This is a genomic window from Halorubrum sp., assembly GCF_046498025.1.
Classification (GTDB): domain Archaea; phylum Halobacteriota; class Halobacteria; order Halobacteriales; family Haloferacaceae; genus Halorubrum.
On sequence record NZ_JAWOBM010000076.1, the window covers coordinates 1 to 55603 of the forward strand.

At 69.9% G+C, this 55603-nt stretch carries 56 protein-coding genes and 1 pseudogene (1 of these 57 cut by a window edge); 30 read left to right on the top strand and 27 right to left on the bottom strand.

The window, feature by feature from the left end:
* The 5 genes from R6U01_RS13470 to R6U01_RS13490 form a co-directional block, all read left to right on the top strand.
* Window positions 1–420, top strand: a 420-nt coding sequence (locus R6U01_RS13470) for an AMP-binding enzyme (protein ID WP_410286972.1), incomplete at its 5' end; no start/stop codon positions are given.
* A 122-nt stretch (window positions 421–542) separates the two neighbouring features.
* Window positions 543–992 carry a DUF4212 domain-containing protein gene (locus R6U01_RS13475; RefSeq protein WP_410286973.1) on the top strand — a complete coding sequence of 150 codons (450 nt, stop codon included), beginning with the start codon at window positions 543–545 and terminating at the stop codon, window positions 990–992.
* The gene (locus R6U01_RS13480) at window positions 989–2746 is read left to right on the top strand and encodes a sodium:solute symporter family transporter (protein ID WP_410286974.1); all 1758 of its coding nucleotides are present in this window, start codon (window positions 989–991) and stop codon (window positions 2744–2746) included. The genes R6U01_RS13475 and R6U01_RS13480 overlap by 4 nt, the downstream gene beginning before the upstream one ends.
* A 2-nt stretch (window positions 2747–2748) precedes the next feature.
* Window positions 2749–3210: a universal stress protein gene (locus R6U01_RS13485; RefSeq protein ID WP_410286975.1), complete on the top strand. Its 462-nt coding sequence runs from the start codon at window positions 2749–2751 to the stop codon at window positions 3208–3210.
* Between the two features lie 78 nt (window positions 3211–3288).
* Window positions 3289–3549, top strand: a complete 261-nt coding sequence (locus tag R6U01_RS13490) for a hypothetical protein (RefSeq protein ID WP_410286976.1) — start codon at window positions 3289–3291, stop codon at window positions 3547–3549.
* Between the two features lie 19 nt (window positions 3550–3568).
* Here the strand turns inward: R6U01_RS13490 and R6U01_RS13495 are convergent, their stop codons facing one another.
* Entirely contained in the window at window positions 3569–5071 is a 1503-nt protein-coding gene (locus tag R6U01_RS13495) for an MATE family efflux transporter (protein ID WP_410287043.1), read from the bottom strand.
* 343 nt (window positions 5072–5414) lie between these two features.
* Between R6U01_RS13495 and R6U01_RS13500 the strand changes: the two genes are divergently transcribed.
* Together R6U01_RS13500 and R6U01_RS13505 are read left to right on the top strand one after the other, a co-directional pair.
* Complete coding sequence (locus R6U01_RS13500; protein ID WP_095635894.1) at window positions 5415–5609, top strand: cold-shock protein; 195 nt, start codon at window positions 5415–5417, stop codon at window positions 5607–5609.
* Between the two features lie 112 nt (window positions 5610–5721).
* Window positions 5722–6261, top strand: coding sequence for a hypothetical protein (locus tag R6U01_RS13505; protein ID WP_410286977.1), 540 nt, complete (start codon window positions 5722–5724; stop codon window positions 6259–6261).
* A 48-nt stretch (window positions 6262–6309) separates the two neighbouring features.
* On the opposite strand, the gene R6U01_RS13510 is transcribed toward R6U01_RS13505, so the two are convergent.
* Entirely contained in the window at window positions 6310–7305 is a 996-nt protein-coding gene (locus R6U01_RS13510; RefSeq protein ID WP_410286978.1) for an oxidoreductase, read from the bottom strand.
* Between the two features lie 84 nt (window positions 7306–7389).
* Window positions 7390–8400: a hypothetical protein gene (locus R6U01_RS13515; protein WP_410286979.1), complete on the bottom strand. Its 1011-nt coding sequence runs from the start codon at window positions 8398–8400 to the stop codon at window positions 7390–7392.
* Between the two features lie 245 nt (window positions 8401–8645).
* On the opposite strand from R6U01_RS13515, the gene R6U01_RS13520 reads away from it, so the two are divergent.
* From R6U01_RS13520 to R6U01_RS13530, 3 genes are all read left to right on the top strand, one after another.
* Window positions 8646–11105, top strand: coding sequence for a DNA topoisomerase VI subunit B (locus tag R6U01_RS13520; protein ID WP_410286980.1), 2460 nt, complete (start codon window positions 8646–8648; stop codon window positions 11103–11105).
* Window positions 11106–12191 carry a DNA topoisomerase IV subunit A gene (locus R6U01_RS13525; protein WP_410286981.1) on the top strand — a complete coding sequence of 362 codons (1086 nt, stop codon included), beginning with the start codon at window positions 11106–11108 and terminating at the stop codon, window positions 12189–12191.
* A 62-nt stretch (window positions 12192–12253) separates the two neighbouring features.
* Complete coding sequence (locus R6U01_RS13530) at window positions 12254–13222, top strand: PfkB family carbohydrate kinase (protein ID WP_410286982.1); 969 nt, start codon at window positions 12254–12256, stop codon at window positions 13220–13222.
* A 65-nt stretch (window positions 13223–13287) separates the two neighbouring features.
* On the opposite strand, the gene R6U01_RS13535 is transcribed toward R6U01_RS13530, so the two are convergent.
* Window positions 13288–13524, bottom strand: coding sequence for a CDGSH iron-sulfur domain-containing protein (locus R6U01_RS13535; protein WP_410286983.1), 237 nt, complete (start codon window positions 13522–13524; stop codon window positions 13288–13290).
* A gap of 102 nt (window positions 13525–13626) precedes the next feature.
* On the opposite strand from R6U01_RS13535, the gene msrB reads away from it, so the two are divergent.
* Entirely contained in the window at window positions 13627–14046 is a 420-nt protein-coding gene (msrB, locus tag R6U01_RS13540; RefSeq protein ID WP_410286984.1) for a peptide-methionine (R)-S-oxide reductase MsrB, read from the top strand.
* Window positions 14047–14166: 120 nt separating this feature from the next.
* Here the strand turns inward: msrB and R6U01_RS13545 are convergent, their stop codons facing one another.
* The 5 genes from R6U01_RS13545 to R6U01_RS13565 form a co-directional block, all read right to left on the bottom strand.
* Entirely contained in the window at window positions 14167–14940 is a 774-nt protein-coding gene (locus R6U01_RS13545) for a sensor histidine kinase (RefSeq protein WP_410286985.1), read from the bottom strand.
* Between the two features lie 72 nt (window positions 14941–15012).
* A complete protein-coding gene (locus tag R6U01_RS13550; protein WP_410286986.1) occupies window positions 15013–16215 on the bottom strand; it encodes an acyl-CoA dehydrogenase family protein in 1203 nt (400 codons plus the stop codon).
* A gap of 180 nt (window positions 16216–16395) precedes the next feature.
* A complete protein-coding gene (solA, locus tag R6U01_RS13555; RefSeq protein ID WP_410286987.1) occupies window positions 16396–17523 on the bottom strand; it encodes an N-methyl-L-tryptophan oxidase in 1128 nt (375 codons plus the stop codon).
* A gap of 104 nt (window positions 17524–17627) precedes the next feature.
* Window positions 17628–18770, bottom strand: a complete 1143-nt coding sequence (locus R6U01_RS13560; RefSeq protein WP_410286988.1) for a pyridoxal phosphate-dependent aminotransferase — start codon at window positions 18768–18770, stop codon at window positions 17628–17630.
* Window positions 18767–19252 (bottom strand): Lrp/AsnC family transcriptional regulator, encoded by a 486-nt coding sequence (locus R6U01_RS13565; RefSeq protein ID WP_410286989.1) that lies wholly within the window; start codon window positions 19250–19252, stop codon window positions 18767–18769. The genes R6U01_RS13560 and R6U01_RS13565 overlap by 4 nt, the downstream gene beginning before the upstream one ends.
* A 143-nt stretch (window positions 19253–19395) precedes the next feature.
* Between R6U01_RS13565 and R6U01_RS13570 the strand changes: the two genes are divergently transcribed.
* Window positions 19396–20262: an aldo/keto reductase gene (locus R6U01_RS13570; protein WP_410286990.1), complete on the top strand. Its 867-nt coding sequence runs from the start codon at window positions 19396–19398 to the stop codon at window positions 20260–20262.
* A gap of 34 nt (window positions 20263–20296) precedes the next feature.
* Here the strand turns inward: R6U01_RS13570 and R6U01_RS13575 are convergent, their stop codons facing one another.
* Entirely contained in the window at window positions 20297–21649 is a 1353-nt protein-coding gene (locus R6U01_RS13575) for an adenylosuccinate synthase (protein ID WP_410286991.1), read from the bottom strand.
* Between the two features lie 249 nt (window positions 21650–21898).
* Here R6U01_RS13575 and R6U01_RS13580 point away from each other — a divergent pair, with 249 nt between their 5' ends.
* On the top strand, window positions 21899–22204 hold the full coding sequence (locus R6U01_RS13580) for a hypothetical protein (protein ID WP_004045854.1): 306 nt from the start codon (window positions 21899–21901) through the stop codon (window positions 22202–22204).
* 235 nt (window positions 22205–22439) lie between these two features.
* On the opposite strand, the gene R6U01_RS13585 is transcribed toward R6U01_RS13580, so the two are convergent.
* The 3 genes from R6U01_RS13585 to R6U01_RS13595 form a co-directional block, all read right to left on the bottom strand.
* Window positions 22440–24758, bottom strand: a complete 2319-nt coding sequence (locus R6U01_RS13585) for a hypothetical protein (RefSeq protein WP_410286992.1) — start codon at window positions 24756–24758, stop codon at window positions 22440–22442.
* Between the two features lie 145 nt (window positions 24759–24903).
* Entirely contained in the window at window positions 24904–25377 is a 474-nt protein-coding gene (locus tag R6U01_RS13590; RefSeq protein ID WP_410286993.1) for an NUDIX hydrolase, read from the bottom strand.
* A 115-nt stretch (window positions 25378–25492) separates the two neighbouring features.
* The gene (locus tag R6U01_RS13595) at window positions 25493–26464 is read right to left on the bottom strand and encodes a transcription initiation factor IIB (RefSeq protein ID WP_410286994.1); all 972 of its coding nucleotides are present in this window, start codon (window positions 26462–26464) and stop codon (window positions 25493–25495) included.
* Between the two features lie 311 nt (window positions 26465–26775).
* Here R6U01_RS13595 and R6U01_RS13600 point away from each other — a divergent pair, with 311 nt between their 5' ends.
* Together R6U01_RS13600 and R6U01_RS13605 are read left to right on the top strand one after the other, a co-directional pair.
* On the top strand, window positions 26776–27960 hold the full coding sequence (locus tag R6U01_RS13600) for a M24 family metallopeptidase (protein WP_410286995.1): 1185 nt from the start codon (window positions 26776–26778) through the stop codon (window positions 27958–27960).
* Window positions 27961–28061: 101 nt separating this feature from the next.
* A complete protein-coding gene (locus tag R6U01_RS13605; protein WP_410286996.1) occupies window positions 28062–29246 on the top strand; it encodes an MFS transporter in 1185 nt (394 codons plus the stop codon).
* A gap of 30 nt (window positions 29247–29276) precedes the next feature.
* Here the strand turns inward: R6U01_RS13605 and R6U01_RS13610 are convergent, their stop codons facing one another.
* Complete coding sequence (locus tag R6U01_RS13610) at window positions 29277–29513, bottom strand: hypothetical protein (protein ID WP_410286997.1); 237 nt, start codon at window positions 29511–29513, stop codon at window positions 29277–29279.
* 145 nt (window positions 29514–29658) lie between these two features.
* On the opposite strand from R6U01_RS13610, the gene R6U01_RS13615 reads away from it, so the two are divergent.
* The 3 genes and pseudogenes from R6U01_RS13615 (at window position 29659) to R6U01_RS13625 (ending at window position 30958) form a co-directional block, all read left to right on the top strand.
* Window positions 29659–29955: a hypothetical protein gene (locus R6U01_RS13615; protein WP_410286998.1), complete on the top strand. Its 297-nt coding sequence runs from the start codon at window positions 29659–29661 to the stop codon at window positions 29953–29955.
* A 337-nt stretch (window positions 29956–30292) separates the two neighbouring features.
* A pseudogene (locus R6U01_RS13620) lies at window positions 30293–30502 on the top strand (hypothetical protein); the annotation flags it as partial.
* A 27-nt stretch (window positions 30503–30529) separates the two neighbouring features.
* Entirely contained in the window at window positions 30530–30958 is a 429-nt protein-coding gene (locus tag R6U01_RS13625; RefSeq protein ID WP_410286999.1) for a hypothetical protein, read from the top strand.
* Between the two features lie 79 nt (window positions 30959–31037).
* On the opposite strand, the gene R6U01_RS13630 is transcribed toward R6U01_RS13625, so the two are convergent.
* The 6 genes from R6U01_RS13630 to R6U01_RS13655 all read right to left on the bottom strand — a co-directional run bounded on the left by R6U01_RS13630 (window position 31038) and on the right by R6U01_RS13655 (window position 36481).
* Window positions 31038–31382 (bottom strand): carboxymuconolactone decarboxylase family protein, encoded by a 345-nt coding sequence (locus R6U01_RS13630; RefSeq protein ID WP_410287000.1) that lies wholly within the window; start codon window positions 31380–31382, stop codon window positions 31038–31040.
* Between the two features lie 259 nt (window positions 31383–31641).
* Window positions 31642–32244 carry a CDP-alcohol phosphatidyltransferase family protein gene (locus R6U01_RS13635; RefSeq protein WP_410287001.1) on the bottom strand — a complete coding sequence of 201 codons (603 nt, stop codon included), beginning with the start codon at window positions 32242–32244 and terminating at the stop codon, window positions 31642–31644.
* Window positions 32241–32993, bottom strand: a complete 753-nt coding sequence (locus tag R6U01_RS13640) for an adenylate kinase family protein (protein ID WP_410287002.1) — start codon at window positions 32991–32993, stop codon at window positions 32241–32243. The genes R6U01_RS13635 and R6U01_RS13640 overlap by 4 nt, the downstream gene beginning before the upstream one ends.
* Complete coding sequence (hisC, locus tag R6U01_RS13645; RefSeq protein ID WP_410287003.1) at window positions 32990–34084, bottom strand: histidinol-phosphate transaminase; 1095 nt, start codon at window positions 34082–34084, stop codon at window positions 32990–32992. Before hisC ends, R6U01_RS13640 begins: the two co-directional genes overlap by 4 nt.
* An 88-nt stretch (window positions 34085–34172) precedes the next feature.
* Window positions 34173–35597, bottom strand: coding sequence for a GTPase (locus tag R6U01_RS13650; protein WP_410287004.1), 1425 nt, complete (start codon window positions 35595–35597; stop codon window positions 34173–34175).
* A 140-nt stretch (window positions 35598–35737) separates the two neighbouring features.
* Complete coding sequence (locus tag R6U01_RS13655) at window positions 35738–36481, bottom strand: fumarylacetoacetate hydrolase family protein (protein WP_410287005.1); 744 nt, start codon at window positions 36479–36481, stop codon at window positions 35738–35740.
* Between the two features lie 125 nt (window positions 36482–36606).
* Between R6U01_RS13655 and R6U01_RS13660 the strand changes: the two genes are divergently transcribed.
* Complete coding sequence (locus R6U01_RS13660; RefSeq protein WP_410287006.1) at window positions 36607–37329, top strand: metal-dependent hydrolase; 723 nt, start codon at window positions 36607–36609, stop codon at window positions 37327–37329.
* A gap of 99 nt (window positions 37330–37428) precedes the next feature.
* Window positions 37429–37827 (top strand): OsmC family protein, encoded by a 399-nt coding sequence (locus tag R6U01_RS13665; RefSeq protein WP_410287007.1) that lies wholly within the window; start codon window positions 37429–37431, stop codon window positions 37825–37827.
* A 54-nt stretch (window positions 37828–37881) separates the two neighbouring features.
* On the opposite strand, the gene R6U01_RS13670 is transcribed toward R6U01_RS13665, so the two are convergent.
* Together R6U01_RS13670 and R6U01_RS13675 are read right to left on the bottom strand one after the other, a co-directional pair.
* On the bottom strand, window positions 37882–40440 hold the full coding sequence (locus R6U01_RS13670; RefSeq protein ID WP_410287008.1) for a PAS domain S-box protein: 2559 nt from the start codon (window positions 40438–40440) through the stop codon (window positions 37882–37884).
* 45 nt (window positions 40441–40485) lie between these two features.
* Window positions 40486–40671 (bottom strand): hypothetical protein, encoded by a 186-nt coding sequence (locus R6U01_RS13675; RefSeq protein ID WP_410287009.1) that lies wholly within the window; start codon window positions 40669–40671, stop codon window positions 40486–40488.
* 393 nt (window positions 40672–41064) lie between these two features.
* Here R6U01_RS13675 and R6U01_RS13680 point away from each other — a divergent pair, with 393 nt between their 5' ends.
* The 7 genes from R6U01_RS13680 (at window position 41065) to R6U01_RS13710 (ending at window position 45612) form a co-directional block, all read left to right on the top strand.
* Window positions 41065–41337, top strand: a complete 273-nt coding sequence (locus tag R6U01_RS13680; protein WP_410287010.1) for a hypothetical protein — start codon at window positions 41065–41067, stop codon at window positions 41335–41337.
* A gap of 61 nt (window positions 41338–41398) precedes the next feature.
* On the top strand, window positions 41399–41959 hold the full coding sequence (locus tag R6U01_RS13685; RefSeq protein WP_410287011.1) for a thioredoxin family protein: 561 nt from the start codon (window positions 41399–41401) through the stop codon (window positions 41957–41959).
* A 101-nt stretch (window positions 41960–42060) separates the two neighbouring features.
* On the top strand, window positions 42061–43521 hold the full coding sequence (locus R6U01_RS13690; RefSeq protein WP_410287012.1) for a sodium-dependent transporter: 1461 nt from the start codon (window positions 42061–42063) through the stop codon (window positions 43519–43521).
* Window positions 43521–43838 carry a hypothetical protein gene (locus tag R6U01_RS13695; protein WP_410287013.1) on the top strand — a complete coding sequence of 106 codons (318 nt, stop codon included), beginning with the start codon at window positions 43521–43523 and terminating at the stop codon, window positions 43836–43838. The genes R6U01_RS13690 and R6U01_RS13695 overlap by 1 nt, the downstream gene beginning before the upstream one ends.
* Before the next feature lie 274 nt (window positions 43839–44112).
* The gene (locus R6U01_RS13700; protein ID WP_410287044.1) at window positions 44113–44805 is read left to right on the top strand and encodes a hypothetical protein; all 693 of its coding nucleotides are present in this window, start codon (window positions 44113–44115) and stop codon (window positions 44803–44805) included.
* A 4-nt stretch (window positions 44806–44809) separates the two neighbouring features.
* Window positions 44810–45223, top strand: coding sequence for a hypothetical protein (locus R6U01_RS13705; RefSeq protein WP_410287014.1), 414 nt, complete (start codon window positions 44810–44812; stop codon window positions 45221–45223).
* Between the two features lie 62 nt (window positions 45224–45285).
* Window positions 45286–45612 carry a hypothetical protein gene (locus R6U01_RS13710; RefSeq protein ID WP_410287015.1) on the top strand — a complete coding sequence of 109 codons (327 nt, stop codon included), beginning with the start codon at window positions 45286–45288 and terminating at the stop codon, window positions 45610–45612.
* Between the two features lie 31 nt (window positions 45613–45643).
* Here R6U01_RS13710 and R6U01_RS13715 read toward each other — a convergent pair whose 3' ends face one another.
* The 3 genes from R6U01_RS13715 to R6U01_RS13725 all read right to left on the bottom strand — a co-directional run bounded on the left by R6U01_RS13715 (window position 45644) and on the right by R6U01_RS13725 (window position 48850).
* Window positions 45644–45952 (bottom strand): PRC-barrel domain-containing protein, encoded by a 309-nt coding sequence (locus R6U01_RS13715; RefSeq protein ID WP_410287016.1) that lies wholly within the window; start codon window positions 45950–45952, stop codon window positions 45644–45646.
* A gap of 101 nt (window positions 45953–46053) precedes the next feature.
* Window positions 46054–48288: an LUD domain-containing protein gene (locus R6U01_RS13720; protein ID WP_410287017.1), complete on the bottom strand. Its 2235-nt coding sequence runs from the start codon at window positions 48286–48288 to the stop codon at window positions 46054–46056.
* Window positions 48281–48850 carry an LUD domain-containing protein gene (locus R6U01_RS13725; protein ID WP_410287018.1) on the bottom strand — a complete coding sequence of 190 codons (570 nt, stop codon included), beginning with the start codon at window positions 48848–48850 and terminating at the stop codon, window positions 48281–48283. Before R6U01_RS13725 ends, R6U01_RS13720 begins: the two co-directional genes overlap by 8 nt.
* 222 nt (window positions 48851–49072) lie before the next feature.
* Here R6U01_RS13725 and R6U01_RS13730 point away from each other — a divergent pair, with 222 nt between their 5' ends.
* Window positions 49073–52144: an FAD-binding and (Fe-S)-binding domain-containing protein gene (locus R6U01_RS13730; protein ID WP_410287019.1), complete on the top strand. Its 3072-nt coding sequence runs from the start codon at window positions 49073–49075 to the stop codon at window positions 52142–52144.
* A 4-nt stretch (window positions 52145–52148) separates the two neighbouring features.
* Here R6U01_RS13730 and R6U01_RS13735 read toward each other — a convergent pair whose 3' ends face one another.
* Entirely contained in the window at window positions 52149–53147 is a 999-nt protein-coding gene (locus R6U01_RS13735) for a DUF5787 family protein (RefSeq protein ID WP_410287020.1), read from the bottom strand.
* 238 nt (window positions 53148–53385) lie between these two features.
* The gene (locus R6U01_RS13740) at window positions 53386–53832 is read right to left on the bottom strand and encodes a bis(5'-nucleosyl)-tetraphosphatase (protein WP_410287021.1); all 447 of its coding nucleotides are present in this window, start codon (window positions 53830–53832) and stop codon (window positions 53386–53388) included.
* 205 nt (window positions 53833–54037) lie between these two features.
* Here R6U01_RS13740 and R6U01_RS13745 point away from each other — a divergent pair, with 205 nt between their 5' ends.
* Both R6U01_RS13745 and R6U01_RS13750 read left to right on the top strand, forming a co-directional pair.
* Window positions 54038–54370, top strand: coding sequence for a 30S ribosomal protein S10 (locus R6U01_RS13745; protein ID WP_410287022.1), 333 nt, complete (start codon window positions 54038–54040; stop codon window positions 54368–54370).
* Between the two features lie 156 nt (window positions 54371–54526).
* Window positions 54527–55603, top strand: the 5' end (the start) of a protein-coding gene (locus R6U01_RS13750; RefSeq protein WP_410287023.1) for a DUF1508 domain-containing protein. It continues 1914 nt past the right edge of the window; 1077 of the gene's 2991 nt are visible here — the first part of the coding sequence; the start codon lies at window positions 54527–54529; the stop codon falls past the right edge of the window.

Consider the following 55603-nt stretch of genomic DNA (forward strand, 5'->3'; position numbering starts at 1 on the left):
GGCTACATCACCGTCCTCGGGCGCGTCGACGACGTGCTCAACGTCTCCGGTCACCGGCTGGGGACGATGGAGATCGAGTCCGCCATCGTCGGCGTCGAGGGGGTCGCGGAGGCCGCCGTCGTCGGCGGCGACCACGAGATCAAAGGCGAGGCCGTCTACGCCTACGTCACCACCGAAGACGGATACGAGGGCAACGAAGAGCTTCACGACGCGATCGTCAAGGGCGTCGAGGACGCCATCGGCCCGATCGCTCGCCCGGAGCAGGTCGTGTTCACCCCCGACCTGCCCAAGACCCGCTCGGGGAAGATCATGCGGCGCCTGCTGGAGAACATCGCCGACGGCAAGGAACTCGGCAACACGAGCACGCTCCGGAACCCGGAGATCGTCGAGGAGATCCAGCAGAAGGCGGAAGGCGAGTAGCCGTCTGACGGCTCCGTTTTTACCACACCACCACACCGGCCGACCTCGACGCGCGACGAAACATCACGATCGAATCGGACACACGACACACGACGACATACCACAACGACACACCACGACACATGACAGATAATAGCTCACACGATACAGGCGACGGGGGCCGCGCACCAAGCGACGCGGCGACCGATGGTGGCCGCGCACCAAGCGACGCGGCGACCGATGGGGGCGTCGCGTCGGGCGCGGCCCAGACGCACCGACAGACCGACTATCTCAGCTCGGAGGTGAACATCCTGAGCCCGAGCACGGCGTACATGCGCGAACACCTCCGGATCGTCTGGACGGGGTTCGTGATCTGGGCGGTGGTCGTCTTCGGCCCGGTGACGGCCACCTACCTGGCCCCCGGCGCGATGACGGTAACCATGCCGATCATCGGCTTCCCGCTGCACTACTTCCTCATCGCGATCGGCGCGCCGGGCGGCGCGCTGATCCTGTCCGCCTGGTACGCGAAGCGGCGCGACGAACTCGACAACAAGTACGGCATCGAACACGACGTCTCGGGTGATAACGCATGAGCGCGATCGCCGCGACGCCGCTACAGAGCGAGCTGCTCCCGGAGGGCCTCAACGTCTCGTTCAAGGCGCTCCCGTCGGTGCTCGTCATCGGGATGCTGCTCATCTTCCTCGCTATCGGCTTCGTCTTCCGCGTGGCCGACACCGAGGACATGTGGGTCGCCGGTCGGTCGATCGGCAACCTGGAGAACGGGATGGCGATCGGCGCCAACTGGATGTCCGCCGCGTCGTACCTCGGGATGGCCGCGCTGATCGCGACGGCCGGCGTGTACGGCCTCGCGTTCGTCGTCGGCTGGACGACGGGGTACTTCATCCTCCTCATCTTCCTCGCGGCGCAGCTGCGTCGGTTCGGGAAGTACACGGCGCCGGACTTCGTCGGCGACCGCTTCAACTCCGACACCGCGCGCGCTATCGGTGCGGTCACGACGTTCCTCATCGGCTTCGTGTACGCCATCGGGCAGGCGCGCGGGATGGGACTCGTCGGGCTGTACATCTTCGGCGACCTCGGCTTCCTCGGACTGAGCGGCTACCAGGCGATGGTCGTGATCATGATGACGATCACCGTCGGCTACCTGACGCTCTCGGGGATGCTGGGCGCGACGAAGAACATGGCCGTCCAGTACGTCATTCTCATCGTCGCGTTCGTCGCCGGCCTGTACGCGGTCGGGTTCACGAACGGCTACTCGACGGTCCTGCCGCAGGTCGAGTACGGCGCCCTGATATCCACCCTGAGCACCGAGTTCTCCGAACCGTTCGTCAACGCGAGCTACTACCTGTGGATCGCGACGGCGTTCTCGCTCATCGTCGGTACCTGCGGGCTCCCGCACGTGCTGGTCCGCTTCTACACGGTCGAAAACGAGCGGACGGCCCGCTGGTCCACCGTCTGGGGGCTGTTCTTCATCTGTATCCTCTACTTCAGCGCGCCGGCGTTCGCGGCGTTCGGAACCGACCTCTACGACCAGAACATCGGCGCTGTGTACGGCGACCCCGGGATGACCACGGAGGCGGCCGACGTGATCGTCGTGTTGGCCGCGCAGCTCTCGAACCTCCCGGAGTGGTTCGTCGGGCTGGTCGCCGCGGGCGGTATCGCCGCGGCGATCGCGACCACCGCCGGCCTGTTCATCGCCGGTTCCTCGGCGATCTCCCACGACATCTACACGAACATCATCAACCCCGACGCGACCCAGCGCCAGCAGGTGTTCGTCGGCCGGCTCAGCATCGTGCTGCTCGGCGTGCTGACGACCCTGGCGGCGCTGGACCCCGCGGCGCCGATCGCCGCGCTGGTCTCGTACGCGTTCTCGCTGGCCGGGGCGGTGCTGTTCCCGATGTTCTTCCTCGGCATGTGGTGGGAGAACACCAACCGCCAGGGCGCCCTCGCGGGCATGACGACCGGCCTCACCATCTGGTTCATTCCGATGATTAACGAGGTCGTCCCGACGTACATCGGCGGCCTGGAGGCGCCGCTCAGCACGTCGCTCGCGACGTGGCTGCCCGCGATCGGCTCCGCGCTCGTCTCCGTGCCCATCGTCTTCGTCGTCACCATCGTCGTCTCGATGGCCACGGACGATCCGCCGATGGAGACGAAGCGCATCGTCCGGCAGTGTCACAGCCCCGAGCCGATGCGCCAGCAGCAGACGGCGGAAGACGTCGTCGCGGCCGACGGCGGTGAAGAGGTCGTGACTGACGGTGGCCGCGCGACGAACGATGCGGCGACCGACGGTGGCCGCGCGACGAACGACGCGGCCACGGAGGAGTGATCATGTACGAACGCATTCTGATCCCGACAGACGGCAGCGACGTCGCGGAGTCCGCGGTCGAGCACGCGCTCGACCTCGCCGAAAAGTACGACGCCGAGGTCCACGCGCTGTACGTGGTCGACATCGACTCGGTCAACCTCAGTCTCGGCACCGAGCAGGTCGACCGGCTCAAGCAGGGCCGGTTCGACGAGATGGGCGAGGTGAAGGACCGCGCCCAGGCGGCGACCAGCGCCGTCGTCGACCGCGGCACGTCGCGCGGCGTCGAGGTCGTCGAACACGTCTCCGGCGGCCGGCCGCACAAGGTGATCGCCGACTACGCGGAGGACCACGGAATGGACCTCATCGTGATGGGGAGCCACGGCCGAGCCGGGGTCCGGCGCGCGCTGCTCGGGAGCGTCACCGAACGCACGCTGCGTTCCACACACGTCCCCGTGCTCGTCGTCGACTACCTCGACGAGGACTGAACCGCCGCCGAGCGCCCACCGCGCTCGGGCCCTGCACCGTTCCGGAACACCGACGTATTTCGACGCCGACGTCCACCCATGACCGACGCCGACCACATCGACGAGCCCGACGCGGACGAGAGCCTCGCCGACCGGGTCCGGTCTCACGTCAGGGGGAACCGAACCGGGATGATACAGGACCTGGCGTTCGCGGTGGCGTGGGTGACGCTCGCGTCGCTCCTGTACGACTTCGCGTTCGCGGGCGCCCCGCAGTGGGTGCTGTACATGTTCATGCTCGCCGGGATACCGGCGTACTTCGGCTTCTTCATCTCGCTGGAGATAGCGAAGGAGCAGCGGTGACCTCGGGGCCCTCCCGTCCTCAGTCGTCGAGCGTCTCGACGGACGCGTCCGACCCCTCCCGAACGTCCTCGTCGTCGGCGTCCGCGTCCGCCGGCACCGCCGCCTCGTCCGACTCGTCGATGACGCCCTCCGTCCACGTGCCGCGCAGGAACCACGCCACGCCGACCGCGAAGGAGACGACGGCGGCGGTCGCGTACGCCCACCACAGCCCCACGACGCCCCAGTCGAGGCCGACGTAGCCGACCTCGACCGCGGGAACGTCGACGGGGCCGACCGCGACCCCACCGAGCGTGACCCCGACCGCCCCGAACGCGAGCAGGGCGGCGAGCGGGATCCGGACGACCCACCGCGAGAGCAGCGACAGCGCCAGCGCCGCCTTCGTGTGTCCCGCGCCGCGGAACGCCCCCTGAATCACCATGAGTCCGCCGAAGAAGGCCCACGAGAGCGCGATGACGCGGAGGAAGACGACCCCCTCGGCGATCGTCGCCGGGTCGTCGATGAAGACGCCGATCGCGGGCGCCGGGAACAGCCAGACCGCGCCGCCGGCGACGCCCAGGAGCGCCATGGTCCCGAGGGTGGCGACGCGGGTGACGGCGACGGCGCGCTCGGGCGTCTCGGCGCCGAGGTTCTGCCCGACTCCGGTCGCGGTCGCCTGCCCGACGGCGCCCGCGACCGACCACGAGACGGACATCAGCCTGACGCCGATCCCGTACGCCGCGGTCGCGGCCGGACCGAACCGCGCGACCAGCGCCGCCATGAAGACGGCGGCGAACGACCGCGCCCACCCGTCGAGGGTCGCCGGATACCCCACGTCGATCAGTTTGCGAAGGATCGTCGGGTTCGGCACGAGGTCGCGGACGTACAGCTTCACGCCCCAGTCGCCCCGCAACAGGATCCAGACGCCCGCCGTGGTCGCGAACAGGCGCGCGATCAGCGTCGCGACCGCGGCCCCGCGCGTTCCCATCGCGGGGACCGGCCCCCAGCCGAGGATGAACACGGGGTCGATGACGATGTTGATCCCGGCGGAGATCCCGACCAGCCACATCGCGGTCGTCGTGTCGCCCGCGCCCTGCAGGGACGCGCGAAACGCGAAGAAGAGGAACGTGAGCGGGAGCGTGAGGAGGATCACCTCGATGTACGCGAGCGCCTCGACGAACACCGCGTCGCGCGCCCCGATCCAGTACAGGAGTCGGTGACGCGCCGCGAAGCCGACGAGCGCGAGAGCGACGGAGACGACCACCGCGAGCAACGCCGTCTGCGCCACGACCTCGTCGGCGCGTCGGTCGTTGCCGGCGCCGACGTGCTGGGAGACCAAGGCGATGGTCGCGGCCGTGAGCCCCACCGCGGTCGAGACGAACATCCACGAGAGCGGGAACATGAGCGAGACGGCGGCGACGGCCTCAGTGCTCACCCGCCCGACCCAGAACATGTCCGCGAGGTTGTACAGGGTCTGGAGGAGGTTCCCCAGTACAAGCGGCCACGCGAGGTCGAACAGCTTCGGGGAGATCGCCCCCGTCGTCATGTCGACCCGAGCGTCGTCGTTTCCCACGGCGAGTTCTATCCGGAGAGACGCCCGCTCGCGACCTAACGTTTCGGGAACCGGTGTTCGGTCTCCGCGCCCGCGGGTCGGTCGCCCGCTCCGATCGCCTGCGGTCCGATGCGACCGACGCCCGCCCCGCCGACCGCCACCCGTCCCGCTCGTGACCGCGTCGAACCGAGACGCCCGGAGGCCGAGCCGGTCGGCGTGACGGCTATCCACCTCGGAAAACCGACGGGAGCGGCCATTCGGGCGAGAGACCGCCGCGTTTCGGGGAATCGGCGGGCACGCAACACTTATCACCCAGTCGGGAGTGATTGCAGGTGCGATGGCGACAGGTAAGGTCGACTTCTTCAACGACACCGGCGGTTACGGATTCATCGAGACTGACGACGCTGACGAGGACGTGTTCTTCCACATGGAAGACGTCGGCGGCCCGGACCTCGAGGAAGGCCAAGAGGTAGAGTTCGAGATCGAGGAGGCGGACAAGGGTCCGCGCGCGAAGAACCTCACTCGGCTGTAGCTCGGTCACCGCTCCGACCGGATCACGGACAGCTCTCGAAACGCGTTCCGCGTATATTACGCCTCGAGCGGTTGCGCCGGTGTTTTGGTCGCCGAACGAGGATGCCACGGACATGGACACCAACGATCTCGACGCGTTCGTCGCCGAGAACCTCGACCGATACGCCGAGACGCAGGGCGTCTTCCCCGAGCGGCTCGACGAGTTCGGCGACAGCTACCGGTCGCAGGGACACCTGACGCGCGAGCAGCTGTACGAGATCGCTTACGAGTCGTCGACGCGGAGCGCCTACCACGTCCGGAAGAACCCCGCGGAGCGCTGTCGGGAGGTGACTCGGAACGCGCGCGCCGTCGACGGCGACTTCTCGACGGTCCACCTGATCACCGGGCTCTCCGGGTTCAAGGCGCCGACGGCGTCGTGCGTGGTCGCAGCGCTCGACGGCGACCGACACGCCGTCGTCGACACGCGGGTCTGGGCGTCCCTGGAGCGGTTGGGGTACCTCGACGGCCGGAAGGAGTCCTTCGACGCCGCCGACTACGTGACCATGATCGGACCGATCCGGGAGATCGCCGACGAGACCGGCCACCGGGCGGTCGACGTCGGCTACGCGCTGTTCGCCCACGACGCCCACGTGCGAGAGGGGACGCTGCACTGACCGTGCCCGGCGACGGCCGCCGAGCGCGGGGGCGATCTCGGACCGACCCTACCGCGGGAACTCGACGCCGGTCGCTTCCTCGGAGTACTCCCAGAGGCGCCGGGCGTCGGCGCGGTCGTACGAGTCGTCGTTCGACCGGCCCACGGTGGGCGGTCCGCGCATGTTCGCCACCCCGTCCGGTTCGACGTAGGCGCCGCCGTCGACGTCGGCGGTCGCGGCGTAGAGCATCGGCAGGGCACCGGTCGCGGCGTCCTGTCCGAGGACCGCGTTCGCCGCCTTCATCCCGATCTTCATCAGCGGGTTGCCGCTCTCCTCGGCGGTCCGAAGCTGGAGGTTCGTCGCCGCGTAGCCCGGGTGACAGGCGACGCTCCGGAGGCCGAGGTCGTCGCCGGAGTCGGCGTCGGTCTCGTCGCCGTCCTCGCCGCTCGTCCCGGCGACGTTTATTCGGCGCTGGAGCTCGTAGGCGAACAGCAGGTTCGCGAGCTTGCTCCGACCGTACGCCTTCCACTTCCCGTACGAGCGCTCCCAGTTGAGGTCCGAGAAGTCCATCTCGCCCTGCTCGTGGGCGCCGGAGGACTGCGTGACGACGCGGGCCGCACCGCCCACTCCGGCGGCGGCTTCGAGGAGCGGGAACAGCCGACCCGTGAGCGCGAAGTGGCCGAGGTGGTTGACGCCGAACTGCGTCTCGAAGCCGTCCTCGGTCTCGCCCCGCGGGATCGCCATCACGCCGGCGTTGTTACAGCAGACGTCGACCGCGTCGTAGTCGGCGGCGAGCCCCTCGGCGAAGGTCCGGACCGAGTCGAGCGACGCGAGGTCGCACTCGCGGACGTCGAGGTCGACAGCGCCCCGGTCGACCGCGCTCTCGCGGCGGATCTCGTCGGCCGCGCGCTCGCCGCGATCGACGCTCCGGCACGCCATCACGACGGTGGCGCCCTTCTCGGCGAACGCGAGCGTCCCCTCGTAGCCGAGGCCGCTGTTCGCCCCGGTGACGACGACGGTCTTCCCGTCCAGTCTCGGCATCTCGTCGGTCGTCCAGCCTGACATGGTCGAACGGAGGGGTTTCACGGTGAGAAACCTGTCGCCGGGCGAGCCCGTGACCGTCGACGCTCCCCCGGATCGACGGGCGGATCAGACCCGCTCGAAGCCCCCGAGCATCACGGCGATCGCGTCTCTGGCAGGGACGTCCCTGAGGCCGTATACCGTCGGATGCTGCCGGTCGTGCGGGAAGGTCCTCGGCTGCGGGATCTCGTACGTCTCAGACCCCTCGAACCCTCGGAGGAACGCCCTCGTGATCATGGGTTCGAGGAACGCCAGCCGCGGGTCCGAGTCGTCCGCGCCGACGCCGACGAACCCCTGAATGAGGGTGGTGGTGAACGCGTCCGGATCGGCGGGGATCTCCGGCGCGTCCTCGGGGGCTAAGTGCTCGCCCATGTCCGTGATGTACCGTTCCTCAGCCGTCGCGGGGGGCGATCGCAGGTACCCCTCGGGGATCCGGTCCCCCGGAATGCCGTCGTACGGTGCGGGCGCCGGCCCCGTGATCGCGTCGACCGCGTCCGTCTCCAGCATGTGGAAGTGGATATCGAAGTGAGGCACTTCCCACGCACCCTCCCCGCCCGGATGCCCTCCGGGATTCCAGTTCAGCCCGAGGAACGTGAACGGCGTCTCAGCCGCGTCCGGGAACGGAACGAAGAACTCCAGAGACCACCTTCCGTGGACTACCAGCGCCTCGCCGCTCGGGCCGTACTTGTCGGGGTACGTGCCCTCGGTCGCCTCCTCGAGTTCCTCGGTTCCCGGTACTCCCCCCAGCGCTGCGCGGTCGAACTCCACGCCGTGGTACTTCGGCTCCCCCGACGGCGTCTCCGCCGTGAACGTCCTCACCGAGCCGTTCCCGAGATCGACGGCGTCGCCGTGTTCCGTGATCCCCTCCGGCGGAAAGCCACCCGCTGAGGAGCCGCCGGGATCGCTCTCCCGTCTCGGGACGCCCGCCACGGTCGACGCCCCCCAGACGACGGCGGCACCGGTCGCGACCGCCGTCCGGAGGACCGCGCGCCGGTTCGCGGTCCGTGGTCGACTCGGGTCGCCAGTCCGTCTCGCGTCACGCGATCGAGTCGCTTCTCCCTTCGGATCGTCGTCTGTCATGGGTGTGTTCCCTCCTGACGCGGCTCTCTCCTGAGACACGTCACCACGTCACACTTTTCAACATACCGATGTTATTTCAACGTATCGGGTCGCGAGTTCGTCGGAACAGCGCCGGCGACGCGATCTCGGTTTCTCGTCCGCGATCGACCCACACAGCGGGACGAGACGGCGTCTGACGACCGGATACACTTTCACCGCGCTGGCGGTGCGTTTTTAGGTGCCTCGGTGGAATGGAAGGATACCGAATGACGTCCTTCCAGTCGACGATCGGCGACGAGGAGGGGATCGCGGAGGAGCTGGCCGAGGGCCAGCGCGAGATCTCCATCGCCGAGTTCTTCGAGAAGAACAAACACATGCTCGGGTTCGACTCGGGCGCCCGCGGGCTCGTCACCGCCGTCAAGGAGGCGGTCGACAACGCCCTCGACGCGACCGAGGAGGCCGGCGTCCTCCCCGACATCTACATCGAGATCGAGGAGGTGGGCGACTACTACCGGCTCGTCATCGAGGACAACGGGCCGGGCATCACGAAAGAACAGCTCCCGAAGGTGTTCGGAAAGCTCCTATATGGTTCAAGATTCCACACCCGTGAACAAAACCGTGGCCAGCAAGGAATAGGGATCTCAGCGGCCGTCCTGTACTCTCAGCTGACGTCCGGCCAGCCCGCGAAGATCACCTCGCGCCCGAAGGGACAGTCGCGGGCGCAGTACTTCGAGCTCATCATCGACACCGACACGAACGAGCCGGAGATCAAGGCCGACGAGGAGACGGCGTGGGACCGCCCCCACGGCACGCGGATCGAACTGGAGATGGAGGCGAACATGCGCGCCCGCGCCCAGCTCCACGACTACGTGAAACACACCGCGGTCGTCAACCCCCACGCCCGCATCGAGCTGCGCGAGCCGGGGCTCGACGAGCCGATGAAGTTCGAGCGCGCGACCGACGAGCTGCCGGCGGAGACGACGGAGATCCGCCCGCACCCGCACGGGGTCGAGCTCGGCGCGCTGATCAAGATGCTGGAGGCGACCGAGTCGTACTCCGTCTCCGGCTTCCTCCAGGAGGAGTTCACGCGGGTCGGCAAGAAGACCGCCGACGGCGTCATCGACAACTTCCGGGACGTCCACTACGGGCGCGAGCTCTCGTGGACGCCGCCGCGCGCCCACGACGACCGCGACGTCGCGGCCGCGGTGAGCGAGGCGGTCGCCAACAAGGGGAAGGCGGCGACGACCGCCTTCGCCGAGGGCGTCGCCGAGACGGTCGCGGGCACCGACCGCCTCTCGCGCGCCGAGCTCGCGACGATCGTCGGGAACGTCGCGGACGCGGTCGAGGACGACACGGGCAAGACGTTCGGCGGGACCGTCCGAGAGAACGCGGCCGTCGCGGCGTGGCGGTCGATCACCGCCGTCGACGCCGACGGCGACGCGGCGGGCTCCGCCGCCGAGGCCGGCGACGACGAGCCCGCCGAGTCGCCCCTCGTCGCCGACGCGTACGCCCTCGTCGACGACGCGACCTCGACCCGGAAGGACGACGCCGCGGTCCAGGCGATGGCCGACGCCCTGGCGCGCCGGTTCCTGAACCTCGACGGCGACGCCTTCCGGATCACTCGCGACGACTTAGAGCGGCTCGTCGCTGACGCGGCCAACTTCGTCGCCGAACAGCACGACGCGACGTTCGGCGAGACGGCCCGCGAGAACGTCGTCGAGGCGTTCTGGTCGCGAGCGCGCACCGTCCCGGACGACCCGCCGAAGGTCCGCGACATCGCCGGGGACCGCGACGCCGCGGCCGACCTGCTGGCCGCGATGCGGACGACCGACATCCTGGCGCCGCCGACCGACTGCCTCGCGCCGATCACGGCCGAACTCGTCGAGGCCGGGCTCCGCAAGGAGTACGACGCCGACTTCTACGCGGCGGCGACCCGCGACGCCGAAGTCCACGGCGGCGACCCGTTCATCGTCGAGGCGGGCATCGCCTACGGCGGGTCGATCCCGGCGGAGGGCTCGGTGGAGCTGCTCCGGTTCGCGAACCGCGTCCCGCTCGTCTACCAGCGGGGCGCCTGCGCGACGACCGACGTGATCAAGTCGATCGGGTGGCGCAACTACGGGCTCGACCAGCCCGGCGGGTCGGGGATGCCGAACGGGCCGGCCGTCATCAGCATCCACGTCGCCTCCACGAACGTCCCCTTCACGAGCGAGTCGAAGGACGCGCTCGCGAACGTCCCCGCGATCGAAGACGAGATCGAGCTCGCGGTGCGCGAGGCCGCCCGCGAGCTGAAGTCGTACCTCAACAAGCGGCGCTCGATGCAGCAGCGCCGCGAGAAGCAGGACGTCCTCGGCAAGATCCTCCCGGAGATGGCCGACAAGGTCTCGGAGGTCACGGGCCGCCCGCGCCCCGACATCGACGGCGCGCTCGCGCGGATCATGAACAACGTCAGCGTCGAGCGCGAGGTGTCGAACGGGACCGTCACGCTGGTGGTCGAGAACCACTCGGACGTGAACGAGCGGCTGGAGATCACCGACATCGTCTCGACCGAGCCGACCGACCCCTCGGACGGGACGGTCGTGGACATGGACGGCGAGTGGTTCGTCCAGTGGAAGCCCGAGGTCCCCTCGGGCGACGAGCGGGAACTGACGTACGCGGTCGACGGCGACGCCGAGTTCGAGGTCAGCGTCGGCGGCGTCGAGACCGAGAAACTCACGGTGAACGCGTAAATGACGACAGACACAGACGCACGAGACGAGCTGATCGACCTGGCCGCCGACTTCTACGACCAGTTCGCGGGCGGGAAGATCCCGGAGCTCGAGCTCCCGACGCGGACGAAGAGCAACATCAGGTACGACACCGAGAGCGGCGTGTGGACGTACGGCGACCGCACGTCGACGCGCAGCGCCAACTCGGTTCGCGGCGCCCGCAAGCTGCTGAAGGCGGCGTACACCATCGAGTTCCTCGCGAACCAGCTCGACGACGGCCGCTCCTCGACGCTGCGGGAGCTGTACTACCTCTCGGAGTCGTGGGACAACGACGAGGCGCAGTTCAAGTCGCAGGACGAGTCCAACGACCTCGTGGAGGACTTAGAGATCGTCACGGGCGTCACCCGCGAGGACTTCCACATGCGCCCGGAGGAGTCGGGCGCGACCCTGATGGGGCCGCTGGAGATCCGCGAGCAGACCCGCCGCGGCGAGCGCGAGATTCACTGTCAGGAGGACGTCGGCGAGGGCGGGTATCAGATCCCGAATAACCCCGACATGATCGAGTTCCTCGACGACGACATCGACTTCGCGCTCGCGGTGGAGACCGGCGGGATGCGCGACCGGCTCGTCGAGAACGGGTTCGACGAGGCGTACGACTGCCTCGTCATCCACTTAAAAGGCCAGCCGGCGCGGGCGACTCGCAGGATCACGAAGCGCGTCCACGACGAGCTTGACGTTCCCGTCGCGGTGTTCGCCGACGGCGACCCGTGGTCCTACCGGATCTACGGCTCCGTGGCGTACGGCTCGATCAAGTCCGCGCACCTCTCGAAGTACCTCGCGACGCCGGAGGCGCAGTTCGTCGGGATCCAGCCCGAGGACATCGTGGAGTACGACCTCCCGGCCGACCCGCTCTCCGACTCGGACGTGAACGCCCTGGAGTCCGAATTGGAGGACCCGCGGTTCCAGACGGACTACTGGGAGGAGCAGATCGAGCTCCAGCTCGACATCGGGAAGAAGTCCGAACAGCAGTCGCTCGCGAGCCGCGGGCTCGACTTCGTCACGGACACCTACCTCCCCGAGCGCCTCGGGGAGATGGGCGTGCTCTGAGCGAGCGTCGCATGCCTTATAATCGGCTGCGGCGACGTCTCGGTGAGTCCGGGTCCCCGACGGTGACGACGCTCCCCGACGGCAGTGTCGACCACTTCTGTACGGTCGTCGAAGACGGCACCGGATCGATCGGGACCCGCGACGCGTTCGGCCACGAGATTCTGGGAGATCGGTCGTCGTTCTCGTTCGCCATCGAGACGACCGAACCGGGCGGACAAGCGGTCAACACGGCGAAACAGCTGCACGCACTCGGCGGATCGGTCACCTGTTACGGCCACCTCGATGCGCCGATATTCGAATCGCTGCCCTTCGACACCGTGTCGATGGGGTCCCCCGCGCTCGTGTACGTGTTCGGCTTCGGCGATCGGGACGTGATGTTCGTCGAGGGCTCCGAGGTCGCGGAGTGGACCCTCGCGGACGCACGCCGAGTCGGTGAGCTCTCGGACGTGTTCGCGGGAGACGCGATCTGCTGTAGCAACTGGGGCTCCGTGGAGGGGCTCGAGGGCGCGTTTCACCAACTGAGCGACGCGGACGTGCCGCGAGTTCCGTTCGTGTTCGATCCGGGCGACATCGTCGGACGTGGGCCCGACGAGATCGGTGGGTTACTCGACGCGGTCACCGCTCTGCAAGACACGTTCGACGTGGTGTACTCCGCCAACCGGCAGGAAGTTCGGACGACGGCCGCCCCCCTGTCCGGACCGTTCGACGACGACCTCGCGCGGCTCGCCGCGATCCGAGAGGAGACGGGTATCACGGCCGCGGTGATGCACGCGAGAGACGAGGCCGCCGTCGTCACGCGCGACGAGCGGCTGCGGGTCAGCAACTACCGCGTCGAGCGGCCGGTGCGGCACACCGGCGGCGGCGATCGGTTCACCGCCGGGATCGGCCACGCGCTGGCGTGCGGGTGGGAGTGGGACCTCGCGTTGGCGTGCGGAAACGCCTGCGCGGTCTACTACGTCGAGTCCGGCAGCACTGGCGGTGTAGCCGACATTGCCGCGTTCCTCGAAGAACGGCCCCCCGTCGAGTCCTGAGCGACCGTCGCTCCCGCTACTACGCGACCGTCGCTCACGCTATCACGCGACCGTTTCACATCCCCTTACTGATCGTCGTACTCGATCGCGGCGATCTCGCGGCGCTCGCGGTCGGCGTCGTCGTTCGCGTATTTATAAACGACGTCGTCCTCCTCGTCGGCGGTCGCGTTGTGCGAGCCGTCACAGAGCGGCTTCGAGTCCGAGAGCCCGCACTGGCAGACGTATATCTTGCCGTCGTCGCCCATGTCGGACTCGTCGAGTATCGCCGGCCCCTGCTCCCCGTGAGTGACTTCTCGTGCCATGGCCGTCAGTCGGTGCCCGCGCGGATACGATTTGGGGCCGATCCGACGGGAACGACGCGACACCGCCGGAACCCCCTTGAGCGTGGGAGCCGTAGGTCGCGTATGAGCGAAACCGACGAGCGAGAGGGGACCGACCCGCGAGCGCTGAGCGACGAGGAGTGGCGCGAGCGGCTCTCCGAGGAGGAGTACCGCGTGCTCCGCGAGAGCGGCACGGAGGCGAAGTTCTCCGGCGAGTACGTCGACCACCACCCCGACGACGGGGAGTACCGCTGTCGGGCCTGCGGGACCGTCCTCTTCGACGCCGAGACGAAGTACGAGTCCGGCTGCGGCTGGCCCGCCTTCTACGCCGCCGAGGAGGAGTCGGTGACGACGACGGTCGACACGAGCCACGGGATGCGTCGCACCGAGGTCCGGTGCGCGAACTGCGACTCCCATCTGGGACACGTGTTCGACGACGGCCCCGAGCCCACCGGCAAGCGGTTCTGCATCAACTCGGTCGCGATGGAGTACGACGGGGAGTGAGGGCTCGGCGCGGCGACGGAGCGCGGCGCGAAGACGCAGCGCGGCGCGAAGACGGAGCCCAGGGCGGGCGACGGACGACGCGGCGGCGGACGGCGCGGTGGCGGACGGCGCGACCGCCCGCTACGCCGCCAGCGGGAGCCTGACCGCGAACACCGCGCCCGTCGGCTCGTTGTCCTCGATCCAGACGTCGCCGCCGTAGATCTCGACGAGCGACCGGACGAGGTACAGCCCGATCCCGGCGCCCGGGCTGTCGAGGCCCTTCTCGCCCTTCCCGAAGACGTCGGCACGTTGGTTCTCCGGGATTCCGGGGCCGTTGTCGGCGACGCGCACCTCGACGACGCCGTCGGCCTCGTCGACCGTCGCCGAGACCGTCACTTTCGGCGGCGTCTCGTCGTTGTGCTGGACCGCGTTCCGCAGGAGGTTCCGGAAGACCGAACTCAGCATCTCGTCGGCGACGACCTCCTCGTCGGGGAACGATCCCTCGACGGTGAAGACGGCCTCAGAGTACGCCGATCGGACCTCCTCCACCTGCTGTGAGAGGATCCGGTCGAGGGAGACGCGGCTCGGCTCGGTCTCCTCGCGGAGCATCACCTCGGCGAGGTCGCGGACCGTCGTGGTGAGCGAGACCGCGCTCTGGGTGTTCCGCTTGATCACGTCCAGGTAGGCCTCCCCCTCCTCGTCGACGTGGTCGTTGAGCAGTTCGGCGTACGCGCCGACGAGCTGCAGGTCGTTGCGGATGTCGTGGCGCATCACCTGGTTCAGCAGTCGGAGGTCGTCCCGCTGACGCTTGAGTCGTTCCTCGGGGCTCGCCTCGTCGACCCGTTCGCGGTCCGCTCCGTCTGTCGCCTCGGGACTCCCCCCGTCGCCCGCCGCGGCGTTCGCGTCGTCGCCCATGGCGAGGGGGTACGTCGGCCCGCCGCTTTTAAATACCGGTCGAGGAGCCGAGAGGCTCCCGCGAACTCCCGATCAGAATCCGCCGTCCAGCAGTTCGCGGGCGATGATGTTCTTCTGGATCTCGGTGGTCCCCTCGTAGATCTGGGTGATCTTCGCGTCGCGGTAGAGCCGCTCGACGTCGTGGTCGTTGACGAAGCCGGCGCCGCCGTGGATCTGGACGGCCTCGTCGGCGACGTCGACGGCGACCCGCGACGCGAACTCCTTCGCCATCGACGCGAGCGCGGTGAGATCGCCCGCCTCGTTGTCGACGGCCCAGGCGGAGCGGTACGTCAGCCACCGCGCGGCCTCGGTGTTCGTGTGCATCTCGGCGAGCTTGTGTTTGATCGCCTGGAAGTCGCTGATCGGGCGGTCGAACTGCTCGCGCTCCTCCGCGTACGCCAGCGCGCGTTCGGCCGCGCCGCGGGCGATCCCGACGCCCTGCGCCGCGACCGCGGTCCGGGTCTCGTCGAAGAACTGCATGAGCTGGAGGAAGCCCATTCCGCGCTGGCCGATGAGGTTCTCCTCCGGCACCCTGACGTCGTCGAACCGGAGCTCGGCGGTGTCGCTCGCGCGGATTCCGAGCTTCCCGGTGATCTTGTCGCGGGTCAGTCCGTCGCGGTCGCCCTCCACGAGGATCTGCGAGTAGCCGGAGTAGCGGTCGTCGATCTCGGGATCGGTCTCGCAGACGACGACGAAGTAGTCGGCGACGGTGCCGTTCGTGATCCACATCTTCGAGCCGTTTATGACCCACTCGTCACCGTCTTTCTCCGCGGCGCTGCCGCTCCGCTCCGAGGCGCTGCGCGCCTCGCGTTTCTCCGCGCGCGTCGCCACCGATGTCACGTCCGACCCCGCCTGCGGCTCCGAGATGGCCGAGCCCATCACGGCGTCCCCGGCGGTCACCTCGGGGAGGACGCGCTCCTTCTGTTCGTCCGTGCCGAACTCCATCAGCGCCTCGGCGCCGAACCCGGCGCTGGAGACGCAGAGGCCGATCCCGGGGTCGGCGGCGAACAGCTCCTCCGTGAGGATCGCGTTCTCCACCGAGGAGTAGCCGACGCCGCCGTACTCCACTGGAACGTGCGGCGCGAGGAGCCCCATCTCCGCGGCCTTCTCCATCACCTCGTGCGGATACTCCTCGGCCACGTCGTACTCGGTCGCCACCGGCCGGATCTCCTCGTCGGCGAACTTCCGTACCTCCTCGCGCAGGTGTCGTTGCTCGTCGGTCAGCTGGAACTCCATGGTCGACCGTTCCACCGAGTTCATCATAATTATTCGTAAATGACGAGGAATCCGGAGCACGTTTATCAGGGCGGTCGGCGGAGCCGGTCCTCGGGTGGTGCGAAAGCCCTCCCGGACGGACGCCAGTTTCGGCGAACCGACGGCCGCGAGCCGACGGCGTTAGGCCCGCCCGCCACCGAGTCACTCGAATCGATCGATCGCGAACGGATCCGCGTCGACGGGCGGCTCCGAGTCGGTGGCGAGCGCGGCGGCGACTTCGCCGACGACCGGGGCCGTCTTGAACCCGTGGCCGGACATCCCGACCGCGACGACGACGTTTCCGAGGTCGGGAAGCGTGTCGATGAGGTAGTCCCCGTCCGGCGTCTGCGACAGCACGCACGCTCTCGTGCCCAGTACGGGGCCGTCGCCGCTCGGCGCGAAGTCGCGGGCGAACCCGCGAGCCGGCTCCGTCTCGACCAGTCCCGCGTCGCGAACGTCGTCGGGATGCACGGCCGCCCCTTCGACGTGGGTCGCACCCACTTTGAACCCGGGAACGCGATGTCGGGGCAGGCCGTAGAAGTGACGTCCGTCCTCGGTGTCCATCACGAAGACCGGAAACGAGTCGGGGGCGAACGCCGCTGGGATTCGCGGCCGGATCCGGCAGGCCACGTGCCGCTCGCGCTCCACCACCCCCTCCACCGCGTCGACGTGGTCGGCGGCCCAGGCGCCCGACGCGACCACGAGCGAGTCGGCGTCGTAGACCCGTCGCGGCGTCCGGACGCGGACCGTCTCCTCGTCCGCGGTCCACTCCACGACCGGCTCGCGGGCCCGCACCTCGGCGCCGTCCGCCATCGCCGCCTCGACGAGCGCGACGATGCACCGCTCCGGGTCGAGGAGTCCGCCGTCGGGCTGGAACACGGCGCTGTACCCCTCGGGGAGGTCGTAGGCCGGAAACCGGTCGTTCACCTCGGTCGCGGCCAACACCTCGTGGTCGATGTCGCGGGTGCGGCAGGTCGCTCGCGCACCGGTGAACGAGTCGCCCGATTCGGGGCCGATGGTCAGTGACCCGGTTCGACGGAACAGGTCGACGTCCGCGTCGCGGTCGAGCCGCTGCCACAGCCGTCGGCTCCGGCGAAGCAGCGGCACGTACGTCCCGCCCTCGTGGTAGGCGAGTCGGAAGATGCGGCTCGGTCCGGACGAGGTCGCCCGCGGGTTCGGGACGTCGCCTCGCTCGAGGAGCAACACGTCTCGACCCTCGCCGGCGAGCGCGCGGGCGGCCGCACACCCTATCACGCCCGCGCCGATCACGACCGCGTCGTACTCGTCCATACCCGCTCGTGGCGGGCAACCGCGTTAGTCGTTCGGGGCCGACGGGAACGGAACCGGCGGGGGCGCACTCAGCGGCCTTCCGTCATCGGATCGGCGCCTCGACGTCAGTCGCGCCCGTCGACGAACGCCGCGATCCGGTCGGTCGCCTCCTTCAGCTCGCGCATCGAGGTCGCGTACGAGACGCGGAGGTGCCCCTCGCCGCCCGCGCCGAAGACGGACCCGGGCACGACCGCGACGCCCTGCGTCTCCAGCAGCTCCTCGGCGAAGGCCTCGTCGTCGCCGCCGCAGTCGGGGAACGCGTAGAACGCGCCGCCGGGCTCGAACGTGTCGAGCCCCATCTCGTTGAACCGGGAGACGACGAGCCGCCGGCGGCGGTTGTACTCGTCGACCATGTCCGCGACCTCGTCGTCACAGCGGTCGAGCGCCTCGCACGCGGCGTACTGCGGCGTCGTGGGCGCCGACAGCATCGTGTACTGGTGGATCCGGTTCATCGCGTCGATCGCCTCGCTCGGGCCGAGGGCGTACCCCAGCCTGAGTCCGGTCATGGCGTACGCCTTCGAGAAGCCGTTGACGACGACGGTGCGCTCGCGCATCCCCGGCTGCGTGGCGATGGACGCGTGGTCGGCCCCGTAGGTGAGCGCGGAATAGATCTCGTCGGCGATCACCCGGAGGTCGTTCTCGCGGCAGAAGGCGGCGACCTCGGCGAACTCCTCTTCGGTCATCGTCGCCCCCGTGGGGTTGTTCGGGTAACAGCAGACGAGCAGGTCCGCGTCGGCGGCGCCCGACGCCTCCAGCGCCTCCCGCGTGAGCGCGAAGTCCTCGGCGGCGCGGGTCGGCACCGTGAGCCGTTCGCCGCCCGCCAGCTCGATCCCGGGCCCGTACGAGATGTACGTCGGCTCGTGGACGGCGACCGTGTCGCCCGGGTCAACGAGTGCGCGGAACGCCAGATCGACCGCCTCGCTCGCGCCGGTCGTGACGAGCACCTCGTCGGCCGGGTCGTACGGCTGGTCGTACCGCTCGTGGTGGGCAGCGATCCGCTCGCGGAGAGCCGCCATCCCGCGGTTCGACGTGTAGGAGGTCTTCCCGCGTTCGAGCGAGTCGATCGCGGCCGTGCGGGCCGCCCACGGCGCGGAGAAGTCGGGCTCGCCGACCCCCAGCGAGATCACGTCGTCGCGCGCCTCAGCGAGCTCGAAGAACTTCCGGATCCCCGACTCCGGGAGGTCGCGCGCGCGGTCCGAGAGCCTCATGGGGAGACCGAGAGCCGGTCGTCGTCGCCGTCCTCGAACCGCACCCCGCCGTCCTTGTACGTCTCCATGATGTAGTGGGTCACCGTCTGGGTGACCTCGGGCATGGGCGCGACCTGCTCGGAGATGAACCGGGAGACGTCCTGCATCGTCTCGCCGAGCACCTCGACGGCGAAGTCGTAGTCGCCGGAGACGAGGTGGAGGGCGTCGACGGCCGGGAACTTCGCGATCCGGTCCGCGACCTGCTCGTAGCCGGTCTCGCGGTCGAGTTCGACGTTGATCTCGACGACCGCCCGGATCTTCCCCTCGTCGACGCGGTCCCAGTCGACGACCGCCTGATAGCCGTGGACCACGTTGTCCGTCTCCAGCGCCTCGATGGCCTCCGCTACCGTCGCCGCGTCGAGGCCCGTCTGGGCCGCGATGTCGTCGATGTCCTCGCGGGCGTTCCGGGCCAACACGTCGAGTACCTCGCGCTCGGCGTCCATACCGAACGATCGCACGGGGACGGTTTATGAGTAGCGACGCGCGCAAGACGGGCGAGATCCGCCGGTGACGAGGCGCCCTCGGCGGCCGCCCGACGCCTTCCGCCATCCCCACGGCTTTGGGCGTGGCCCGCGACCCACCGGCTATGGCTTCAGACACCACCGGCCGGAACGACACGTTCGACATCGGCGGCGACCTGACGGTGAACCGCCTCGGCTTCGGCGCGATGCGGGTCACGGGTGAGGACATCATCGGCCGACCCGACGACGAGGACGACGCGAAGGCGGTCCTCGAGCGGGCCGTCGAACTGGGCGTCGACTTCGTCGACACCGCCGACTCCTACGGGCCGGGCGTCTCGGAGCGACTCATCGGCGAGGCGCTCGGCGACCCTGACGACGTCGTCGTCGCCTCGAAGGCCGGGCTGCTCCGCAACCGCGAGGGCGACTGGCTCCCCCACGGCGACCCGGACTTCCTGCGGAACCAGGTGCTGTGTAGCCTCGACCGGCTCGGCACCGACACGGTCGACCTCTACCAGTTCCACCGACCGGACCCGGACACCGACTTCGAGGAGTCCGTCCACGCGTTCGCGGAGATGAAGGACGCCGGCCAGATCGCCCACGTCGGCCTCTCGAACGTCACCGTCGAACAGCTGGAGACCGCGGCGGAGATCGTCGACGTCGCCACCGTCCAGAACCGGTACAACGTCGGCCACCGCGACGACGAGGACGTGCTCCGGGCTTGCGAGCGAAACGACGTTGGCTTCATTCCGTGGGGGCCGATGTACACGGTCGACGACGAGGGCGTCGCGGACGTGCTCGAAACGGTGGCCGGCCGTCACGAGGCGACGCCGCGGCAGGTCGCGCTCGCGTGGCTCCTCGACCACTCGGACGTGACGCTCCCGATTCCCGGCACGTCGAGCGTCGAGCACCTCGAATCGAACGTCGCGGCCGCGGAGCTGTCGCTGACGGACGAGGACACGGCGGCACTCGACGGGATCGATCCGCGAGCGTGACGGCGGACCGATCCAAAAGGGCAGTCCCGCGACCCTACTCGTCGAACGGATTGACCAGTTCGACCGTCTCCTCGCGGTCGGGGCCGACGCCGACCGCGTAGACGGGCGTGTCGATCTCGTCGGCGACGAACTCCAGGTACTCGCGGGCCGCCTCCGGGAGCGCCTCGTAGCCCGCCTCGGCGACCGCCGCCGAGTCGAACTCGTCCCAGGTGTCCAGCTCCGCGTACACGGGCTCACAGCGCGCCCACCGGCCCGTGGTGGTGGGGACGGTGTCGAGTTCCGCTCCATCGAGCTCGTAGCCCGTACACACCTTCAGCTCGTCGAGCCCGGCGAGCACGTCGACGTGGTTGACCGCGACGCCGGTGAACCCGGAGACGCGCGCGGCGTGGCGGAGCATCGGGAGGTCGAGCCAGCCGATCCGGCGCGGACGGCCCGTCACCGTGCCGAACTCGCCGCCCTTCTCGCGGATCTCGTCGGCGAGCGCGTCCTCGTCGGCGTCGCCGTCGAGTTCGGTCGGGAGCGGCCCCTCGCCGACCCGCGAGAGGTACGCTTTCACGATGCCGACGACCTCGCCGTCGCCGACCGTCGTGACGCCCACGCCGGAGCCCACCGCGGCGCCGCCCGCGGTCGGGTTCGAGGACGTGACGAACGGGTAGTTGCCGTGGTCGACGTCGATGTGGGTGCCCTGCGCGCCCTCGAAGAGGACCCGGTCGCCGGCCTCGTGGCGCCGGTAGAGGAAGTCCGAGCAGTTGACCGTCATCCCCTCGTCGGCGAGGCGCTCGCCGACCGCGACGAACTCCTCGTGGAGGGCGTCGACGTCGAACGCCTCGGCGCGGTCGTCATGGGCGAGGTCCAGTCCGTACACGTCCTCGACGAGCGCCCGCTTCTGCGGCGCGGCGTACTCGAGCTTCTCCCGGAGCACGTCGGGGTCGAGCAGGTCGGCGACCCGGATCCCCCGCCGCCCGGCCTTGTCCTCGTACGTCGGGCCGATGCCGCGGCCGGTCGTGCCGACCTCGTCGCCGGCGTCGTCGTCCGCCTTGACCTCCTCTTCGATCCCGTCCAGCACGCGATGGTACGGCATGATGACGTGCGCCCGGCGGGCGACCCGCACGTCGGGGTCGAGCCCGCGCTCGCGCAGGTCGTCGATCTCGGTGAACAGCGTGCGCGGGTTGACGACGCAGCCGTTGCCGAGGACGCCGACCGTTCCCCGGACGGCGCCGCTCGGAACCAGCGAGAGCTTGTACTCCGCGCCCTCCTCGACGACGGTGTGGCCGGCGTTGTCGCCGCCCTGATAACGGACTACGACGTCCGCGTCCCCTCCCCACCGGTCGACGAGCGCGCCCTTGCCCTCGTCACCCAGCTGGGAGCCGACGATGGTGAGTGTCATACGGCCCGGAGGTTCCGGCCGGGGGGTAAAACCGATTACGGTCTGTGGACGCGATCACCCCACAGACGTGCATCACACACAGACGAATCCGCGTGAGATGTGCCCGTTCGTGCGATAGATCGCCGAAGGCGTCCGCTTCACTCGATCGAACACGTTAACTACTGGCACGTCAAAGCGTGGGATCGAGCGACCCGGCCCCGGCCGCCGACAGCAACTTTTAAACCGGGGCATGACGAGTTAACATGTGCCATGATAGATCGACTAGAGAAGGAGGTAGACATGCTGGAACGACACCTCCAGGTTCTGCGGATGGTCATCGAAAACGAGCCGATCGGCATCGTGAAGATGTCGAACGAGACCGGCTACCCCCACCACAAGGTCCGCTACTCGCTGCGCGTGCTCGAGGAGGAGAACCTCATCGAGCCGTCGAGTCAGGGCGCCATCACCACCGAGCGCACCCACGAGTTCGTCGACGAACTCGACGAGAAGCTCGACGAGACCGTCGACAAGCTCGGCTCCATGCGGATCGACGACGCCGCCGAACTCGAGAACTGACCGTCCGCGTTCGCCCGTACCACCGGTCGAGAGTCCGCGTTTTGCGCCTCGGACCGTCACAGCCACCCGTCTCTCCAGTCACGTCCGGACCCGCCAGTCGCCGGTAGAGAGGTCCCCGTCGAACTCGGGTCGTCTCTCGTCGCGTTGTGACCGTTCCGCGTCGTACGCCTCCCGTGCCGTGTCACCCTCGTTCCGCGTCACCGCGGATTCCGTTCGCGTTACGATCGAGGCCCTCTCAGAGGTCGGGGACCGTCATGTGGAATCCGCCGTCGCGGGCCTCGACCAGACAGAGGTGATACCCCTGCTTTCGCGAGAGCTTCACGTAGCTCGCGCGCTTCGACCGGCTGAACAGGCCGCCGCCGACGGCGTCGCTCGCGGTCTCTAACGCGCCGGGCTCGAAGAAGCTCTCCGTCACCGCGAACGCGCCGGCGAACGAGTCGTTGGACTCGGCGATGTCGCGGCCGTTGCCCACGAGCGACTCCAGGGTCCCCTCCTCGGTCGGGTCCCGGCTGTCGTTGAGGTCGGCGACGAACAGGGGGTTCCCCATCCGGTCGCGCAAGACGAGGTCGAACGCGCGCTGCTCGCGCGTCTCCTCGCCGTTCTCTCGGATGACGATCGACACCGACCCGCCGATCTCCGCGCGGTCGATCTCGGGGATCGCGTCGTAGAGGTCGCGGAGGACGCCCTGGTTACCCGTCCCGCTCACTTCGAACGGGAGGTCCTCGACGATCCACCGGGTGAACCCGTACTCTATCGCGCCCCGCAGGAACTCCTCGAACGGCTGCCCGTCGACCGCCAGCCCGTCGGTCTCGAAGCTCGTGTGGTGTTCGATCCGCAGGTTCTCGCGGAGCTCGTCCCGCCCGGCCGAACCGTCGTGGGCGTCCTCGAGCGTCGCGCCGCCCTTCGAGTCGTACCTCACGAAGAGGTTCGTTCCGCTCCGCGCCTCGGTTGGCGAGATCGTGCGGTCGGTCTCCGGAAGCCGCTCGCGGGCCCTCGCGAGTTCGTCGCGCAGCCGGTCCCGCTCCTCGCGGAGCGTCGAGACCTCGGACGCCAGCCGGTCGACCTCGCCGGCCAGTTCGTCTCGCTCCGCCGCGGCGTCGTCCCGATCGGCGGCGACCTCCTCCAACTCCGCCGAGAGTTCCTCGCGCTCCCGCTCGGACTCCTTCAGCGCGCGCTCCAGTTTCCGGAGGCGTTCCCGTCCCTCGCTGCCACGCCCGCCGGCACGCCGGGAGGACTGCGAGACGGCCGACCGGTTCGAACCAGCGCCTCCCGTCGAGCGCGGTTCGGGCGACCGGTCGTCGGCTGACCGCGTGGTCTGCTCGGCGGTGTCGCGACCGGTGGCCCCCCGCGACGACTGTGACCCCCGCCCGGCGGCTCCCGCGCCGGTCCGGGCGCTCGGCGGATCGCTCGCCTCCGACGGGTCCAGCGCCGGGATCGACTTCTGCTCGCGCCACTGCTCCTCCTCGGAGAACACGTCGTCGCTCGGGGACGTCTCGTCGTCGCCGGAGTCGGTCGTCGACGAGACGTCCGGGCGATCCGGCGGCCCGCTCGACGCCTCATCCGCGTCAGTCGACGCCGCGCGAGCCCCGTTCGACGGGTCGCTTCCGGCGCCCGCTTCCCCGTCGGTCTCCGACGTGTCGATCGCGACGGGAGCCGGACCGTCGTCCGCGTCGGAGTCGGAAGCCGGGCCGTCGTCCGCGTCGGAGTCGGAAGCCGGGCCGTCGTCCGCGTCGAAGTCGGGACCCGACTGAGCGTCCGCGTCCGTACGCGGGCCGTCCGTCGACTCGCGCTCCCGTATCCCGGCGTCGGGAGCGCCGGCGTCCGAACCGCCGGCCGTCTGCGTCTCGGGATCGGCGCGGCCGTCGGCGTCCGACTGCTCGTCGAGGTCCGCGCCGTCAGACGTCGCGCCGTCCGACGTCGCGTCCTCCTCCGGTGAAACGCCTTCCGACGTGGCCTCGTCCGACTCCCCGTTCCGCTGGTCGGCGGCCGCCGAGGCGGACGCGCTCGCGTCCGCGTCGGACGGGATCTCGCGGACGGTCAGATCGACCTCGTAGACGGTGTAGATGCCGACCTCGTCGTCGGCGAGCGAGAAGGCCTCCTCCCCGGTCTCCAGCCGCCGGGAGTTACCGACGTACGCGGCGGCCATCGACTCGCCGGCCGTGTACGTGACGTAGTAGTCGCCGGAGAGCACGTTCTCCGACAGCTCGACGTAGCCGGTGAATCCCCCCCGCGAGAGCGTGCGGTCCGCCTCCGAGAGCGGCGTGTCGTTCGTGTAGTACTGCGCCCGCGGCTCGCCCGCCTGCTCCTGCATCGCGAACAGGACCGGGAGGACCGCCTCGGGAGCCTCGTACAGCGTGCCGGAGGCCTCCGCGAAGTCCTCCAGGTCGGCGTCCGCCGCGCCGACGACTCGGCCCTCGAACACGAACAGCCACCCCGCGCCGTCGGTCACCGCTCCGGAGAAGCCGCGGCTGACGTGTCGCCGAAGCCCGGCGAACCCGTCCGAGAAGTCGCGGGCGTCCCACCCGGTGATCTCCGTTCGTCGCTGTGCGTCCATCTTGGCGTATGTCGCCTGCAACGACCCAAATACCTTCCGGACCGTGAGACGCTCGTCAGACGCGTCACGGGCGGGATCCCCTCGACGCCGAACGACGCGCGGACCGGCTATTTTCTCGACACGGTCCGAAGAGAAACTCGACCGGTCACGCGTCCTCGACGGTCGCGATCGCCTCGCGGCCGAGTTCGATCACGTCCGGCTGTAGGTCGCTGGCCGCCAGTTCCGCCGGGGTGTACCAGCGCCACCCGTCCGGCTCGACCTCGTCGGCGCCGCCCGGCGCGATCTCGCGGGAATCGACGCGGGCGTAGTAGAGGTGATCGACGTGCTGGTGACCCACGGACCCGTCCTCGTGGACGTTGATGTCGTGGAGCATGAGGTGTGCCGGCTCCGGGAGGCCGCGGGTGTTCGGTCCCTCGATCGGGGATTCGGTCGCGACGAGCTCGGCGCGCAGCCCGGTCTCCTCGCGGACCTCGCGGAGCGCCGCCTCGTGGGGCAGCTCGTCGCGGTCGACGTGGCCGCCCGGCGGGAGCCGGATCCCGAGCCGGTCGTGGGCGTGGAGCGCGGTCGCGCCGTCGTTGACGACGTACGTCGTCGCGGTGAAGTGACGGGTGGTCTCCATACGCGAGGCTCGGCCCGCGGGGGCTTGGGTATTCTGAAACGGAAGTCGAAACGGCCGGCGGTCCGGCCGCGGGAGAGAAACGCCGGGGCGTCGACGGAGGCGGTCCGGGCGTCGATCAGCTCAGCGCGACGCCGTCCTCGGCCTCCAACAGCTCGTGGTACCGGTTCCGGATGGTGACCTCGCTGATGTTCGCCACGTCGCTGACCTCGCTCTGTGTCACCTTCTCGTTGACCAGCAGGGAGGCCGCGTAGACGGCCGCGGCCGCGAGGCCGACGGGCGACTTGCCGGAGTGGATCCCCTGCGACTTCGCGGTGTTGAGAAGCGATCGGGCGCGGCGCTCGGCCTCGTCGGAGAGGCCCAGGTCGGAGGCGAACCGCGGGACGTAGCTCTCGGGATCGGCCGGCTGGATCTCCAGTTTGAGCTCGCGGACGACGTAGCGGTACGTCCGCGCGATCTCGTCTTTCTCCACCCGCGAGACGGCCGCGATCTCGTCGAGACTGCGCGGCGTGCCCGCCTGCCGGGCGGCCGCGTACAGCGACGCGGTCGAGACGCCCTCGATGGAGCGGCCCGGGAGGAGGTCCTCGTCGAGCGCGCGGCGGTAGATGACCGACGCGGTCTCGCGGACGTTGTCCGGCAGGCCGAGCGCCGAGGCCATGCGGTCGATCTCGCCGAGCGCCTGCTTCAGGTTCCGCTCCTTGGAGTCGCGGGTGCGGAACCGCTCGTTCCAGGTGCGGAGTCGCTGCATCTTCTCGCGCTGTCGGCTGGAGAGGGACTTGCCGTAGGCGTCCTTGTCCTGCCAGCCGATGTTCGTCGAGAGCCCCTTGTCGTGCATCATGTTCGTCGTCGGGGCGCCGACCCGGGACTTGCTGTCCTTCTCTTTGGAGTCGAACGCGCGCCACTCCGGCCCGCGGTCGATCTCGTCCTCTTCGACGACGAGCCCGCAGTCTACACACACCGTCTCGCCGTGTTCCGTGTCAGTCGCGAGCTGGCCGCTGCACTCGGGACATCGCAGTTCCTCGTCCGACGACTCGGTCTGTTCCTCGTCGTCGACGTGCTCCGCCGTGTACGTTCGAACGTTTTCGCTCATTGGTTGGTTCAATTGGAGGGACCGAGGGGACCGAGAGACGCGTCTCGGTTACTTTCCTCACAAACGGGTAAGGACCGAAGATATTTAAATCCTCGTGTTGATATCGGTGGTGAAAACTCCGGAGAGAGGCATTCTCGAACGCGGTTTCGGGCATCGTGGCCGCAGTATTTCGCGGGCTCGTCTGAGACGGACTTCGCTCGTCGCTTCGACGATCGCTAGTATATAGATATTTCGTGATATATCGTGAGTCCACCGCGTCCCCGCGGTTCCGTGAGGGCAACCGATTTGGGTCTCGCGCGAGCAGGACGCGTATGAACCGACCTCGCCTCGAAGCGACCCTCGCCGACCTCGACACCGACGGTTATCTGCTCGACGCGTCACAGGAGGACGCGAACCAGCTGTACCTCTCCGGATTCACCGGCCCTGACCCGTTCGTGACGCTGTACGCTGACGGCGAGGTCCACGTGCTCGTCTCCGGGCTGGAGTACGGACGGGCGCAGACGGAGGCCGCCGCCGACACCGTCGAGCGCCACGCCGACTACGACTACGAGTACGGCGGCCGCGAGGAGCGGTACGACATGTACGCCGCGTTCGTCCGCGACAAGGGCGTCGAGTCGGTGTCGATGCCGCCGCGCGGCCCGGTCGGGACCGCGGACGCGCTGCGCGAGCGGGGGATCGACGTCGCGGTCGACGGCGACGACTTCCTCCGCGAGGTCAGGGCCGTGAAGACCGACGAGGAGGTGGACGCGATCCGCGAGGCCCAGCGGGCGAACGAGGCCGCGATGCGCGCCGCCGAGTCGCTGCTCGCCGGCGCGGACGTCGCCGGGGAGAGCGACGACGCCGACGGCGACGCGGAGCCCGGGACGCTTCTCCACGAGGGCGAGCCGCTCACCAGCGAGCGCGTCGCGGAGGAGATCGAGGTGACCCTGCTCCGGCGCGGCTGCGCGCTCGACGAGACGATCGTCGCCGGCGGCGCGCAGGCGGCCGACCCCCACGATCGCGGCTCCGGACCCCTCCGGGCGAACGAGGCGATCATCGTCGACATCTTCCCGCGGTCGAAGGCGACGAAGTACAACGCCGACATGACCCGGACGTTCTGCGTCGGTGAGCCGCCGGCGGCGCTGCGCGAGTGGTACGAGCTCACGGAGCGCGCGCTCCACGCGGCGCTCGACGCGGTCGAGCCGGGCGCGACCGGCGAGGACGTTCACGCCGCGGCCTGCGAGGTGTACGAGGACGCCGGCGAGCAGACGTTCCGCACCGACCCCGAGACCGAGACGGGGTTCATCCACTCGACCGGCCACGGGATCGGCCTCGACGTCCACGAGTCCCCGCGGCTCGCGAGCGGCGGGGGCGAGCTGGAGCCCGGCCACGTGATCACCGTCGAACCCGGGCTGTACGACCCCGACGTCGGCGGCGTCCGGATCGAGGACCTCGTGGTCGTCACCGAGGACGGGTACGAGAACCTCACCGACTACCCGATCGTGTTCGAGCTCTGAGGCCGTCCGTGTCGGCAGCGCTCGGTGACCGTTCGCACCCCACACCCGGCCCGGCTGGCCGCGACCGGAACCCGCTTTGACCCGGGTCGAGAACGGCGACCGTGAACTGGCGGTACCGGCACACGGCGCTCGCCCTCTGCACGCTCGCGTTCACCGCGACGATGGTCGCGCGCCTCGTCATCAGCCCGCTGGTCCCGCGGATTACGACGCAGTTCGGCGTCACGAACGCGACGGTCGGCCTCGCGCTCTCGGGGATGTGGCTTGCGTACGCGCTGGCGCAGTTCCCCTCCGGCGTGCTCGGCGACCGCTACGGGGAGCGCGTCGTCATCCTGACCGCGGTCGGCGCCACGGCGGTCGCGTCGCTGCTGATCGCGGTCTCGCCGTCTATCGGCGTCTTCATGGCGTTCACCGTGGCGCTCGGGGCGGGCGCCGGCCTCCACTACTCGGTGGCGACGACGTTCCTCGCGAAGCAGTTCGACGACATCGGCCGGGCCATCGGCGTCCACGTCGCCGGCGGTCCGATCGCGGGGCTCGCCGCGCCGCCGCTCGCGGCGCTCGTCGGGTCGCGGTACGGCTGGCGCGTCGGAGTCCTCCTTGGCGTCGCGGTCGCGGTGCCCGTGTTCGCACTGTTCGCGTGGCGGGTGCGGCCCACCGAGGCGGTCCGCCCCGACCAGGCGCTGCGCGAGCGGTTCGCGCTCGCGCCCCTCGCGGAGCTGCTCTCCCGGCCGCCGATCCTCTACACGACCGGCCTCGCGACGCTCGGCGCGTTCACGTGGCAGGCGACCGCCTCCTTCCTCCCGACGTTCCTCGAGGTCAGCGGCGGGCTCTCGACGGCGCTGTCGGCGCTGCTGTTCTCGCTGTACTTCCTCGTTCACGGGGGCACCCAACCCGTCACGGGGTCGCTCTCCGACCGGTTCGGCCGCGACGCGACCGCCATGGGGACGATGAGCGCCGGCGTCGTCGGCTACGGGCTCCTGGTCGCGACGGCGCGGTTCAACCTCGGACTCGGCCCGACGGTCGTCGCCGTCGGCTTCGTCGGCGTCGCGATGTCGTGGGGCGCGCCCGTCCAGTCCCGGTTCATGGACCTCCTCTCGGACGACGAGCGCGGCGCCGGGTTCGGGCTCGTCCGGACCGCCTACATGGTGGTGGGCGCCTCGGGCAGCGTCGTCGTCGGGACGATCTCCGACGCGGCCGGGTGGGGACCGGCGTTCGGCCTGCTCGCGGGCGTGATGGCGCTCGGGCTGGCGGCGCTGCTCGCGAACCGGACGCTCGGGCTCGGCTACTGACGGGACGGCACCGAAGGAAGGGGAGGCCCGCTACAGCCGGTCGTCTTCGAGGCTCCCGGGGTCCTGTGCGGTGTCGAACATGTTGTTCTCCGCGCCGTCGAGCATCTCGTCGTGCGGGTCGTCGTCGACGACGGAGACGTTGTACGCCTCGATGCCGGAGGCGATGAGGTCCTCCGCGGCCTGTTCCTCGGAGACGAACTCCTGATCCGCGAGCTGCTGAAACTCCGCGTAGACGTCGTCCGAGAGGTTCAGTTCGAAGGTGGGCATACCCCCTCGTTCCGGCCGGACACTTTTAAACGTTCCCTCGCAGGCGACCGTCCACGGCGCGACCGCGAGCGCGCCGCGCCAGCGCGGCGTGACGGCGGACGCGCTCCACCCTTTTTGAAATCGGTCGCCGTACGCGCGAGCATTCATGACCGACACGATTCAGGTCCGACTGGCGGCCGCCGCCCGCGACCGCTGTCCCGTAGCCGCGCTGTCGGGACGGACGGCCCTGCGCGAGGTCCGAGTCGACCCCGTCGAGGAGCGCGTCGACTTCGTCGCCGAAGAGCTTCCGACCGACCCGCCGAACGAGCTGGAGCCGCTGGAGTTCGCCGGGGAGGCGCACGGGAGATACGACCCCTGCGGCGGCGGTTCCGACCACGAACCGCGGGACCGCGACGCCCGCGACGGGACTCCCGACGACCGCGACGCGACCGCGTCCGACTGAAGGCGACGGCTGCGGCTCCCGTGCCTGCACCGGCTTCCCGTCGGCGTTCTCCAGTTTCCCGGTGTCCCCGCGCGAGACGCGGATCGACGACGGGGAGTTGGTCGCGACGGTCGTGGCGACCGGATACGCTGAGTTGCAGGCGGTCGTCGACGCGCTCGGTGGGCGGAGATCCGCCGGACCCTCGTGGATCGGGACGCGGCAGACGGGGACGAACGGTCGGACGTGGTTCCGGTCGATCTCTCCGACGTGACGGAGCGACAGGCATCGATCGCCGCCGTCGCGGTCGAGAGGGTACTTCGAGCCGGGCGGCGCCACCGCGGACGGGGTCGCCGCCGACCTCGGTCTGGCCAAGCCGACCGTCTCCGAACACCTCCGGATCGTGACGGCGACCGTGCTGTCCCGACTGTTCGGCGACCGTTCTTACCTCGCCGAAGCGACCTCGGCCGTTCGGTCAGTATATATAAATCACCGAACCGTTCGGGAGTATCTGGTCGTTCGTTTCTGGTCCAACAGTATCGTCTGGCAGGTCTCCGTGTGCCGTAGTTAATCTCGCCCGGACGCGTCGTGGAAGGACGTGAACCGCGACCTCGCTCGGGCGTTCGAGCACTCGGGTGTGAGATCGGCGGAGACGAGCGTCGCCCTCACGACCACGTCCGGCTGGAGCTCGAGTTCGCGGGGTACCTCTGTCGGCTGGCCGCCGCGGGCGACGGTGGCGGCGTCGCGAGCCGGACCGACAGCGACGGACCCCCGGAAGACGCCGAGTCGGCGAACCTCGAACGCGCGCCTCGACTTCCACGACCGCCGCCTCTCTGTCCTCGCGTCGGGGCTCCGGAGCGCCCTCGACGAGGAACCCGGAACGAGCGTCGACGGTCGCCTCGCGCGGTTCCTCGACGCCTTCGTCGCCGCTGACGTCGACGACCTCGCCGTCCGGCTCGACGCCGGCGCCGGGGGTGAGCGCGATCACGCGGTCGCGGAGAATCCGGACGGAGGTGAGCGCCGGTGAGCCCGCTGACGGAGAGCGCGAGCGACGCGGCCGTGAGCGCGGTTGCAGGTCTCGAACTCTCTCGGTGCGGCCGACGCCGTTATTCGGCGCGTTCCGCTTCGAAGGCTTCGAGCACGCCGTATGCTTTGACCGCGTAGGTCATCGCGGGACCGCCGCCCATCGCGACGGCGACTTTCAGGGCGTCGACGACCTCCTCGTGACTCGCACCCGCCTCGAGCGCTGCGTCGGTGTGCCAGAGGATGCAGTCCTCACACCGGACCGCCACCGCGACCGCGAGCGACATCAGCTCCTTCGTTCTGTTGTCGATCGCGTCGGTCGCCTCGGCGGATTCCACGAATCCGGCGAACGACTGCAGTTCCGGCGCTTCTTCGATCAGTTCGCCCAACGTCTTTTTGAGTTCCGCGAGGTCTCGCGTGTACGACATCAGTCGCTGCGTCGTCGAGCGGCGACGTATAGGTCGACGCGCGTTCTCGATGAGTGAAAATCTATTCAGTCGGCTGATACCTCTATCGCTGGACGCTGCGCGTCGCTCCGGGGAGTGACGGCAGCGCGGCAGACGGGTCGGGCGCTGGTAGCTCACGTGCGCGGGAAAGGCGCACTCGGACTCGACTCGGGGTCGAGGCGCGTGGGCCCTCTCGATAGTCGGGCCGCCGAACCATCGGCCCGTTTCGGTCACCCGACGCCTACAAGTCGCTCCACGCGCCGAGGAACCGCTGTACCGCGGTCAGATGGCCGACGGCGGCGAACAGCGCGAGCAGGAGGCCGACGACGTTCAGCCCGGCGACGATCGGCGCCGAGTAGGCGGCGGCCAAGAAGCCGACGGCGCCCATCAGCGCGAGCCGGTCCGCCCGGCCCAACAGCCCCCCGTACTCGCGGCCGATGCCGACCGCCTGGATCTGGGTGCCCATGTACGAGGTCATCAGGACGCCGGTCACCGCGAGGAAGCCGAGGGCGTACGCGTCGATCCCGATCGTAAAGCCCGCGATGATCGCGATGTCGGCGTACCGGTCGAGCACGTGGTCGAGGAGGTCGCCGCCGTCCGAGGAGACCCCGAGGTGACGCGCGAGCGCGCCGTCCACGATGTCGAGCCAGCCGTTGAGCAGGACGGCGACGGCGCCGAGGGCGTAAAAAACGGGCTCGCCGACCGCGAACGCGCCCGCGGCCGCGACCGCGACGCCGAACGCGAGGACGCTCACCTGGTCCGGCGAGAGCCCGAGTCGCGCCGCGGCGCGCACCCACGGCCCGAGCAGACGGTCTGCGACGGAGCGGTATTGGTCGAGGGTCATTTACCGTCCCGATCTTCACGGGCGCGCGATATATAATCGATGAAGTCGACGGTCCCCGCGCTCGGCTCTCGCTCGCCCCGGATCGCGGCGCGGATCTCGTCGGCGACGGCCGCGGGGTCGCGGTCCGTCGTGTCGATCTCGTAGACGTTCTCGACGCCGTGCTCCGCGACCGCCTCCGAGAGGATCACGTCGAGGGCCTCGCTCTCCGCGTTCTCGTGAGCTTTGCGAGCGAGAGCTCGAGGCGGTTCACCCGGCTCGGCGTTCTCGTGAGCTTTGCGAGCGAGAGCTCGAGACGGTTCATCCGGCTCGGCGTTCTCGTGAGCTTTGCGAGCGAGAGCTCGAGACGGTTCACCCGGCTCGGAGTTTTCCTCGGCGGTCGCCTCCGCCTCCCCGCGCTCGCGGAGCCGCGCCTCGATCGTCTCCGGGTGACAGCGCAGGACCACGACGCGGTCGACCGCGAACCGGTGGGCGAGATGAGAGTCGAGCACGCCCGACCAGTCGTCGAGGCGCTCGCGCACGGCGTCGAGGTCGGCGACGAGCGTGTCGCGGTCGACGTCGCGCTCGGTCCAGAGGGCGTCGTCGCCCTTTATCAGGTCGTTCAGGTGGATCACGTCGTACTCGTCTTCGAGCAGCGCCGTCGCGGTCGACTTCCCGGTCCCGGGGGTGCCGGTGACGGCGACGCGGAGCGGGCGGGCGTTCGGGTCGGCACCGGCGGCGCCGTCCCCGTCCGCCCCGGACTCCCCGCTCACGCCCGAACACCGAGGCCGAGGTCGGCGAGCGTCTCGTTGATCCGCTCGACGGCCTCGCGCGTCTCCTCGCGCGTGCCGGTCGAGACCCGGACGTGGTCCGGGAGCCCGAAGGAGGTGCAGTCCCGGACGATCACGCCGCGCTCCTGCGCCGCGTCGGCGACCCGCTCCGCGTCGCCGACCTCGGCGAGCACGAAGTTGCCGGCCGACTCGACCGTCGGCGCGTCGAGCTCGCTCGCGATGTGCTCGCGGGCCCACCGAGCCGACTCGACCGACTCCTCGACGTGCGCCTCGTCGTCGAGGGCGGCGAGCGCTGCCCGGCACGCCAGCTCGTTCGCCGCGAACGGCGTGTTCACGCGGGCGTACGCCTCGCCCCACGCCTCGGGGACGACGCCGTACCCGATCCGGAGCCCGGCGAGGCCGTACGCCTTCGAGAACGTGCGGAGCACCGCCACGTCGTCGCGCTCGTCGACGAGCGGGATGGCGCTGTCGACCGGGGAGAACTCGCCGTAGGCCTCGTCGACGACGACGAGCGTCTCCTCGGCGGTCGCGTCCGCGATCGCCTCGACCTCGTCGAGGGGCATCGTCGACCCCGAGGGGTTGTGCGGGGAGGTGACGTAGACGATCCGCTCGCCGCCGTAGGCCGTCAGGACCGTCTCCGCGTCCTGCGCGAAGCCGTCCGCCGCGTCGAGCTCGTACTCCGTCACCTCGCCGTGGTGGTACCGGGTCGACATGGCGTAGTAGGCGAAGCCGGGGCTCGGGACCAGCACTTCGTCTCCGGGCTCCAAGGCGGCCCGCGCGAGGTAGTCGATCGAGCCGTCGGCGCCGGGCGAGACCCACACCTGTTCGGTCGACACGTCCCACTTCTCGGCGATCTTCGCGGTGAGGTCCGTGTGCGAGGACTTCGGGTACTGGTGAACGCGCTCCGCGTGCTCGCGGATCGCCTTGACGGCCGCCGGACTCGGGCCGTGCGGGTTCTCGTTCGAGGAGAGCTTGATGAGGTCGTCGGGGTCGATCCCGCGCTCGCGGGCGACCTCCTCGACGCCCCGGCCCGGCACGTACGGCGAGTGATCGGAGAGATCCCGTGGTTGCATGCCCGTCCGTCCGAGGCGGCCGGTCTTAAGGGTGGTCTTGAGCCCCGGGCGAACCGGGTTCCCGACATTCACTTCCGGGCCCGCCTGATCAAGAGCCGTCGTCTCCAGCGTCGTCGGTGTGGCCGTCCGAGTCGTCGTCGCCGCCCTCATCGTCACCCCGACCGCTGACTTCCCTCCCGCCCAGTCGTCGCTCCGCCTCGGCGACGACCGCGGGCCGCCCGGCGAGATCGACGACGACCGCCGACGTTCCGTAGTCGACGTCCGCGACGACCCCTCGGTCGTACGCCCACGAGAGCGCGGCCTGCGTCTCGCCGCCGTTCGGCGCCTGGACCGTCGCCGTCGCCGTCGGCAGCGCGTCCGCCACAGCGTCCGCCAGCTCGGTGACCCCCGTCCCGTCGCGAGCGCCGACCGCGACCGGCGCGCGGAGCGCGGCGGCGACGGGCGCGGGTTCATCGGCGGCGGCGACTTCCTCGTCCACTTCGCCGGCGACCGCTCCGACCGTCGCGACTGCGTCGGCGAGGGCGTCGGCGCTGACCTCGTCCGCCCCGGACAGGACGGGGATCACCGGCGCCTCGGTCGTCCCGATCGCCGCCAGCGAATCCCGGAGCTTTCGGCGGAAGACCTCCGGGTCGTCGCTCACGTCGACGACGAGCAGCGCGCAGTCGGCCGTTCGGACCGCGTCGAGGGTCGCCCGGAACGACCGCACCGACTCCTGTGGAACCCCGTCGAGGAACCCGACCGTGTCGGTCAGGAGGGTCCGGCGCCCCCCGATCGTCGCCCGGTGCGTCGCCGTCGAGAGCGCCTCGGAGGAGCGGTCGCCGCCCGCGGGAGGACCGTCGTCGACGTCGTCCGCGAGGCGGCGGGCCAGCGCCGACTTCCCGGCGTCGGCGTAGCCGGCGAGCACGACCAGGTCGAACCCGGCGGCCCGCCGCTCGGCGCGGCGCGCCGCCCGGTCGTCGACGACCTCGTCGAGGGCGCGCTCGACCGCGTCGACACGCCGTTCGAGGTCGCGCACGCGCCCGTCGCCTTCCGGCCGGAGGCGCACGTCCTCGCCCGAATCCCGAGCCGCGGTCTCGCGGAGCCGCGGGAGTTCGTATCGGAGTCGCGCCAGCTCCAGCTGGAGGTCCGCCGCCCGCGAGTCGACCGCGTCCGCGAGCAGTTCCAGCACGAGTCGCGGGCGGTCCACTACCGCCGTCCCGGTCGGCAGTAGATCGCCGAGCGAGAACGTCTGTCCCGGCGACAGCTCGCCGTCGTAGATCACCGCCTCGGCGTCCGTGTCGGCCGCGAGCCGCATCAGGTCCTCCGCCTTCCCGCGTCCGAGGCCGTAGGTGGGGTCTTCTCGTCGTCGCTGGGTGACCTCCCCGACGACAGCGTACCCGGCCGCGGCGGCCGACTCCCGGATGTCGGTCGTGTCCGGGCGCTCGTCGGTGGCCCGCGCCGCGACGACCGCGGTCGGAGCGTCGGCTGGCGGCGGTTCGGCGTCGGCTTCGGTTCCCGGATCGTCTCGTGGCATGTGACCGGACGCCCGCGTCGGCCCGGAGAGGGGAGGGCTCGCGTACCGTCGGCGACCCGCCGACCGTTCGCACGGCTTCACCGGAAGCGAGGTGTGGTATCGGGCGGCCTCAGGGAACGCGCACGTGGTCTCGGGACGCTTCAGGGAACGCGCACGTCGTGTTCGAGCGTGCCGACGCCCTCGACCTCGACCTCGACGGCGTCGCCGTCGGCCAGCGCGCCGACGCCCTCAGGCGTCCCGGTCGCGATGACGTCGCCCGCCTCCAGCGTGAGGTACGTCGTGATCTCCTCGATCAGGGTCGGGACGTCGAACATGAGGTGTCCGCGGTCGCTCGACTGCTTCGTCTCGCCGTTCACCCGGAGCTCGACGCTCGCGTCCATTGGCACCTCCTCCGGCGTGGCCAGCACGGGCCCGAGCGGGGCGGCGTTGTCGAACGCCTTGCCGCGCACCCAGTTCTGCTCGCGGTTCTGGTCGTCGCGGTTCGAGACGTCGTTCATGCACGTGAACCCGGCGACGACCTCCATCGCGTCGTCGGCGTCGACCGACTTGCACTGCTCGCCGATCACGACCGCCAGCTCCGCCTCCCAGTCGATCCGGTCTTTCCCCGCCGGGACGGTGACCGTGTCGCCGTGGCTCGCCAGCGCGTTCGGCGGCTTCAAGAAGAGGAGCGGCCGGTCCGGCACCTCGTTGCCGAGCTCGGCCGCGTGGTCGGCGTAGTTGCGCCCGATACAGACGATCTTGGTCGGCTCCGCCGGCGGGAGCACGTCGATGTCGGGGTCGTCGAGCGCGTACTCGTCGCCGCCGAAGGCGACGGTGTCGCGATCGGGGTCGTAGGTGCCCTCGCGGATCGAGCCGGCCGGGTCGCGGAACCGTGCGTGGTGCATGTCCGAGCGATCGGACGGCGTCTTAAAAGGGTTGCCGGAGCGGGCGGGTCCTCGGTCCACCCGTTCGGGCCGGGCTCCGCGGCGTCGACTTTTATTACCGCTCGCTGAGACGATCCGGACGTACCATGGAACTCACCTGGCACGGCCACTCGACGTGGCACGTCGTCGTCGACGACACGGAGCTACTGATCGATCCGTACTTCGACAACCCGCAGACCGACGTCGACCCGGAGGAGCTCGACCCCGACTACCTCCTCCTGACCCACGGTCACAGCGACCACATCGCCGACGCCGATCGCTACGAGGGCGCGACCGTGGTCGCCACCCCCGAGCTGACGGGCTACGTCCAAGACAACTTCGGCCACGACGAGGCCGTCGGCGGGATGGGAATGAACATCGGCGGCACCGCCGAGTGCGGCGACGCGTGGGTGACGATGGTCCGCGCCGACCACTCGAACGGGATCGAGAACGACCCGGACTACTCCGCGGGGATGCCCGCCGGCTTCGTCATCGGCGACAAGAAGCCCACCCAGGAGTCCGACCCCGACTGCACGACGTTCTACCACGCGGGCGACACCGCGCTGATGTCCGAGATGGTCGACGTGATCGCGCCGTACCTGGAGCCCGACGCCGCCGCGCTCCCGACGGGCGACCACTTCACGATGGGGCCCGCGGGCGCCGGCATCGCCGCCGACTGGGTGGGCGCCGACGTGGTGTTCCCGATGCACTACGACACGTTCCCGCCGATCGAGATCGACACCCGGGAGTTCGTCAACGAGGTGAGGGCGGCGGGCGCCGCCGCCGAACCCGTCGTCCTCGAGGGCGACGAGACGTACACGCTGGAGTAGTAAGCGGTTCCCCGCCGACCCGGTTCGTCCCGAAGCGCCCTCGGGCGCGACGCGGGCGAAGGCAACCTTTAGGCCGCGGCGAGTCGTCTGTCGACCCGTATGTCAGACATCGAGACGTCCACCGTTTCCGAGGAAGGGTACGCCTGCACGAGCCAGGTCGGCGACTTCGACCTGCAGATCGATGCGACCGACGAGACGGGACCGAACCCGAACGCCGCGCTCGTCGCGACGTACGCCTCCTGTTACCTCCCCGCCTTCCGCGTCGGCGGGAGCCAGCGCGGCGAGGAGGACCTCGGCAAGATCCAGATCGACGCGAGCGCCGACCTCGACGACGACGACGACCTGGCGGCCATCGCCTTCGACGTCCACGTCGAGGCCGACCTCGACGACGAGACCGCCGCCGACATCGCCGAGCGCGCCGAGGGCATCTGCCACGTCCACACCGCGCTCCGCGAGGAGCTCCAGGCCGACGTGAGCGTCTACCCCGGCGCCTTCTGAAGACGCCCGACCGTACACCGTTTTTGTACCCGCCGCCGCGCCCCCGAGGAACGCCTACGGCCGGTCGACGCCGCGGAACTCGAATCGCGCGCCGCCCGACTCGCTCTCGGTCAGCGTCACCTCCCAGCCGTGAGCCTCGGCGATGCGCTCGACGATCGCGAGGCCGAACCCGGTGCCGGTCTGGGAGGTCGTGTAGCCGCTCTCGAACACCTCGTCGCGCCGCTCTTCGGGGATGCCCGGGCCGTCGTCGGCCACGTAGAAGCCGTCGTCGAGGTCGCCGACGACGACGCGGCTCCCGCCGTGTTCCGCCGCGTTCCGGAAGAGATTCTCGAAGAGTCGCTTCAGGCGGTCGCGGTCCGCGAGCACCTCGCCCTCGGTCTCGAAGGCGACGTCGACGGCGTTCGCGTCCGTCTCGCCGGCGCCGCTCCCCTCGACCGATCCGAACTCCCCCAGCTCGTACCGGTCGGCGAGGTCGCCGATGACGACCGGCTCGACCGGGCCCACGGCGTCGCCCTGTCTGGCGAGCGTGAGCACGTCCTCGATCAGGCGCTCCATCTCGTCGAGCGCGCGGTCGCAGCGGTCGAAGTACGACTCGGTCCCCGTCTCCCTGGCGAGCTGGAGGTACCCGGAGAGCACGTTGAGGGGGTTCCGGAGGTCGTGCGAGACGATCGAGGCGAACTCGTCGAGCCGCTCGTTCTCGCGTTCTATCCGCCGTTCGTACGCCTTGCGTTCCGAGATGTCCCGACTGCTGGCGAGGAACCGGTCGTCCCCGTGGACGTCGATCCGACGAACGTGGACCTCGACGGGGAACGTCGTCCCGTCGGCCCGGGCGAACGCCGTCTCCAGCCGGATCGTCTCGTCCACCTCGATCGCCTCCCACATTTCGATCGCCTCCTCCGGGTCCATCTCCCGGTCGACGTCCCACACGTTCATTCCGGCCAGCTCCTCGGGATCGTAGCCGAGCTCCGTCGCCATCACCCGGTTCACGTCGACGATCTCGCCGGTCTCGTCGTGGATATCGATCATGTCCGGCGACCGGTCGTAGAGCGCCTCCAACCGAGCCGAGGTGCGTTCGAGGCGGCGCCGGCGGCGGCGCTGGTCCGTCACGTTTCGGGAGATGCCCAGCACGCCGTCGAACTCGTCGTCGATGACGAGACGACGCAGTCCGAAGTCGACGATCGCTCCCGGGCGCCCCGGGAAGTCGACCTCGACGGTTCCCGACAGCGTCTCGCGGTCACCCGCGACGAGCGCCGCGTACGGGTCGCCCTCGCGGGTCTCGCGGATCCGCTCGATCAGCCGGCTCCGTTCCCCGACGAGCTCCTCGCGGGGCGTTTCGTGGACCTCGGCGACGCGATCGTTGACCAGCTCGAAGCGGGCGTCGGCGTCGTAGACGGCGACGGCGTCGGGGAGGTCGTCCACCAGCCGTCGGTAGCGTTCCAGGTCGCGCTCGCGCTCCTTCTCCTCCGTCACGTCGATGTGTATCCCCACGGCGCGCACCGGCTCGCCGTCCTCGGTGCGATCGACGACGCGGCCGCGGTCCCGGATCCAGCGCCAGTCGCCCGACTTCGAGCGCATCCGGTGGTCGCACTGGTAGTGCTCCGTCTCTCCGGCGAAGTGCGCCTCCAGCGCCGACCACGCCCTGTCGACGTCGTCCGGGTGGACCCGGTCTTCCCACTCCGAGAGCTCGAAGGCGATCTCGGAGCGGTCGTATCCCAATATTGCGGCCCACCGCTCGTCGAACCGGACCTCGTCGGTGCGGAGGTCCCAGTCCCAGACGCCGACGTCGGCCCCCTCGACCGCGAGCCGCAGCCGCTCCGAGAGCTCCCGGAGCTCGCGCTCGCGGTCCTTCCGGTCGGTCACGTCGCGGAAGTACACGGAGAGGCCGGTCTCCGAGGGATAGACGTTGACGGCGAGGTCGGCGTCGATCGGATCGAAGCGGTGCTCGAAGGCGCGCGATTCGCCGTCCGCCATCGCCGTCCGGAGCTCCTCTTCGACCGCGGTGTCGAGGAGCCCGGGGAACCGATCCCAGACGGAGTCGCCGAGCAGGTCGGCGGCGTCGCGCTCGAGCATCTCCCTGGCCCGCTTGTTGAGGTACGTGAGCCGCCAGCTCCCGTCGATCCCGCAGAAGGCGTCCGTCATTCGGTCGAGGTGTTCCGCGAGCCGCCGGTCGGTTCGCGCCGTCGACACGGCGTCCGCGACCTGCGACGCGAGCGTCGCGTAGGGGTCGTCGCCGCCCTTCGTGAGGTACCCGTCGACGTCGGCGGCGACGGCCTCGCTCGCCACGCGCTCGGAGCCCTTCCCGGTGAACAGTACGAACGGGAGGTCGCCCAGCCGCTCGCGGACGGCCTCGAGCAGCTCGATACCGTCGGTCCCGGGCATGTCGTAGTCGCTGACGACGCAGTCGAACGCGCCCGATTCGACCGCGCGCAGCGCCGCGTCCGGATCGGTCTCGGGGCTCACGTCGAGGCGGTCGTCGTGCGCCTCCACGAGCGCCGCGGCGGTGTCCGCGAACCCGGGCTCGTCGTCGACGAGGAGGACGCGGATCGGGGACGGGGAGTCCGCCGCGGCCGCGGCCGCCACCGCCGACGTCCCGTCCGCGCTGTCTCCCGTCATCTCGTAGGTGTACTTTTCATCCGACATGTTAACCGTTCTGCTTCGTCACGCCTTCGCGTACTCGACGACCGCAGCCGACGCGACGTAGCCGACGGCGGCGAAGACCAGTCCGGCGACCAGCGCGGCCGCGAACTCCCGGCCGACCGCGTACGCGAACAGGAATCCGACCATGCCGGCGCCGTTGGCGCACAGCAGTCGGAGCGTTCGGTAGGAGGGCTCGCGGGGAGGCATACCCACGCTACGCGAGGCCGGAGCAAAAACCCTTGAGTCGGCGCCGGGCCGGTCCGAGGGTATAGGAGGGATACCGAGGCCAGCGCCCACGTGCGACCGAGCGAGAGACGGCGGGAACGAACGCGACGGACGCGTCCCCCGCGTGGACGCGGACGGGGTAGTGACCCAGTGCGCGGGCGTGACCGGCGACGCGGTCCGGGGCGCAGGCGCGGTCGGGACGTCGGCGGCTATCGGGTCCGAAGCGACGAAGCGAGATCCACGCGGCGGTCGCGACGGCCCGGCGACGGATCGACGCGGCGGACGCGGCGTCCCGGCGACGCGAGCGGTCCGCCGCCACGATATCGGGCGACCGCGTCCGGCGGCCGGACGCGAACACGCGAGGTCACGGCGGTCGTGGCGACGGCCGCCGGAGCGCTCGCGGTGACCGTTTGTCTGCTCGCGGCCATCGCGGGCGTCGCGGCACTCGCGGACTCGCTCCTCGCGACGCTCGAACGCGCGGTCTCGGGGGCGATCGCTCCGCCCGCGGGACCGGACGACCGCCGAGTCGTGCCCGTCGGGCTCCCAAACCCGTCGCCCGTCGCCGTCGTCGCGCTGGCGTCCGCCGCGGTGCCGCCCGTCGCGGTCGGCGGAGCGCACCTCCTCGCGCGAGCGCTCGCTCGCGTCTGACCGCCGGACGGGGGGCGACCGCCGCAGAACGGTTTTCCCCTCGCCGACGGTAGCGTGCGGCATGGTCATGAAAGAGTCCGATTCGGCGCTCGACCGCGGCGACGCGGCCCCAGACTTCGAACTGCCCGGCGTGGACGGCGACACCCACGCGCTCGACTCGTTCGACGCGGACGCGCTGCTCGTCGTCTTCACCTGCAACCACTGCCCGTACGCGAAGGCGAAGGTCGACCTCCTCAACGAGCTCGCGGCGGAGTACGACGACCTCGCCGTCGTCGGAATCAATCCGAACGACGCCGACGAGTACTCCGAGGACTCGTTCGAGGCGATGCGCGAGCGCGTCGCCGACGGGACCATCGCCTACGACGCGTACCTCCGCGACGAGACGGGTGCGGTCGCCGAGACGTACGGCGCGGTCTGTACGCCGGACCCGTTCCTGTTCGGCCGCGAGGGCGACGCGTGGCGACTCAGGTATCACGGCCGGCTCGACGACGCGCTCAACCCCGACGACGAGCCGACCGAGTTCTACGTCCGGGAGGCCGTGGAGTCGGTGCTCGCGGGCGAGGAAGTGGCCGTTCCGGACCGCCCCTCCCGCGGCTGCTCGATCAAGTGGCCGGAGGCGTAGGCGGCGGAGACGGGTCGATCACCGAGATATCCGTAACGTTCCCTCCCATGGTCGGGAGACCGTATAACACGCTTCATCGCAGACAGCGGACAGAATAAATCATGACAAATGATGAAGCAAAAACCGCCAGAGCCGAGTGGGGGACCCGGTTCGGCTTCCTGATGGCGATGATCGGCGCGATGGTCGGCGCCGGGAACATCTGGCGGTTCCCGTTCGTGATGGGCGACAACGGAGGCGGGGCGTTCATCGTCGCGTTCCTCGTCCTGTTGTTCCTCCTCGCCGTCCCGGGGCTGATGGCGGAAGTCGCACTGGGACGATACTCGAACAAGGGCGTCATCGGCGCGTTCCGTGACGCCGCCGGTCCCGGTGGGGTGGTCGGGTTCGGCGTCGTCGTGCTACTGGTGAACATCGCCCTGATGTCGTACTACTCGCCCGTCGTCGGGTGGACGCTGTACTACGCGGTCCACTCGCTGTTGTTCACGTTCACCGCGTCCGGGTTTGAGGCCGCCGCGTTCATGGACGCCATGTTCGCGAACGGGCCGCTCGTGGTCGCGCTCCACACGGTCGTGATGGGCTCGATCGCCGCGATTCTCCTGCTCGGAATCCGCGACGGCGTCGAACGGATCGTCGTCTACGCCGTCCCGGTGCTCGTGCTCTCCCTCGTCGTCATGATGATCCGCGGGCTTACGCTCCCCGGCGCGAGCGAGGGGATCGCGTTCGCGTTCACGATCGACTGGGCGTACCTCACGTACAGCAACACGTGGATCGCCGCCCTCGGCCAGGCGCTGTTCTCGACGGGATTGGGGTGGGGGATCGCCCTGACCGTCGGCAGTTACCTGCGCGAGTACGACGACGTCCCGCTGGGCGGCGGCGTCTTCACCGCGATCGGCGAGTCGAGCGTCGGCATCCTCGCCGCACTCGCCATCTTCCCGATCGTGTTCGCGGTCGGCGTCGAACCGGACGCCGGCGCCGGGCTGGCGTTCGTCTCTCTCGTCCAAGTCTTTCCGGAGATCCCGCTGGGTAGCCTCGTCGCGATCCTGTTTTTCGTCGGCTTCTTCCTCGCGACGTTCACGTCCGGGCTGCTCATCACCGAGGTGAGCGTCACGACGCTGTCCGAAGAAACGAGCTTCAGCCGGAACCAGACCGTTCTCGGCGTCTGTGGGGGGATCTGGCTGCTCGGAATCCCGAGCGCGTGGGACGTGGCGGTTCTGAACTACCTCGACTTCGTCTTCGCGAACTGGGGACTCCCGCTGGCGACCCTGATGATCATCGGCGTCATCGGCTGGGTGCTGGGGCCGACGCGGCTGCGCATCCTCTCGGTCAACCAGAACGCCGGCATCTACGTCGGCTCGTGGTGGGACCCGCTCGTGAAGTACGTCATCCCCGGCGTCATGCTGTTCATCATGGGCTACTTCGCGTACGACAACTTCGGGACCACCGAGATGTACGGGGGCGTCGCGGTGCTCGTGCTGTTCCCAATCATCGGCTACGTCCTCATGTCCGTCGTGGACGGGCGGCGGTCACCGGCGGAGACGGTCGAGGTATCCGGGGGTGACGACTGATGTCACTGACGCCTGCCGTCCTCGGGATGCTCGCCTTCACGCTGCTCGCGTTCCAGGGCGTCGCGAGCCTGGCTCTCGTCGTGACTCTGCGCCAGGAGGGGCGGAAAGTCGAACTGCTCGAACACCAGGACCGGATCGACACCTACTCGCCGAAGGCGCTCGCCGAACTCCGCGAGTGGGTCGAGAACAATCCGGACGACCCGCTGGCCGAGCGGGCGCGTCGACAGCACAACACGTGCGTCGAGACGCTCAGGGAAACCGATCGGCGGTTCTACGACTGGTCGGACGACGAGATAGCCGGGCTCGAACGGCTGTAGCCGCCCGGAATCCGGGTTCACGAAGCCCGACGCACTCGTCAAAACGCTCGACGCCCGCACCGCGGGCGAACCGACCCGCATCACACCGACCGATATCGGTCGGGGATTCGTGGGAGGAGAGGCGTCAGTCGGCGCGCGGCGTCGACCGGCGCGCGGCGTCGGTCGGCGCGATCGGTTCGCGGCCGCACGCGATCGGCAGCGAGACGATCGGCGGACAGCCGTCGACCTGGGAGACGGGTTGAAAAGGGTCCGGGCCGAAACCGTTCGCATGGGAATGAAAGGCGACGGCGAGGCGGACCTCCACGAGATCGACCGGTTCGACGGCGGCGTCGGGTGGATCGCATACCCCGGCGAGACGATGGAGCGCGCGAGCCACGCGGTCGCGGTGCCGAACGAGGAGACCGAGACGGACGACGTCTGGGTGTTCGACCCGGTGGACGCCCCCGAGCTCGACGACCTGCTGGCGGACCTCGGATCGGTGGCGGGCGTCGTCGTCGGCCTCGACCGTCACAAGCGCGACAGCGCCGCGGTCGCGACCCGGCACGACGTCTCGGTGTGGGTCCCGGAGTGGATGACCGGCGTCGCGAGCGAGCTCGACGCGCCGGTCGAGCGGTTCGGCGACCGGCTGGCCGACACGGGCTTCGAGGCGTTCCGTATCCGCGATTCCTCGCTGCCGCCGTGGCAGGAGGTCGGGTTCTTCGACGGCGAGACGCTGATCGTCCCGGAGGCGCTCGGGTCCGCGACGTACTACCGCGGGGACCGCGAGCGGATCGGCGTCCACCCGATGCTCCGGCTGACGCCACCGACGGACGCGCTCTCAGGGCTGAACCCCGACCGAGTGCTGGTCGGGCACGGCGTCGGCGTGCTCGAGGGCGCGGCGGTCGCGGTCGAGGACGCGCTCTCGAGCTCCCGCAGCAAGGCGCCGGGGCTCTACGCGAAGACGCTCCGCTCCGCCATCGGAATCTGAGCGCGTGATCCACGTCACCCGCGACCTGCTGACCGTGCTGCTCGGTCAGGCGGCCGAACGCGACCCCGCGGAGACGAACCTCCGCCTGTCGGCCACGCCGGCCGGCGACTTCGAGAGCGACACCGGGCTCGACCCGGAGACGCCGATACTGACGCACTTCACGCCGGACGTGGCGGAGTCGGTGAACGCGGTGTTCGGCGTCGATCTCGGCACGCCGGCGGGCCACGGCGGCACGCGGTTCCTCTCGCACCCGGACGGGTTCCTCGGCGTGTCGCGGACGGACGACCTCGCCGCGGTCGTGCTCGTCGCCGTTCCCCCCTACGACCACGAGAGCGTCGCGGCGTTCGACCGGTCCGGAGACGGAGTGGAGCTCGCCGTCCTCGACGCGATCCCGCCCGAAGAGTCGCTTCCGGAGTGAGACGACGGACTCGGTCGCGCGAGCACCGGGTTTAAAAAGGACCGAGCGAGTACGTCGGGTCGATGGCAGCACGCCCACCCGGCGGCGGCGGATCCTCGGAGCCCGACGCGATCGAGTTCGGAATCGCCGTCCTCGACGAACGCGTCGAGGAGGCGGGCGTCTCGTTCCCCGCGACCGGCGACGAGATCGTCGACGCGCTCGACGACGACGAGATCCCCTACGACGCCAAGGGCCGGACGATCGCGCTCTCCGAGGCGCTGGCAGAGGTACCGCAGACCCGGTTCGAAAACGAGACCGAGTTCCTCGACGCGCTGTACCCCGTGTTCGACCGCAAGCGGCGCGAGGGCGGCGGCTTTCTGGCGAGTCTCCGCGACGCGCTTCCCTTTTAAATAGGTCCGACTGGTCCCGACGCGTCTCGGCTCAGCGCTGCGCGGACTGTCCGATCTCCGGCTCGTCCTCGTCGCTGCCCGTGTCCAGGCGCTCGATGACGTCGTTGATCAACACGACGTCGCCGACGGCCCGGACCCACCGGTAGGGGAGGATGACGCCGGTGTTTCCGTCGACGCGCCCGGCGAACAGCTCGCGGTTGAGCTCCGCGAGCGCGAGGCCGGTCACCGTCTGCGCGTCGAGGTCGAGTCGCACGTCCTCGATCTCGCCGACGAAGACGCCGTTGTTCGAGTACACCTCACGACCGACGAGCGACGTGATCTCCTGTGGAACCGCGTTCATATGGAATACGGTCACGAGCGCGCCTATTAAGCGTTCGTTGTCGAACGACGTCCGTCAGACGGTCGGCGGGGTCGCGGCCGGACCGGTCGCTCGCGGCCGCCTCACTCCCGCGGCGCGACCAGTTCGACGGGGTGCATCGGCGCGTCGCCGAGGAGGGCGTCGATCTGCTCGGTACAGGAGGTGCCGGCGGCGACGACGGTGCGGTCGGTGTCGCCGAACTGCTCCCGAAGCGGTTCGCCCACGTCCATGCTCAGCTCGTAGTAGTCGCTCTTGTAGCCGAACGAACCGGCCATCCCGCAGCACTCGGTGTCGGAGACGCGCACGTGGTAGCCGAGCGCCTCCATCACGGCGGTCGCGTGCTCGCCGACGCCGATCGTCCGCGCCTGACAGTGCGGGTGGTACGCGACCCGCGTCCCGGAGGCGACCGGGCCGGTCCCCTCGACCGGCGCCCGGAGCGCGGCCGGGTCGCCGCCGTTCTCCAGCAGGCCGAAGACGTACTCCATCACGTCGTAGCTCGCCTCGGCGAGCCGCTCGTGGGAGGCCGCCGGGAGGAACTTCTCGTACTCGTTCCGGAACATCGCGAGGTCGCTCGGCTCGATCACGACCACGTCCCGACCGGCGTCGACGTGGGTCGCGAGCCCGGCGTACACGTCCTCGGCGGCCGACTCCGCCGTCGCTATCATCCCCTGCGAGAGCGGCGGGCGGCCGCTTCCTGGGAGATCCGGGACCCGAACGTGGACGTCGAGCGCCTCCAGTGCGCGCACCGCCGCCTTCCCCCGGTCGACGTCGACGTAGTTGGTCGCCGTGTCGGGGTAGAGCACGGCCTCGCGTTCGGCCTCGTCGACCGGCACACGGGCTCCGCCGCGGGCCTCGAACCAGTCGACGAGCGACTCGCTCGCGAACTCGGGGAGGTCGCGCCGGCGGTCGATCCCGACGACGCGCTCCGCGATCGCGCGCATCGGCCCCGCGTCGGCGAGCCGGTTCGCCACCGGCGCGGTCCGGCTCCCCCACTTCGCCAGCGTCTCGTAGTTGCCGACGAGCCGCGTGCGCAGGTCGAGCCCGGCGGGCTCCTCGTCCGGGACCAGCTCCTCGAACATCCAGTCCGTCTGGCGGGGGTCGGCCTCGCCGCGGTTGATCCGGTCGCGGACGACGGTGTTGATCCACGGGATGTCGATCCCGACCGGACACGCCGGGACGCACCGCGAGCAGCCGGTACAGAGGTCGTTGAACTCGGCGGCGACGTCGAGCCCCTCGATGCCCGCCTCCCAGCCGGTGGCGATCCCGCCGGAGTACGTCTCGCCGCCGAACGCGTGACCGCCGACGCTCTGGAAGTTACCGCAGGCGTTCGAGCAGGCCGAACACCGGATGCAGTACAGCGTCTCCTTCAGCTGCTCGTCCTCGCGCATCGCCAGCCGACCGTTGTCGATGAGGACGAGGTGGAAGTCACGGTCGTCGCCCGAGCCGTCGGCGAGCGGCTCCGCGTCGTTCCGGAAGTCCGGTACCGGCGAGTCGACGGGCGGGGTCAGCGTGGAGATGTACGAGGTCACGTCCTGCCCGGTGCCGGAGCGTCCGATCAGCTCGACGAACGGGGCGAAGTCCTCGACGGTCGGCACGATCTTCTCGACGCCGGCGACCGCGATGTGAGTGTCCGTCGCGGTCACCGTCTTCCGGGCGTTGCCCTCGCTGGTGACGAGGAGCATGGTGCCGGAGTCGGCCGCGACGAAGTTCGCGCCCGTCATCCCCACGTCGGCGTCTTCGATCAGCTCGCCGAGCCGCTCGCGGGCGAACATCGTGAGCTCCTCCGCGGTCTCGGGCGGGTCCTCCGGGTCGAACCGCTCCGCGAACAGCTCCGCGATCGACTCGCGGGACTTGTGGATCGCGGGCGCGACGATGTGGGAGGGCGCCTCGTCGGCGAGCTGGAGCACCCACTCGCCCAAGTCCGTCTCGATAACCTCGACGCCCTCGGCCTCGAGCGCCTCGTTCACCTCGATCTCCTCGGAGGTCATCGACTTCGACTTCACGAGGCGGTCCGCGTCCCGCTCCTCGGCGGTCAGCTCGGTGATGTACCGGTTCGCGTCGGCCGCGTCGTCGGCGACGTAGACGGTGCCGCCGTCGGCCTCGACGGTCTCTCTCACCCGATCGATGAGCTCCGGGAGCCGCTCGATCGCGTCCTCTTTGATCTCCCGCGCGTCGGCTTTCAGCGCCTCGTAGTCGTCGAGCCGTCCGGTCGACTCGTACCGCCCCTCGTTGAAGCCGCGGGTGTTCTCGGAGACCGCGTCGCCCTCGGTGGCCATCAGCTCGCGGATGCGGTCGCCCTTCGGCGCGTCGCTACTCATCGGGGGTCACCTCGGGGTCCGTCGCGGCCTCGTCCGTCTCGTCTCGCAACAGCACCACGTGGACCTCCTTCGGCCCGTGCGCGCCGTGGACGAGTCCGCCCATGTCGGCGGTGGCGCTCGGCCCGGTCGCGAACACGACGTCGACGGACTCGTCGCGCGCCTTCGGGCCGAGCCACTCGAACGCGTCGGGCATGTCCGGGACGAGGTCGGCCTCGCGGAGGACGACGACGTGGCGGTCGACGAAGAGGCTCACGGGTTCCGTGCCCGCGGGATCGGTCTCGATCGCGACGCTCCCGTACTCGGCCACACCCAGCGACGCGTCCGTGACGCCGGTGTGGGCCGCGCGGAGCTGGGCCGTGGTCGGGTCGGTCTCGACGCGGGCCGGCAGTGCCGCCGTCGAGTCGACCGCGCCTTCGCCCTCGGCGCCCAGTGCGACGCCGACCGCCGGTTCGCCGGCGGCCTCGTCGATCAGATCTGCACACGCGCTCTCGGGCCCCTCGGAGACGGTCACGCCGAGGGAGTCGAGACGGCGTTTGAACGTCGAGCGGTCGGCGACTGACATACTTCATCATTCAAGTGGATATATATGGGTGTTGTGCCGGCTCCCGGACCGCGGCGGTCCGGGCCCGCGCTCCGCGTCGCTCGCCTTCGCCACCTCCCTCGGACGCGCTCCACGCAGTCGACAGCTCTCGCGGGGCCGGACCGGTACGGTCGGACCACACCGGATTCTCGTATTCCCGTCGGGGTCAGGGGCTTTTTCATGTTTCGACCGTGAAGGTATCTCATGGCAACCAACACGCCGGACCCGGACCCGAGAGACGGGGGAGACTTCGACTACACCGGGGGCGGTGTCGACCGGCCGGAGCTGGTGGACGCGCTCGACCGCCGAGTCGAGGGAGACGTGCGGTTCGACGACTACTCGAAGCGGCTCTACGCGACCGACGCCTCGGGGTACGAGGTCACGCCAATCGGCGTCGTGATGCCCGAGTCCACCGCGGACGTGGCGGCGGTCCACGAGTACTGCTTCGCGGAGGGGATCCCCGTCCTGCCGCGGGGCGGCGGCACGTCGCTCGCCGGCCAGACCGTCAACGAGGCGGTCGTCCTCGATATCACCGACGAGATGGACGCGGTGCGCTCGACGGACCCCGACGCGAAGACCGCCCGGGTCCAGGCCGGCGCGTACGTCGGCGACCTCAACGCGGCCGTCAGGTCGCACGGGTTGAAGTTCGCCCCCGACCCGGCGTGGCGCGACAAGTCGGCGGTCGGCGGCGCGATCGGCAACAACTCCACCGGCTCGCACTCGCTGAAGTACGGGAAGACGGACCACTACGTGGAGGAGGCGGAGGTCGTGCTCGCGGACGGGACGGTGACCACGTTCGGCGAGGTGGCCGTCGACGACCTCCGCGAGTCGGCCGACCCCGACGCCGACGACCTCCTCCCGCGGATCCACGCCGAGATCGTCCGGATCCTCGACGAGGACGCCGACGCCATCGACGAGCGCTATCCGGATATGAAACGCAACGTCTCCGGCTACAACCTCGACCGGCTACTCGCCGAGTACCGCGGCGAGTACGGGGAGGCAGGCGTCGTCAACCTCGCCCGGCTCATGGCGGGGAGCGAGGGGACGCTCGCGACGGTCACCGAGGCGACCGTCTCGCTCGTCGAGATCCCCGACACGAAGGCGGTCGCGCTCCTGACCTACGACGACCTCCTGGACGCGATGGAGGACGTGGCGCCCATCCTCGAGCACGACCCCTCTGCCGTCGAGGTGATGGACGACGTCCTCCTCGGGCTCGCCGCCGACACGCCCGAGTTCGAGGACGTCGTCGGGATGCTGCCCGAGGGGACGAACTCCGTGCTCCTCGTCGAGTTCTACGCCGAGAGCGACGCGGAGGGGCGACAGAAGGTCGCCGACCTGGTCGCGGACCGGGTGGGCGCGACGGCCGACCGCCCGCGTCCGGAGACGGAGGCGGACCCGAGCGAGGGCGCGACCGGCGTCACGAGCCAGCCGCGCCGGGCGGTCGACGCGATGGAGGCGCACGACCCCGCGGACCGCGACCGGTTCTGGAAGATGCGGAAGTCGGGGCTCCCGATCCTCCTGTCGCGGACCACCGACGAGAAGCACATCTCCTTCATCGAGGACTGCGCCATCCCGCCGGAGCACCTCCCCGAGTACACCCGCGAGTTCCAGGAGATCCTCGCGGACAACGACACCTTCGCGACGTTCTACGCGCACGCCGGTCCCGGCGTGCTCCACATCCGCCCGCTGATCAACACGAAGGAGGTCGACGACGTCGAGGCGATGGTGGACATCGCCGACCGCGTCACCGACGCGGTGGTCAGGCTCGGCGGGTCGGTCTCCGGCGAACACGGGGACGGCCGGGCCCGGACCCAGTGGAACCGGAAGCTGTACGGCGACGACCTCTGGGAGTCGTTCCGCGAGCTCAAGACCGCCTTCGACCCCGACTGGCTGCTCAACCCGGGGAACGTCTGCGGCGACTTCGACATGAGCGAGCACCTCCGGTTCGACTCGGAGTACGAGTACGACGCCGGCTTCGACCCCGCGATGGAGTGGGCCGTCGACAACGGAATGCAGGGGATGGTCGAGCTCTGTCACGGCTGCGGCGGCTGTCGCGGCCCGCAGGAGACGACCGGCGGCGTGATGTGCCCGACCTACCGCGCCTCCGAGGAGGAGATCCAGGCGACCCGCGGCCGGGCGAACATGCTTCGGGGCGCCATCAGCGGCGAGCTGCCGGACGACCCCACCGACGACGAGTTCGTCACCGAGGTGATGGACCTGTGTATCGGCTGTAAGGGCTGTAAGAAGGACTGTCCGAGCGGCGTCGACATGGCGAAGCTCAAGGCCGAGGTCGAGCACGCCCACCACGAGGAGCACGGGATCGACCTGCGCACCCGGCTGCTCGGGAACTTCGAGCGGTTGGCGCCGCTCGGTTCGAGGCTCGCCCCCCTCTCGAACCTCCCCGGGAAGCTCCCCGGCGCCGGCCTCGTCATGGAGAAGGCCCTCGGGATCGCGAGCGAGCGCGACCTGCCGACCTTCCGCTCGGAGAGCCTCACCGACTGGTTCGAGGCCCGCGGCGGCGCCGGGGTCCCGCGCGCCGAGGCCGACCGCGACGTGCTGCTGTTCCCCGACGTGTACACCACCTACACGAACCCCGGCGCGGGGAAGGCGGCGGTCCGGGTGCTGGAGGCCGCCAACTGTCACGTCAGGATTCCGGACGTCGACGGGAGCGGGCGCCCGCCGCACTCGAAGGGGATGCTCGACGAGTCGCGCGCGGCGGCGGAAGACGCCGTGAAGACGCTCGCGCCGGACGTCAGAGACGGCTGGGACGTGGTCGTCGTGGAGCCCACCGACGCCGTGATGCTCCAGTCCGACTACCACGACCTGCTCGACGGCGACGCCAGCGACGTGCCCGACGGCGACGTGGCGACCGTCTCCGGGAACACCTACGGTATCATGGAGTACGTCGACGCCCACCGGCTCGACGAGGCGCTCACCCTCGACGCGCCCACCGAGTCGCTCACGTATCACGGTCACTGCCACCAGAAGGCGACGAAGAAGGACCACCACGCGGTCGGCGTGCTCCGCCGCGCCGGCTACGGCGTCGACCCGCTCGACTCCTCCTGCTGCGGGATGGCCGGGTCGTTCGGCTACGAGGCCGAGCACTACTCGATGAGCAAGGCGATAGGGCGGATCCTCTTCGACCAGGTCGCGGAGAGCGACGGCGACGAGCTCGTCGCCCCCGGCGCCTCCTGCCGGACGCAGCTGAAGGAGCGCGACGGCGCCGCGCCGGAGCCGCCGCACCCGGTGGAGAAGCTCGCGGCGGCGTTGGTGTAGGGGTTCAGTCGCCGCCCGGTTCGATCCGGTCCCGGGCTCGCTCCCGTCGCCTCGCCAGCACCCGTTTAAGCCCCTTCCCGGGGCCGCCCTCGATCGGCCAGCCCTTCGTGCGCCACGTCGGCGGCTCGGGCGTGAACGACGGGCAGGAACCCGAACACTCCCGCGCGGTTGGTACCCTCCCTTTCGCCGCGCAGTACGGGACGAGCCCCCGCCCCTCGCGCCGCAGTTCGAAGTGGCGACAGTCGGGGCGCATCGTGTCGTGGAACGAGCGCCACCCCTTCCCGTAGGCGCGTTCGGCGATCTCCAGCCGCAGCGTTTCGACGTCGGGATCGCGGGATCGGGCGTCTCCGGGCGAGAGGTCGCTCGGGTGCCACGCCACGTCGGCCGCGTCGCGGCGTCCCCCCGCCGAGAAGTCGGTCGCGAGGATGCCGGCCTCGACCGGCATCTCGCGGAGGAGCGCCGGCTCGACGCGCTCGCCGGTCGTCTCGGTCGCGAGCCACGCCTCGTCCGCCAGCCCGGTCTCGACGTCGTGAGCGAGCTGGTCGGCGAGCCGGTCGGCCGCGGAGCGGTTCAGGTCCGGCTTGTTCTCGATCGCGACGATCCGCTCGACCCAGTCGGGGTACGGTCGCTTCCGACGGAGCTGGATCCGGTTGTTCCGCCGTCGCTTCTCGATCAGGTCGCGGCCCGCGGCGCGGTGGACCGCCCGCCGGACGTACCGCCACGGGTAGCCGGGGTGGGGGAGCGCGTCGCGGTACCACGCCCACGCCGCGGGGGCGTGGCGGACCACGTGGAGGAGGTCGGAGTCGATGGTCCGCTCGCCGAAGGCGCGCCGCGCGGCGAACGCCGCGGGGTCGACCTCGATCACGACCGTGTCCCAGCGTCGCTCGGCGGTGCCGAGCTGGCGGGAGACGAGCGCCGGGCGCGGCCCGTCGGTCGGGTGCCACCCCAGCTCGGCGTACCGGCAGACGAGGAGCTCGTAGCCGAACTCTGCGTCCGGAGTCACGGCTGGGGTAGTGCGGGGGCCCTTAAAAACGAACCGCCGAACGCCCGGTCACCGAGGCGCCGAACGCCCGGTCACCGAGGCGCCGAACGCCCGGTCACCGAGGCGCCGAACGCCCGGTCACCGAGGCGCCGAACGCCCGGTCACCGAGGCGCCGAACGCCCGGTCACCGAGGTGCTGACCGTCCGGTCACCGAGGCGCGGATCGTCGCTGTCCGGTCGGCTCTCGGTGCGCCGCCGGCTCAGACGTAGTCGCCGGTTTCCTCGTCTTTCTGCTCGTCGAGATACTCGTGGGCCTCCTCTAAGATGTCGCGGGGGCCGTCCTGCGTGATCGTGTTGAGCGCCTGATCGTAGTCGCGCCACTGCAGGTCGCGGTGTTCGTTCGAGATCTCGGCGCTCGCTTCGAACGAGCGCGCGATGAACAGGTGAACCGTCTTGTGGATGGTGTTGCCGCTCGCCTCGAACACGTAGTCGTACTCCTTCCGGAAGCCGTCGATCAGCCGGAAATCCTCGATTCCGGCCTCCTCCGACACCTCCCGTATCGCCGTCTGCTGGAGCTCCTCGTCCCCCTCGACCCCGCCTTTGGGGAACTCCCAGTCCCCCGGTCGGCTCTTCAGGAGTAAGTACTCCCGTTCGCCGCGGGTATCGCGGAAGAGGATGGCTCCGGCACTGGTCGCTTCGACCGTCATTAGCGTCAGGTAAGCAAGCACCCGTAAAGAGGGTGTCGGACTGCCCGACGCACCGGCCGTTTCAGGACCCGTGAACCGATCTGCACGGCGCACTCGGGGCTCGTGTGGACGCTTATATATCACCGTGGACGGTCCCGGCGGTCGCGGTGCGCTCGGTAGATGCGTTTTTACTCCTCGGGCGACCATGGCCGCACGACCCCCAGCTATGACCTTCGTCACCAAACTCTCTTTCGCCTCCGGCGACCGCGACGTGCTCGCCGAGACGGTCCAGGAGCTCAAGTCGACGCTCGAACGCAAGGGCGCGGAGTGCAAGGGCCCGCACGCCACGCCCGCCGAAACGGTCCGCGTCCCGCTTTATAAACAGCTTCGCGTCGGCGACGAGTTCTCGCCGTGGAGCTACTCCGTGTACAAGCGGTCGATGGAGATCCACGGCTCCGACGACATCGCCCGCGAAGTCGTCGGTCGCGACTTCCCCGACTCGATCCACGTCGAAGTCGAAGTCGACCAAAAGAAGCCGCTCGGGCATCGACGAGACTGACCAGCGGAACCGGAGCTCGGCCGTCGAACGACCCCTGATACCCAACACAGTTCCCGCGTGACGTTCTCTTCCGACGAGTATTATTTCCAGCTAAAACGAACAACTAATAAAGATATTCATCTATACTTATATGTTCTCTAGACGTATACTCTTCCGATGTCTTCCTTCCGAATATACGACGCTATCTGGTTTCTTTCGATGCTCGCCGCGGTCGCTGGCGTCGTGATCGCGGGGCTGTGGGACTCGTCGGTCGGGTGGACGCTCCTCGCGGGGGGCGTCACCGTGCTGACGATCGCCGCGTTCGCGGACGCCTGGCGGCTCACGCGTATCCGCGCCGCCCGCCCGGTCGGCGGGGCCGCCACGATCCTGTTCGGGGCCGTCGCGCTCGTCGTCGCCCTCGCGCTCGCCGGCGAGGTGCCGGTCGAGGGACTCCCGACGACCGTGCGCGTCGTCGCCCTGGCGGCCGGCGCCCAGGCGTTCCTCCTCGCGATCGACGTGCGGATCTCCGGGGCCTCTCGAAGCGAGCGCGTCGCCGTCCCGTTCAGCGGTCACCAGGCGGTGCTGCTGGGTTCCGCGCTCGTGTTGGATCCCGGGCCGTTCGTTCCCCGCGCGGCCCTCCTGGCGTACGCCAGCGGTTTCGGGGCGCTGGCCGTTCACGTGTTCTGGATGCGCCACCGAGCGCTGAGCGTGGCGCCGCCCCGACCCCACTCCGCGGCGCGCTACTGGGAGGCGGCGCTGCTCGTCGCGGTCGGGACTGGCGCGCTCGCGACGCTGGTCGTCGCGCTGACCGCGGGTCCCGACCCGATCGTGACCGCGCCGTCGGCGGTACGCCCCGCGCTAGTCGTCGCCGGTCTCGGTGCCGTCGGCGCGCTCGGGGCGCAGACGCCCGCGCCGCGGACGCCGGACCTCCCGGCCGCGATCGTCGGCGTGACCGCGACGGCGGTCCAACACGCGTTCACCACGGTCGCGCTGGTGAACGTGCTGCTGCTCGCGGTCCTGCTGGCGTACGTCGACGCGTTCCTGCCGCTCCTCGGCGGCTACCTCGTGCTGTTGACCGCCGGAGTCGGCTTCGAGTACCTCATGCTGCTCCACGCCCGCCGCTGGCTCCGCGGCGACCGACCGGAACCGCGTCCGCACGACCCCGACGCCCCGGTGACGGTCGTGGTGTCCGCGGCGAACGAGGGGTCGGTGTTGCCCGAGAGCCTCTCGCATAATCTGAAGGCGCTGCCCGGG

Bases quoted from the DNA above. Each gene is read 5' to 3' on its own strand.
- R6U01_RS13665 (WP_410287007.1), top strand. From the start codon at position 37,429: ATGTCAGACATCGAGACGTCCACCGTTTCCGAGGAAGGGTACGCCTGC.
- R6U01_RS13650 (WP_410287004.1), bottom strand. From the start codon at position 35,597: ATGCCACGAGACGATCCGGGAACCGAAGCCGACGCCGAACCGCCGCCA.
- R6U01_RS13615 (WP_410286998.1), top strand. From the start codon at position 29,659: ATGACCGACACGATTCAGGTCCGACTGGCGGCCGCCGCCCGCGACCGC.
- R6U01_RS13515 (WP_410286979.1), bottom strand. From the start codon at position 8,400: ATGACAGACGACGATCCGAAGGGAGAAGCGACTCGATCGCGTGACGCG.
- R6U01_RS13525 (WP_410286981.1), top strand. From the start codon at position 11,106: ATGACGACAGACACAGACGCACGAGACGAGCTGATCGACCTGGCCGCC.
- hisC (WP_410287003.1), bottom strand. From the start codon at position 34,084: ATGCAACCACGGGATCTCTCCGATCACTCGCCGTACGTGCCGGGCCGG.
- R6U01_RS13685 (WP_410287011.1), top strand. From the start codon at position 41,399: ATGGTCATGAAAGAGTCCGATTCGGCGCTCGACCGCGGCGACGCGGCC.
- R6U01_RS13710 (WP_410287015.1), top strand. From the start codon at position 45,286: ATGGCAGCACGCCCACCCGGCGGCGGCGGATCCTCGGAGCCCGACGCG.
- R6U01_RS13475 (WP_410286973.1), top strand. From the start codon at position 543: ATGACAGATAATAGCTCACACGATACAGGCGACGGGGGCCGCGCACCA.
- R6U01_RS13675 (WP_410287009.1), bottom strand. From the start codon at position 40,671: ATGCCTCCCCGCGAGCCCTCCTACCGAACGCTCCGACTGCTGTGCGCC.
- R6U01_RS13730 (WP_410287019.1), top strand. From the start codon at position 49,073: ATGGCAACCAACACGCCGGACCCGGACCCGAGAGACGGGGGAGACTTC.
- R6U01_RS13495 (WP_410287043.1), bottom strand. From the start codon at position 5,071: ATGACGACGGGGGCGATCTCCCCGAAGCTGTTCGACCTCGCGTGGCCG.
- R6U01_RS13585 (WP_410286992.1), bottom strand. From the start codon at position 24,758: ATGGACGCACAGCGACGAACGGAGATCACCGGGTGGGACGCCCGCGAC.
- R6U01_RS13480 (WP_410286974.1), top strand. From the start codon at position 989: ATGAGCGCGATCGCCGCGACGCCGCTACAGAGCGAGCTGCTCCCGGAG.
- R6U01_RS13510 (WP_410286978.1), bottom strand. From the start codon at position 7,305: ATGTCAGGCTGGACGACCGACGAGATGCCGAGACTGGACGGGAAGACC.
- R6U01_RS13490 (WP_410286976.1), top strand. From the start codon at position 3,289: ATGACCGACGCCGACCACATCGACGAGCCCGACGCGGACGAGAGCCTC.
- R6U01_RS13590 (WP_410286993.1), bottom strand. From the start codon at position 25,377: ATGGAGACCACCCGTCACTTCACCGCGACGACGTACGTCGTCAACGAC.
- msrB (WP_410286984.1), top strand. From the start codon at position 13,627: ATGAGCGAAACCGACGAGCGAGAGGGGACCGACCCGCGAGCGCTGAGC.
- R6U01_RS13725 (WP_410287018.1), bottom strand. From the start codon at position 48,850: ATGTCAGTCGCCGACCGCTCGACGTTCAAACGCCGTCTCGACTCCCTC.
- R6U01_RS13560 (WP_410286988.1), bottom strand. From the start codon at position 18,770: ATGAGGCTCTCGGACCGCGCGCGCGACCTCCCGGAGTCGGGGATCCGG.
- R6U01_RS13485 (WP_410286975.1), top strand. From the start codon at position 2,749: ATGTACGAACGCATTCTGATCCCGACAGACGGCAGCGACGTCGCGGAG.
- R6U01_RS13695 (WP_410287013.1), top strand. From the start codon at position 43,521: ATGTCACTGACGCCTGCCGTCCTCGGGATGCTCGCCTTCACGCTGCTC.
- R6U01_RS13520 (WP_410286980.1), top strand. From the start codon at position 8,646: ATGACGTCCTTCCAGTCGACGATCGGCGACGAGGAGGGGATCGCGGAG.
- R6U01_RS13720 (WP_410287017.1), bottom strand. From the start codon at position 48,288: ATGAGTAGCGACGCGCCGAAGGGCGACCGCATCCGCGAGCTGATGGCC.
- R6U01_RS13655 (WP_410287005.1), bottom strand. From the start codon at position 36,481: ATGCACCACGCACGGTTCCGCGACCCGGCCGGCTCGATCCGCGAGGGC.
- R6U01_RS13635 (WP_410287001.1), bottom strand. From the start codon at position 32,244: ATGACCCTCGACCAATACCGCTCCGTCGCAGACCGTCTGCTCGGGCCG.
- R6U01_RS13600 (WP_410286995.1), top strand. From the start codon at position 26,776: ATGAACCGACCTCGCCTCGAAGCGACCCTCGCCGACCTCGACACCGAC.
- R6U01_RS13535 (WP_410286983.1), bottom strand. From the start codon at position 13,524: ATGGCACGAGAAGTCACTCACGGGGAGCAGGGGCCGGCGATACTCGAC.
- R6U01_RS13565 (WP_410286989.1), bottom strand. From the start codon at position 19,252: ATGGACGCCGAGCGCGAGGTACTCGACGTGTTGGCCCGGAACGCCCGC.
- R6U01_RS13610 (WP_410286997.1), bottom strand. From the start codon at position 29,513: ATGCCCACCTTCGAACTGAACCTCTCGGACGACGTCTACGCGGAGTTT.
- R6U01_RS13660 (WP_410287006.1), top strand. From the start codon at position 36,607: ATGGAACTCACCTGGCACGGCCACTCGACGTGGCACGTCGTCGTCGAC.
- solA (WP_410286987.1), bottom strand. From the start codon at position 17,523: ATGGACGAGTACGACGCGGTCGTGATCGGCGCGGGCGTGATAGGGTGT.
- R6U01_RS13690 (WP_410287012.1), top strand. From the start codon at position 42,061: ATGACAAATGATGAAGCAAAAACCGCCAGAGCCGAGTGGGGGACCCGG.
- R6U01_RS13570 (WP_410286990.1), top strand. From the start codon at position 19,396: ATGGCTTCAGACACCACCGGCCGGAACGACACGTTCGACATCGGCGGC.
- R6U01_RS13670 (WP_410287008.1), bottom strand. From the start codon at position 40,440: ATGACGGGAGACAGCGCGGACGGGACGTCGGCGGTGGCGGCCGCGGCC.
- R6U01_RS13545 (WP_410286985.1), bottom strand. From the start codon at position 14,940: ATGGGCGACGACGCGAACGCCGCGGCGGGCGACGGGGGGAGTCCCGAG.
- R6U01_RS13630 (WP_410287000.1), bottom strand. From the start codon at position 31,382: ATGTCGTACACGCGAGACCTCGCGGAACTCAAAAAGACGTTGGGCGAA.
- R6U01_RS13550 (WP_410286986.1), bottom strand. From the start codon at position 16,215: ATGGAGTTCCAGCTGACCGACGAGCAACGACACCTGCGCGAGGAGGTA.
- R6U01_RS13575 (WP_410286991.1), bottom strand. From the start codon at position 21,649: ATGACACTCACCATCGTCGGCTCCCAGCTGGGTGACGAGGGCAAGGGC.
- R6U01_RS13745 (WP_410287022.1), top strand. From the start codon at position 54,038: ATGACCTTCGTCACCAAACTCTCTTTCGCCTCCGGCGACCGCGACGTG.
- R6U01_RS13740 (WP_410287021.1), bottom strand. From the start codon at position 53,832: ATGACGGTCGAAGCGACCAGTGCCGGAGCCATCCTCTTCCGCGATACC.
- R6U01_RS13580 (WP_004045854.1), top strand. From the start codon at position 21,899: ATGATAGATCGACTAGAGAAGGAGGTAGACATGCTGGAACGACACCTC.
- R6U01_RS13595 (WP_410286994.1), bottom strand. From the start codon at position 26,464: ATGAGCGAAAACGTTCGAACGTACACGGCGGAGCACGTCGACGACGAG.
- R6U01_RS13505 (WP_410286977.1), top strand. From the start codon at position 5,722: ATGGACACCAACGATCTCGACGCGTTCGTCGCCGAGAACCTCGACCGA.
- R6U01_RS13500 (WP_095635894.1), top strand. From the start codon at position 5,415: ATGGCGACAGGTAAGGTCGACTTCTTCAACGACACCGGCGGTTACGGA.
- R6U01_RS13715 (WP_410287016.1), bottom strand. From the start codon at position 45,952: ATGAACGCGGTTCCACAGGAGATCACGTCGCTCGTCGGTCGTGAGGTG.
- R6U01_RS13700 (WP_410287044.1), top strand. From the start codon at position 44,113: ATGAAAGGCGACGGCGAGGCGGACCTCCACGAGATCGACCGGTTCGAC.